52 protein-coding genes and 1 other annotated feature (1 of these 53 running past the window's edge) are annotated in these 57,671 nt (G+C 38.3%); of the genes, 15 read left to right on the top strand and 37 right to left on the bottom strand.

Annotated features, from left to right (window positions below):
• On the top strand, positions 1-282 hold the 3' portion of the coding sequence (locus tag ABS917_RS15520) for a YecA family protein (protein WP_350479852.1). It extends 714 nt beyond the left edge of the window; 282 of the gene's 996 nt are visible here — the last part of the coding sequence; the start codon falls outside the window, past its left edge; it ends in the stop codon at positions 280-282.
• A gap of 311 nt (positions 283-593) precedes the next feature.
• Here ABS917_RS15520 and ABS917_RS15515 read toward each other — a convergent pair whose 3' ends face one another.
• Entirely contained in the window at positions 594-785 is a 192-nt protein-coding gene (locus tag ABS917_RS15515; RefSeq protein ID WP_008404740.1) for a zinc-finger domain-containing protein, read from the bottom strand.
• Positions 786-896: 111 nt separating this feature from the next.
• On the opposite strand from ABS917_RS15515, the gene ABS917_RS15510 reads away from it, so the two are divergent.
• The gene (locus ABS917_RS15510) at positions 897-1,286 is read left to right on the top strand and encodes a reverse transcriptase-like protein (RefSeq protein WP_350479851.1); all 390 of its coding nucleotides are present in this window, start codon (positions 897-899) and stop codon (positions 1,284-1,286) included.
• A gap of 154 nt (positions 1,287-1,440) precedes the next feature.
• On the opposite strand, the gene ABS917_RS15505 is transcribed toward ABS917_RS15510, so the two are convergent.
• From ABS917_RS15505 to ABS917_RS15475, 7 genes are all read right to left on the bottom strand, one after another.
• Positions 1,441-2,631, bottom strand: a complete 1,191-nt coding sequence (locus ABS917_RS15505) for an MFS transporter (RefSeq protein WP_350479850.1) — start codon at positions 2,629-2,631, stop codon at positions 1,441-1,443.
• A 5-nt stretch (positions 2,632-2,636) separates the two neighbouring features.
• Positions 2,637-3,035 (bottom strand): MarR family winged helix-turn-helix transcriptional regulator, encoded by a 399-nt coding sequence (locus ABS917_RS15500; protein ID WP_350479849.1) that lies wholly within the window; start codon positions 3,033-3,035, stop codon positions 2,637-2,639.
• A gap of 138 nt (positions 3,036-3,173) precedes the next feature.
• Entirely contained in the window at positions 3,174-4,010 is an 837-nt protein-coding gene (gene coaW, locus ABS917_RS15495; RefSeq protein ID WP_350479848.1) for a type II pantothenate kinase, read from the bottom strand.
• 103 nt (positions 4,011-4,113) lie between these two features.
• Positions 4,114-5,184, bottom strand: a complete 1,071-nt coding sequence (locus ABS917_RS15490; protein WP_350479847.1) for a 3'-5' exonuclease — start codon at positions 5,182-5,184, stop codon at positions 4,114-4,116.
• A gap of 190 nt (positions 5,185-5,374) precedes the next feature.
• Positions 5,375-5,956, bottom strand: a complete 582-nt coding sequence (locus ABS917_RS15485; protein WP_350479846.1) for a GNAT family N-acetyltransferase — start codon at positions 5,954-5,956, stop codon at positions 5,375-5,377.
• A 22-nt stretch (positions 5,957-5,978) separates the two neighbouring features.
• Positions 5,979-6,746, bottom strand: coding sequence for a hypothetical protein (locus ABS917_RS15480; protein ID WP_350479845.1), 768 nt, complete (start codon positions 6,744-6,746; stop codon positions 5,979-5,981).
• Between the two features lie 17 nt (positions 6,747-6,763).
• On the bottom strand, positions 6,764-7,618 hold the full coding sequence (locus ABS917_RS15475) for an alpha/beta fold hydrolase (protein WP_350479844.1): 855 nt from the start codon (positions 7,616-7,618) through the stop codon (positions 6,764-6,766).
• 207 nt (positions 7,619-7,825) lie between these two features.
• On the opposite strand from ABS917_RS15475, the gene ABS917_RS15470 reads away from it, so the two are divergent.
• Positions 7,826-8,605 carry an alpha/beta fold hydrolase gene (locus ABS917_RS15470; protein WP_350479843.1) on the top strand — a complete coding sequence of 260 codons (780 nt, stop codon included), beginning with the start codon at positions 7,826-7,828 and terminating at the stop codon, positions 8,603-8,605.
• Positions 8,606-8,699: 94 nt separating this feature from the next.
• On the opposite strand, the gene argS is transcribed toward ABS917_RS15470, so the two are convergent.
• The 15 genes from argS to ABS917_RS15395 form a co-directional block, all read right to left on the bottom strand.
• The gene (gene argS / locus ABS917_RS15465) at positions 8,700-10,379 is read right to left on the bottom strand and encodes an arginine--tRNA ligase (RefSeq protein WP_350479842.1); all 1,680 of its coding nucleotides are present in this window, start codon (positions 10,377-10,379) and stop codon (positions 8,700-8,702) included.
• A gap of 38 nt (positions 10,380-10,417) precedes the next feature.
• Positions 10,418-10,637, bottom strand: a binding site (T-box leader).
• A gap of 471 nt (positions 10,638-11,108) precedes the next feature.
• On the bottom strand, positions 11,109-11,870 hold the full coding sequence (gene yidC / locus ABS917_RS15460) for a membrane protein insertase YidC (RefSeq protein ID WP_350479841.1): 762 nt from the start codon (positions 11,868-11,870) through the stop codon (positions 11,109-11,111).
• Positions 11,871-12,060: 190 nt separating this feature from the next.
• Complete coding sequence (locus ABS917_RS15455) at positions 12,061-13,173, bottom strand: CaiB/BaiF CoA transferase family protein (RefSeq protein WP_350479840.1); 1,113 nt, start codon at positions 13,171-13,173, stop codon at positions 12,061-12,063.
• Between the two features lie 72 nt (positions 13,174-13,245).
• On the bottom strand, positions 13,246-14,043 hold the full coding sequence (locus ABS917_RS15450) for an enoyl-CoA hydratase/isomerase family protein (RefSeq protein WP_350479839.1): 798 nt from the start codon (positions 14,041-14,043) through the stop codon (positions 13,246-13,248).
• Between the two features lie 12 nt (positions 14,044-14,055).
• A complete protein-coding gene (locus ABS917_RS15445; RefSeq protein WP_350479838.1) occupies positions 14,056-14,817 on the bottom strand; it encodes a 3-hydroxyacyl-CoA dehydrogenase in 762 nt (253 codons plus the stop codon).
• A gap of 144 nt (positions 14,818-14,961) precedes the next feature.
• Positions 14,962-16,485 (bottom strand): class I adenylate-forming enzyme family protein, encoded by a 1,524-nt coding sequence (locus ABS917_RS15440; RefSeq protein ID WP_350479837.1) that lies wholly within the window; start codon positions 16,483-16,485, stop codon positions 14,962-14,964.
• A 76-nt stretch (positions 16,486-16,561) separates the two neighbouring features.
• On the bottom strand, positions 16,562-17,764 hold the full coding sequence (locus tag ABS917_RS15435) for an iron-containing alcohol dehydrogenase (RefSeq protein WP_350479836.1): 1,203 nt from the start codon (positions 17,762-17,764) through the stop codon (positions 16,562-16,564).
• A 22-nt stretch (positions 17,765-17,786) separates the two neighbouring features.
• A complete protein-coding gene (locus tag ABS917_RS15430; protein WP_350479835.1) occupies positions 17,787-19,304 on the bottom strand; it encodes an aldehyde dehydrogenase family protein in 1,518 nt (505 codons plus the stop codon).
• Positions 19,305-19,361: 57 nt separating this feature from the next.
• Positions 19,362-20,603, bottom strand: a complete 1,242-nt coding sequence (locus ABS917_RS15425; protein ID WP_350479834.1) for a R2-like ligand-binding oxidase — start codon at positions 20,601-20,603, stop codon at positions 19,362-19,364.
• Between the two features lie 381 nt (positions 20,604-20,984).
• Positions 20,985-22,160, bottom strand: a complete 1,176-nt coding sequence (locus tag ABS917_RS15420; RefSeq protein WP_350479833.1) for an acyl-CoA dehydrogenase family protein — start codon at positions 22,158-22,160, stop codon at positions 20,985-20,987.
• Between the two features lie 97 nt (positions 22,161-22,257).
• On the bottom strand, positions 22,258-23,376 hold the full coding sequence (locus tag ABS917_RS15415) for a thiolase family protein (RefSeq protein ID WP_350479832.1): 1,119 nt from the start codon (positions 23,374-23,376) through the stop codon (positions 22,258-22,260).
• A 532-nt stretch (positions 23,377-23,908) separates the two neighbouring features.
• Entirely contained in the window at positions 23,909-25,810 is a 1,902-nt protein-coding gene (gene ltaS, locus ABS917_RS15410; RefSeq protein WP_350479831.1) for a lipoteichoic acid synthase, read from the bottom strand.
• A gap of 210 nt (positions 25,811-26,020) precedes the next feature.
• Positions 26,021-26,467, bottom strand: a complete 447-nt coding sequence (locus tag ABS917_RS15405; protein ID WP_350479830.1) for an ASCH domain-containing protein — start codon at positions 26,465-26,467, stop codon at positions 26,021-26,023.
• Complete coding sequence (gene abc-f / locus ABS917_RS15400) at positions 26,464-28,077, bottom strand: ribosomal protection-like ABC-F family protein (RefSeq protein WP_350479829.1); 1,614 nt, start codon at positions 28,075-28,077, stop codon at positions 26,464-26,466. The genes ABS917_RS15405 and abc-f overlap by 4 nt, the downstream gene beginning before the upstream one ends.
• 98 nt (positions 28,078-28,175) lie before the next feature.
• Entirely contained in the window at positions 28,176-28,307 is a 132-nt protein-coding gene (locus tag ABS917_RS15395; protein WP_350479828.1) for an RAxF-45 family protein, read from the bottom strand.
• 347 nt (positions 28,308-28,654) lie between these two features.
• Between ABS917_RS15395 and ABS917_RS15390 the strand changes: the two genes are divergently transcribed.
• Positions 28,655-29,476, top strand: coding sequence for a squalene/phytoene synthase family protein (locus ABS917_RS15390; RefSeq protein ID WP_350479827.1), 822 nt, complete (start codon positions 28,655-28,657; stop codon positions 29,474-29,476).
• 40 nt (positions 29,477-29,516) lie between these two features.
• Here ABS917_RS15390 and ABS917_RS15385 read toward each other — a convergent pair whose 3' ends face one another.
• From ABS917_RS15385 to ABS917_RS15375, 3 genes are read right to left on the bottom strand one after another with little or no spacing between them, the layout of a single operon-like run.
• Entirely contained in the window at positions 29,517-29,867 is a 351-nt protein-coding gene (locus tag ABS917_RS15385; RefSeq protein ID WP_350479826.1) for a DUF4181 domain-containing protein, read from the bottom strand.
• 14 nt (positions 29,868-29,881) lie between these two features.
• Positions 29,882-31,210, bottom strand: a complete 1,329-nt coding sequence (locus ABS917_RS15380; RefSeq protein ID WP_350479825.1) for a D-serine ammonia-lyase — start codon at positions 31,208-31,210, stop codon at positions 29,882-29,884.
• Positions 31,211-31,669 (bottom strand): YaiI/YqxD family protein, encoded by a 459-nt coding sequence (locus tag ABS917_RS15375; RefSeq protein ID WP_340718907.1) that lies wholly within the window; start codon positions 31,667-31,669, stop codon positions 31,211-31,213.
• 171 nt (positions 31,670-31,840) lie between these two features.
• On the opposite strand from ABS917_RS15375, the gene gdhA reads away from it, so the two are divergent.
• Complete coding sequence (gdhA, locus tag ABS917_RS15370) at positions 31,841-33,208, top strand: NADP-specific glutamate dehydrogenase (RefSeq protein WP_350479824.1); 1,368 nt, start codon at positions 31,841-31,843, stop codon at positions 33,206-33,208.
• Positions 33,209-33,259: 51 nt separating this feature from the next.
• Here gdhA and ABS917_RS15365 read toward each other — a convergent pair whose 3' ends face one another.
• Complete coding sequence (locus ABS917_RS15365; RefSeq protein ID WP_350479823.1) at positions 33,260-33,682, bottom strand: universal stress protein; 423 nt, start codon at positions 33,680-33,682, stop codon at positions 33,260-33,262.
• Positions 33,683-33,857: 175 nt separating this feature from the next.
• Here ABS917_RS15365 and ABS917_RS15360 point away from each other — a divergent pair, with 175 nt between their 5' ends.
• The 4 genes from ABS917_RS15360 (at position 33,858) to ABS917_RS15345 (ending at position 37,274) form a co-directional block, all read left to right on the top strand.
• Positions 33,858-34,544, top strand: a complete 687-nt coding sequence (locus ABS917_RS15360; protein ID WP_350479822.1) for a phosphoribosylaminoimidazolesuccinocarboxamide synthase — start codon at positions 33,858-33,860, stop codon at positions 34,542-34,544.
• 162 nt (positions 34,545-34,706) lie between these two features.
• Entirely contained in the window at positions 34,707-36,089 is a 1,383-nt protein-coding gene (nhaC, locus tag ABS917_RS15355; protein ID WP_350479821.1) for a Na+/H+ antiporter NhaC, read from the top strand.
• 160 nt (positions 36,090-36,249) lie between these two features.
• Positions 36,250-36,564, top strand: coding sequence for a PadR family transcriptional regulator (locus ABS917_RS15350; protein ID WP_350479820.1), 315 nt, complete (start codon positions 36,250-36,252; stop codon positions 36,562-36,564).
• On the top strand, positions 36,561-37,274 hold the full coding sequence (locus ABS917_RS15345; RefSeq protein WP_350479819.1) for a DUF2812 domain-containing protein: 714 nt from the start codon (positions 36,561-36,563) through the stop codon (positions 37,272-37,274). Before ABS917_RS15350 ends, ABS917_RS15345 begins: the two co-directional genes overlap by 4 nt.
• 53 nt (positions 37,275-37,327) lie before the next feature.
• Here the strand turns inward: ABS917_RS15345 and ABS917_RS15340 are convergent, their stop codons facing one another.
• Both ABS917_RS15340 and ABS917_RS15335 read right to left on the bottom strand, forming a co-directional pair.
• Positions 37,328-38,467 (bottom strand): cation:proton antiporter, encoded by a 1,140-nt coding sequence (locus tag ABS917_RS15340; RefSeq protein WP_350479818.1) that lies wholly within the window; start codon positions 38,465-38,467, stop codon positions 37,328-37,330.
• A 172-nt stretch (positions 38,468-38,639) separates the two neighbouring features.
• Positions 38,640-39,497 (bottom strand): patatin-like phospholipase family protein, encoded by an 858-nt coding sequence (locus ABS917_RS15335; protein ID WP_350479817.1) that lies wholly within the window; start codon positions 39,495-39,497, stop codon positions 38,640-38,642.
• Between the two features lie 158 nt (positions 39,498-39,655).
• Here ABS917_RS15335 and pepF point away from each other — a divergent pair, with 158 nt between their 5' ends.
• Positions 39,656-41,461 carry an oligoendopeptidase F gene (pepF, locus tag ABS917_RS15330; protein ID WP_350479816.1) on the top strand — a complete coding sequence of 602 codons (1,806 nt, stop codon included), beginning with the start codon at positions 39,656-39,658 and terminating at the stop codon, positions 41,459-41,461.
• A 96-nt stretch (positions 41,462-41,557) separates the two neighbouring features.
• On the opposite strand, the gene ABS917_RS15325 is transcribed toward pepF, so the two are convergent.
• On the bottom strand, positions 41,558-42,772 hold the full coding sequence (locus ABS917_RS15325; RefSeq protein WP_350479815.1) for an NAD(P)-dependent malic enzyme: 1,215 nt from the start codon (positions 42,770-42,772) through the stop codon (positions 41,558-41,560).
• A gap of 389 nt (positions 42,773-43,161) precedes the next feature.
• On the opposite strand from ABS917_RS15325, the gene ABS917_RS15320 reads away from it, so the two are divergent.
• Positions 43,162-43,977, top strand: coding sequence for a S1C family serine protease (locus ABS917_RS15320; RefSeq protein WP_350479814.1), 816 nt, complete (start codon positions 43,162-43,164; stop codon positions 43,975-43,977).
• Positions 43,978-44,273: 296 nt separating this feature from the next.
• Here the strand turns inward: ABS917_RS15320 and ABS917_RS15315 are convergent, their stop codons facing one another.
• The 5 genes from ABS917_RS15315 to ABS917_RS15295 all read right to left on the bottom strand — a co-directional run bounded on the left by ABS917_RS15315 (position 44,274) and on the right by ABS917_RS15295 (position 51,699).
• On the bottom strand, positions 44,274-45,290 hold the full coding sequence (locus ABS917_RS15315) for an inorganic phosphate transporter (protein WP_340800812.1): 1,017 nt from the start codon (positions 45,288-45,290) through the stop codon (positions 44,274-44,276).
• 17 nt (positions 45,291-45,307) lie between these two features.
• Entirely contained in the window at positions 45,308-45,928 is a 621-nt protein-coding gene (locus tag ABS917_RS15310) for a DUF47 domain-containing protein (RefSeq protein WP_350479813.1), read from the bottom strand.
• A 391-nt stretch (positions 45,929-46,319) separates the two neighbouring features.
• Positions 46,320-47,126, bottom strand: a complete 807-nt coding sequence (locus ABS917_RS15305) for an MBL fold metallo-hydrolase (protein ID WP_350479812.1) — start codon at positions 47,124-47,126, stop codon at positions 46,320-46,322.
• A 149-nt stretch (positions 47,127-47,275) separates the two neighbouring features.
• The gene (locus ABS917_RS15300; protein WP_350479811.1) at positions 47,276-48,073 is read right to left on the bottom strand and encodes a sulfurtransferase; all 798 of its coding nucleotides are present in this window, start codon (positions 48,071-48,073) and stop codon (positions 47,276-47,278) included.
• A 14-nt stretch (positions 48,074-48,087) separates the two neighbouring features.
• On the bottom strand, positions 48,088-51,699 hold the full coding sequence (locus tag ABS917_RS15295) for a dynamin family protein (protein WP_350479810.1): 3,612 nt from the start codon (positions 51,697-51,699) through the stop codon (positions 48,088-48,090).
• A gap of 324 nt (positions 51,700-52,023) precedes the next feature.
• Between ABS917_RS15295 and ABS917_RS15290 the strand changes: the two genes are divergently transcribed.
• A complete protein-coding gene (locus ABS917_RS15290) occupies positions 52,024-52,344 on the top strand; it encodes a DUF2691 family protein (RefSeq protein WP_350479809.1) in 321 nt (106 codons plus the stop codon).
• A 47-nt stretch (positions 52,345-52,391) separates the two neighbouring features.
• Here ABS917_RS15290 and ABS917_RS15285 read toward each other — a convergent pair whose 3' ends face one another.
• On the bottom strand, positions 52,392-53,276 hold the full coding sequence (locus ABS917_RS15285; RefSeq protein ID WP_350479808.1) for a LysR family transcriptional regulator: 885 nt from the start codon (positions 53,274-53,276) through the stop codon (positions 52,392-52,394).
• A 111-nt stretch (positions 53,277-53,387) separates the two neighbouring features.
• Between ABS917_RS15285 and ABS917_RS15280 the strand changes: the two genes are divergently transcribed.
• Complete coding sequence (locus ABS917_RS15280) at positions 53,388-54,410, top strand: DUF2332 domain-containing protein (RefSeq protein ID WP_350479807.1); 1,023 nt, start codon at positions 53,388-53,390, stop codon at positions 54,408-54,410.
• A gap of 83 nt (positions 54,411-54,493) precedes the next feature.
• Positions 54,494-55,189, top strand: a complete 696-nt coding sequence (locus tag ABS917_RS15275; RefSeq protein ID WP_350479806.1) for a ZinT family metal-binding protein — start codon at positions 54,494-54,496, stop codon at positions 55,187-55,189.
• A gap of 65 nt (positions 55,190-55,254) precedes the next feature.
• On the opposite strand, the gene ABS917_RS15270 is transcribed toward ABS917_RS15275, so the two are convergent.
• Positions 55,255-57,174: a penicillin-binding transpeptidase domain-containing protein gene (locus tag ABS917_RS15270; protein WP_350479805.1), complete on the bottom strand. Its 1,920-nt coding sequence runs from the start codon at positions 57,172-57,174 to the stop codon at positions 55,255-55,257.
• A gap of 169 nt (positions 57,175-57,343) precedes the next feature.
• Here ABS917_RS15270 and ABS917_RS15265 point away from each other — a divergent pair.
• The coding region (locus ABS917_RS15265; protein WP_350479804.1) for a LysR family transcriptional regulator at positions 57,344-57,671 on the top strand (328 nt) is incomplete at its 3' end.

Genomic DNA, 57,671 nt, shown 5'->3' with positions numbered 1-57,671 from the left:
GTCGTGGAACAGTTAAAAGCATTTATGGCAGAAAAAGCAATCAATAACGAGAGCTTCGTAGCAATGATTGAAGATTACTTAGTTGAAAAACAGCCTACAGCACGTAAGGCTGGTGCTATCGCTGCCGGTGCAGTAAGATTCGGTCAGGATAATGATTTATTCGATCAAAAATTCACTGTAAAAGAAATCGGCGAAAGCTTCAGTGTTTCCCCGTCCTCTTTAAATAAATATTATCAAGAATTAAATGCTTTCTATACTGAAAAGCAACTTGTTAATAGTTAACAAAAGCAAAAGAGCTACTTTCGAGACGTCGAAAGTAGCTTTTTTATTTGCGATGAATTAAATAAGTCAACAAAAAAACAACTTGTAATATAGTAGTTATGCGCTACAAATTACAAGTTGTCTCTCCCTTTTTAGTAATAAAAAGGATTAAAAAATAAAGAAACTTTTCAACGGTAACCACTCCGCTGAAGTCATTTACCTAGAAAAAAATAAATCTGTACCAGAGATTTATACGAGGTAAATAAGAAATACTTAATTATTATATCAAAAAAACATTATTATTCAATAGTAAGATGAATGTACTAAAATTATTATTTTTCGGAAACTTTCATTATTTCTTTACCAAGAAACTGAAGCTGTTCCCCTACTGTACAAGATTCGATGCAGAAACGGTGCGCACCATGTTTTCCGCGTTCTTTGCGAAGGTCCTGAATGACTAGACAATCAGCACAGTACATATCCATTAATTCATCAATATCTTTCATAACATCTACTTTATTCAAGTCATGTACCTCCCGATAATTTGTTTTACTATTGTACGCTATTTTTTTATTTTCTCCAACTTACATGTATTTGTTATACTTAAACGAACAGAACATAAAAGGAGCGAAATTATGTTAGAAGTCTATATAGATGGCGCCAGTGCCGGCAATCCCGGTCCTAGCGGGATTGGGATATTTATAAAAGGTGAAGGACAGCATGTAAAAATCAGTGAACCAATCGGCATTACAAACAATCATCAGGCCGAATTTATTGCCCTTTTACGTGGTTTGGAAGAAGCTCTGAAAATCGGTTCAACGTTTGTTTCTATGCGCTCTGATTCAAAAATTGTCGTAAGCTCAATCGACAAAGCATATGTGAAAAACGAGGAATTCAAACCTTATTTAGAGAAGGCACTCGCTTTAATCGAACAATTTGAACTATTTTTCATAAAATGGATACCCGATAAAGAAAACAAAGCGGCGGATGTTCTTGCTCGTGAAGCGATTTTAAAAAATACTTAGATACTACTCTTCACTGAAAAAACCGGAATAGAGGTAAATATAATTTGTTTTCACATTCCCTATTCGATCAACATTCCAAACCGAAAACTCCTAAAACTAATTGTGGCAAAAAACGATCCATCTATCCCACTTAAGGAACGATGAATCGTTTTTCTTATTGTTCTATTTTATGTTTTTGACGATTGAGCAGCAGCATATACAGTGCAAATACGACAGCTATTATGAATGCCGCGATGTAATACACATATTCATAGCCAAGACTCACCGCTACCATCCCTAGTAAATACGATCCGATAGCAATCCCTATGTCAAACAGCGTAAAATATGTGGCAGTAGCGTACCCGCTGCGCTGAATTGTTGTTGACTGGATACATAGTGACTGGAAACTTGTTGTTAACGTGCCGTACCCTGCACCGATAAAAATAGCCGATAATAGAAAAGGAATTTCCTGATCTGCATTACCAAGAATAATCAGCCCTAATGCAAAAATAAAGAACGACGGAATAATAACAAATTTTGCGCCCATTGTATCGTAGATTTTCCCTGTGAATGGTCGAACCGAAATCATTGCCACCGCGAATACCGCAAAGAAATAGCTGGCAACACTCAGTAAATCCTTCTGTTCCGCATAAAGCGATAAGAAAGATAAAACACTTGCATAAGAAAATGCAATCAAGCTAGCAATTGCGGCAAGCGGCAATGCATTTCGTTCAAATAAATCATTAAATGAAAATTTAAAGCTTCGGTCTGCTATGACTGGATTTGGCAAATCATTTGTTTGAATTGTTAATGCCAGTAAACTTCCTATTGCTACAAATACAGATAAGGCGATAAATAACGCATCAAAACCTGAATATTGGATAATGATAAGCCCAATAAAAGGACCGAATACAACGGCTAAATTTGTGGACATTGCAAAATAGCCCAACCCTGCTCCCTTACGTCTTTTCGGAACAATATCGGCTGCTAAAGAGCCTGATGCTGTCGTTGCAATACTAAACCATATGCCCTGGAAAAAGCGAAGCGCCAGTAAAAGAAGAAATGGTTTAAAAAATAAATATAATACCGTGCACGCAAAGTAAAGTATAAGACTTATAATCAGCAAACGCTTCTTGCCAAAAAGATCTAACAGTTTTCCACTGAAAGGACGGACGATAATCGCCGATATTAAAAATACGGTTACGAGCAGTCCTGATTCGTCATCCGATTTCCCTAATTCACCGATTGCATATAAGGGCAATGTTGTGATTAATCCATAAAACACAAGAAATATCGACATATTCGTAAAGAATAGACTAATAAATCGTTTTGTGAAAATTTTATTTGTTTGTTCTTGAAGCTCCATATATTCTAACCTTCCATCTTTTTTAGTAATTGAATAAGGAGCGCCTGTTCTTCCTCAGATAGATTCTCAGTCAATTTTCGCTCGAACGAAACGACGGATTCTTCAATATAAGGAAATTGTTCCATTGCTTTGGTCGTTAAATCAATCATTTTTTCGCGTTTATCCGCTCCTTGAACCCTTTCCACCCAACCAAGTGTCTCCAGACGAGTAACAGTTCGCGTAACAGTCGGCGCTTCTACATCTAAGTATTTCCATATTGCTGTAAGTGTCATCGGTCCGTTTTGATGCAATAAAAAAAGAACCGTCCATTGTGAGCTGAATAGTCCATGCTGTTTTAAAACATCATTTAACTGTTTTACTAAATAACGATTTTGCTGAAAAAGTATATGAAATAACGGATTCATCGCAATCACTCCTTATTTACCTAACTAAATAATTTACTTTCACTATTTTACGCCTCTTAAAATTCTATGTAAAGTAATTGAGATAAAAACGGCAAAAAAGAAGCATTTAAACTATGTTGCTAGCCTAAATGCCGTCCTTTATTTTCTACTGTGCTCACGAATATTTAACAATGCACCAATCGCACCGGAAAATCCGCAATCCTTCAAGAAAATAGGTTTATGTTTTTTTAATATAGTATAATGTTCAATTACCTTTACTAGCTGTTCATTGTCGATCAGGGTGGATCCAATATAAACGATATGCTCAGTCTCATATTGTACGGCAAGCTGGATACTTAAAGTGGAAATTACTTCTCCGATTAACCCTTGTGTTGTTGCCAGTACATTATTTTGTTCAAAATTACGTTGATCGGTAATGCCGACCTTCCCGAAATTACTTGCTGTTAAATTGCCGTCAATCGGTGTATCCATTCCTTGATAAATATCTTTTACAAGCAAATCAATGCCTTCCCGCTTACCTTTGAAAGCGTTTGCTTTTATTTCGTCAAAATCTGAAATTCCGGTCATAATTGTTGAAAGTCCGATTAAAGTACCTCCACCAACACCTGTACCGCCAACCCTTGCATGTGTATAGCCATCCATATAGTGAATTGATGTACCTGTACCGATATTTGTAATAATACTTTTATCAATTGCGTGGCCTTCCTTCTCCAGCAAATAGCGCACACCTTTTAAAGTTGCTTCAAATTCAACAATATATTCAATCGACATCATTGTCTTTAAGACGTCCAGCAATTGCTCTGTTCGCCCTCCAGTTAAGCCGATTTCTTCAACTTGAGGATGATTTTCCAACCATTCTTTTACTAAATGCATTTCGTTAGATGGAAAGACCGTTAATTTAAGCTCCTGATGTTCATCCAAATAGGCAAGCTTTGTTAACGTACCCCCTGTATCAATTCCAATCCATGCTGACATAAATTAATCTCCTTTATTAACCCACGAGTGTTTCGTACCCCCCTATCATAACGTAATAGGAGTCGGCATTAAAGAAAAAATTCTCCTAAAATTGGAGAATTTATTATACTTGTATTATATTTTTCTCGATTAATGCCCGTTTATAAAACTCTGCAACAAACATATACTCATACTTATTAAGCAAACGCAGAACTCTTGCCTCATATGTATTGGTAGGTTCATCATCCAAATTAAATTTTGCAACAATCTCTTCTTTTTTCAATAAATTTACTAATGTCATTACTTCAGTTTTCGGTAAAGTTACTTGATGTAATTTCAATATTTTTGATATTGAACGTAAGGCCGTTCGTGAAATTAAAATTTTACCGTTCATATTCTCGGAAATTTGCTGCAAGAACTGCTTCGCCTGCGCATTCGGTTCAATCGAGATTTTTTCCAATGTCGTTTTTTCCCCGTCCTCCCCTAGACGTTCAATCATTTGAACAGTAAAAGGAAGCTCATCACGGAAAATATTCATTGATTCAACCGTTATCCGATTATCCTCGATTTTGCAATTTGTTGTAGAAATGACGAGTTCATATGTTGTTTCCAGCATCCGGAAATTTGTCAGTAATAAAATAAAATTATTCGTTTGCTGCTGTTCAATTAGCTTATCTCCATCAACTTTCACAAAGATTGAGAGCAGACTTGCCGCATCGGCTAATGCACGGTGCTGTGTTTCGTTTTCCAGTCCAAGCTGCGCCATTAACCCTCCTAGTGAAGGCTGCTCTTTTAAACCATTGGCAATCATATATTTTTGCTGAAAATCGATCATTGGATATAAGCAATCATTTTTTATGTAATTGCGCGATAGCTCTTCTTCTAACACTTTCCGGTCAAATTCACCAAATGTCAAAAATATATAATCCTGCTTACACCAGCGTTTAAATTTATTAAACGCTTCTTTAAAAGATGGGGCATCAACAAGTTGATCTGTAGTGATACCTGTAAGCTTTTGAATATGAGCATTCAGCTTTTTGAATTTATATGGCTGAATAAGCTGAGTAAACGTTTCTGTCGTACCATCCGGTAACCATTTAACCGCACCAATTTCAATAATATACTGCTTACCGCGTATAAGGGCGGCTTCTATATCTATACTTATATATGTTTTCGTTCGTCCCAAATTTTTCACCTACACCGAATCTATCTAAATTTAACAGGATAAGATATTCCCATTAAAGATTAACCTCTCTCATTGTATATGAAAATATGGGATATGACACGATAATGTTCGTTAATTCCATACAATTCGTGTTAAAAGACTTGAAAAAATGTGAATTTCTTATAAATATTATCAATGCCATTAATTTACCTGCAAATTTTCAATATTTTAATAAACGATCCATGAACTTGGCTTTAAGTTTTTCCCAATCTTCCGAAATGACACTATACATAACAGTATGACGAATTGTTCCTTCTTTTCGAATCATATGATTACGCAAAACTCCTTCTTTCACTGCGCCAATACGTTCAATGGCTTTTTGTGAACGGTCGTTTTCGTGCCCTGTTTTAATTTGAATACGATTTAATTTAAGTACTTCAAAACAATATTGGAACATTAGAAACTTGCAATTTGTATTAATCGCAGAACGCCAAACACTCGGATTATACCAAGTCGCCCCTATCTCCAGCCGTTTATGGGGAAATGAAATATCAAGAAAAGATGTACAGCCTACAATTTTATCTGTTTTTTTATCGATGATCGCAAACATATACGAAATACCTTTTTCACGCTCTTTAATCGCATTTTCGATATAGTTTTGCACCGCTTCTTTTGAAAGCAACGTTACCGACATATGCTCCCAAATCCCCTCATCATTCGCGGCGTCTGTGATTGCTTCGATATCACTTAATTGGACTGGTCTTAATTTGATGATTTCATTTTCTAATAGTATTTCTTCCATATAATTCTCCCTTTTCACTAAATCATATTTCAGCAATTATAAATAGTCGTTCGTCATAATCAAACATTGCATTTTTCTTTACTGAACTTTTAAATAGTTCTGTAACTCTATACGCAGCTTGCTCAATACCTGGAGAGTCTATTGTTGTCGGGTAACTACTCATTAATTGAGCGATAAAATCGTTCTCTAATGTATGATAGGCTTTAAATTGATGAAGCTTTTTTTGTTCATTTAATACTTGAATTGTTAACGTAAAATCCCGCAATATTTCTAGCATTTTCATCGCAAATATTAAATTCCCACGTCGAATTTCAATACGCAGCTTTCTTAAATGATAGGCGAATTCGAACGTTATATCGAACTTTTTTATATATGGCTGATCTTGCTGAAGGAAGTTTTCATTTTCTTCAAGCATTTTTGACTGAACTTCACCATTCCGATCAAATATGAGTTTCCATAAAGATGATTTTACATTCAAGTGAGTGATAGGCAATACAGATATATTCATTTCCAAACCATTTTCAAAGAAAGGTATAAGCAAAAAAACATCATCACTAAACTTTCCTTCTTTTATATATAAGGCACCCATTCTTTGCAGCTCAGCCTTGATTAAATGTTTTGCAATATCTACCTGTTCTGTTGTTGCTATCATTAAATCGATATCGGAATACTGATCAATATAACCAATTGTCCCAGAACCCAATTGGATAATTCCCTCTACACCTTCTAACGCTTGAACCTTAGTTATCGTATATTGAAAATAATCTTCTCTTTCATTTATTGTGTACATGCAGCACGACTCCTATTTCAGTTTTGTATAGAATGAACTTGAGATAGATTCCGCACAAATTCCGTGAACTTTTCTTCTTCTTCAATAACCGGGTGGTGATTACTTTCAGCAAAGGTCGTCAATGTGGCATTTGCCAATAAATCCGCTGCTTCCACTGCAAATTCATATGGACATTGCGCATCGTATAAACCGCCATATATATAAGCTTTCGTTTTGATACTTGGTAATTGCGGTCGCAAATCGAAGTCTGGCAGCTCCTTATATGAAAAATAATCCAATCTTTTCGAAACGGTTTTCCCGCTGCTCGGACGGCTTATCATATTGTCATAGCTTTGTTCTTTATATAACGACATAAGTGCCCATTCTTTAGAGCCCGATTTTCTTTGCTCGATTGTTGATGATGGATTGCCCAGCATCGCTAAAATCTCAAGAATTCTTTTATTGTTCGGGTTTTCCTTGCAGTAAATACTCGCTGGATGATGCATGTATTCTGCAGAAGCACAAAGACCGCCCGCTACAATAAATTCCACACTTGCCGGGTGTAAAATTGCATAGTTTAATGCTAGCATCCCCCCTGTTGAATGTCCTGCAAACCCCCATGCAACATAACCCAATGCTGCACGGGTTGCCTCCAGATCCTCTACGCTATCCTGCATACCATAACCAAAGACAGACACATCATCCGTTGATTTTCCACAGCCACGCAAATTCACTAAATGTACTTTATAATACGGAGTAAACATTTCCGCAAACCGATTTCCATTTTCGTTAAATTCACTGTATAAATGCGTCACACAGAGCGGTTTCCCCTCGCCTTTTGTAAAGATTTCAAAAATTCCACGCTTAGTTTCAATTAGCTGCTGTTCCCACATAGTCCCACCCCCTATTTTTCCAATATTCTAATAAATTTTCGCACAGTTAATGAAGGGATACAATGGCGATTCAATATTTTAACTATTCTTCTTTAGTAATATTGATAAATTACTTTGAAAAACACTAATTGGAAGGTTTTTATAATACATTGGAAGAATTATTAAATAGTAAGAAATAAACTGTTATAAAGAAAAGGGTTGAACTAATTGTCATTACATTATCAAGAATACGGTAATAAAAGTGCTTCTCTCATAATTTTTTTACACGGCGGCGGAGTAAGCAATTGGATGTGGGAGAGACAAATTCAATATTTTACTCATTATCATTGCATAGTTCCAAACCTGCCTGAACATGGGTTAAACAATAATGAAATTCACTTTTCTATAAAAAGAAGTGCAGAAGATATAATTAAATTAATTGAAGCAAAAGCCGGTGGTAAGAAAATAATTCTAATTGGTTTTTCTTTAGGTGCACAAGTAATTATCAAATTATTAAGCTTAAAACCAGAATTAGTTGATGTTGCAATTATAAATAGCGCTGCTGTCAGACCCCTTTCTCATATTAAAAAATTAATAAAACCTGTCCTTAGATTAACGTTTCCATTAATAAAGAAGAAATCGTTTTCTAAACTTCAAGCAAAGTCAATGTATATAAGTAAAGACAATTTTGAGAAATATTATGAAGAAAGTTGTCAAATAAATTTAGACACCCTTGCTAGAGTACTTGAAGAAAACATGTCCTTTACAATACCTGAAGACTTTAGAAAGGCATCCGCAAAAATATTGGTTACAGTAGGTGAAAAGGAAAAGGCTATTATGAAAAAATCTGCAAAAGATATTGTAAAAGCCAATTCAAATTGTAGTGGTGTTATTTTACCTGAAGTCGGACATGGTATATCTTTAGCAATGCCAGATTTCTTTAATCACATGGTTGAATTATGGATCAATGAAGGTAAACTTCTAAAAGAATGTAAAGTTATTACTTAAAATTATGAATTTGCATCGACCATAAACAAACAAAAGGACTTCCTTTGCGAATCCTTTTGTTTTGAATAATAGTCTCCAACTAGCCTTTATCTAATTACATACTTTCCGGTGATTGGATTCCTAGTAACTTCAATCCATCCTTTAATACGGTTGCTACTGCAAAACATAACTGCAAACGGTTTTCCCGCAGCCCATCTTCTAATAATATCTTTGTATTTGCATAATATTTGTTAAACATCCGTGCTAATTGCAATACATATTTAGCAATTAAAGAAGGATCCACTTGTTCGAAACTATCTGTAATCACTTGTGGATATTGTTGTAACAGTTGAATCACTGCCCAAGCCGAATCTTCTAATTCTTTTACGGGTATTTCCTTGTCAGCTTTAAATTTTGCTTTTTCTAAAATTGAATGGATACGGGCATGAGTGTATTGTACATAGGGACCTGTTTCGCCTTCAAAATTCAACATTTGAGGTAATGAAAATTCAATATCATTTAAGCGGAAGTTTTTTAAATCATTAAATATTACCGCGCCAATTCCTACTTGTTCAGCAACATTTTGTTTATTATTTAAGGTGGGATTTTTTTCCTCAATATTTCTGGATGCTGTTTCCACTGCTTCTTTTAATACATCCTTCAATAAAATGACTCTACCTTTACGTGTCGACATCTTTTTTCCGTCATTCAACATCATTCCAAATGATACATGTTTCAGATTTTCCGACCAAGAATAACCCATTTTCGAAATAACTTGAAACACTTGTTTAAAATGGAGTGTTTGTTCATTCCCTACTACATAGAAAACTTGGGATGGTTCATAATGCACCTTTCTATAAAAAGCTGCGGCTAAATCACGGGTCGCATATAATGTTGCACCGTCCTGTTTTGTTATTAAACAAGGTGGCATGTCTTCAAGCTCAACAACGTTTGCGCCATCCGACTCTGTAAGTAATTGTTTCTTATTTAATTCATCAACAACATACTGCATTTTGTCATTATAAAAGGCTTCCCCCTCATACGTATCAAACTCAATATGAAGCCGATCATAAATCTGCTTAAATTCTAGTAAAGAGGCACCTTTAAACCAAGTCCATAATTCCATTGATTGCGGATCATTGTCCTCAAGCGCTTTAAAAGCTGATCTTGCTTCCTCATTTAGTTTTTCATTTAATTCTGCTTCTACATGAAACTTCACGTATAGCTTTAAAAGCTCTTCAATAGGTGCTTGTTCAATAAGTTCTTTTTCTCCCCATATTCGGAATGCGACAATCAATTTACCAAATTGGGTACCCCAGTCGCCTAGATGATTTATCCGGACGACACTGTATCCGTTTTTTTCTGCAATATTTGCAAGAGCATTGCCAATAACAGTGGACCGAAGATGTCCCATGGAGAAGGGCTTTGCAATATTCGGTGATGAATAATCGATTACTATGTTCTTTTGCTGTGTTTCTTGTTGTCCGTATGACTCTGGAGCTATCATTATTTGGGTAATGACGTCCCTCGTCACTTGCAGCTTATTTAGAAATATATTTATATAGCCTCCAACAACTTGTACTTCCTGTATAAGCTCACTTTTAATCCTTTCGCAAATTTCCTTAGCGATAACGTTCGGTGATTTCTTTAATGTTTTAGCAAGCCTAAAGCATGGAAAAGCTACATCCCCTAAATGCTGATACTTTGGCTTTTCCAGTAGTTGTTCAATTTCATCTTTTGTTATTATTTTTTGTGGCAAAGCCTCTTGAATAATTGACGCAATTTTTTTATACATGTTATCCCCTCCCAATATAAAAAGCCCCCGTCTCCAAAAATAGAGACGAGAGCTTCGAATTCCCGTGGTACCACTCTAGTTGCCACAAATTGTGACCACTTTCCATTTTTAACGAGGTGACTCCCCGGCAGATCCTACTTATGTTCAGACCGCTTCTCCAAAGTGCGCTTCATTTACATATTTTGCACCAGGCTCACACCAATCCCCAGCTCGCTTTCCAAAACACCTGTAAATTACTGTCTTTTTCATCGAATTTAAATTTACTGAATTATATCTATTAAAGATAATTATTGTCAATATAATTGTATGCAAATTTAATAAATAAATAACTGTGTTTATTAGATAATCTAAGATGGTTATTAGAAAATAGCGACTATATTTAAGAAAATCACCGGAAATAAATGCAGAATACTCAGTCATCCCCTTACTAAGGGAGCTTTCAAAGAACTCGAATTGCCTTTATTAGAAAAATTGGTACGCTTATTAGAAAATGCTTTTGACATATTAGAACAACCGGACACTTTATTAGCAGACTTCGACCATTTATTCGAACAATTGGCAAACGTATTAGAAGAAGAGGATTTTATTAGAACTATTTTAAATATATTGGAACAATCCGATAGTTTATTAGAAAATTACTCCACACTAAGCGGAAAATAAAAAAACTACTGAAATTATCGTCTCAGTAGTTTTAGTTCAGTAAGCCTTTAGCAGCGGCATAACTTACAATTATTCATTTCCCTTAGTTTCAGGGATGTTTGAGAAAAATTTGCGTCCAATATAAGTTTGGACAATTAAGAATAACCCTCCGACTGCCCAGTACAGTGGGAGTGCAGCCATCGAAGACAATGAAATAATGACAATCATAATCGGTGATACGTAAATCATCAGTTTCATTTGTTTCTTCTGAGCTTCTGGTACGGTTTGAAGCGATACTTTCGCTTGTACGAAATAAACGACACCTGCGATTGCAGTCATCCAAATATCTGTAGAGCCAAGGTCAAACCATAGGAATGAATGTGTTTTAATTTCAGCCGAATATAAAATCGCATAATATAAGCCCATAATAATCGGCATTTGTATAAGCGCTGGCAGGCAGCCCATATTTAACGGATTAATATTATGTTCTTTGTAGAGCGACATCATTTCCTGCTGAACTGTCATTCTTTCTTCCGGAGTTTTTGCTGCTTTTAAACGTGTCTGGATATCCTCCATTTGTGGACGGACGAAATCCATTTTCACTTTCATTGTAGCTTGACTGCGGTAAGTTTTAAGCATAAACGGCATTAGTACGAGACGAATAATTAAAATAATAGCAATGATAGCCAAACCATAGCTGCCGTTAAACAATTCACCAAATGTGTTTAACGTCCAATCCATCGGACGTACAAATGTTGAATAGAAGAAGCCTTCTTTGTTTTCAACACTTTCACAGCCTGCCAGTAAAAGTGGAACTGTTAGAAGGAAAACACCAAGTTTTAAGTTTTTCATAGTTCACCTGCTCAACAATCTTGTAATTCGTCTATATCTTAAATTATTTTTCAAAAAAAGAACAGTAATTACTCTTACAAATGTTAAGTTTTTTTAATATGAACGTAATAAAAATTAATATTATTTATATTTCTAAATCTACTTTCCTACTTTTAGGAATTCACGGATACATTTTTTCCCACATCCTTCCCTATGATTTCTTTAACAGGCTCCCCAATACCTCATCATTATGTGTTCCTGCTTTTACCCCGATTGTCCCATAAGATGCCTTGAAAAGATTGGACTTAATCGGACATGCGATCTGTTTTTGTATAGTTCCATCGGGCTTTGCTATTTCCACAAACATATTACGTTCTACGAAAAGTGGATGTGCAACCGTTTCTTCAAAGCTCAATACCGGCTCCACACAACCATCTACTACAGAGAAAATAGTTTGCCATTCTTCCAATGTCTTCTGCAGAAAAACATTTTGCAATTGTTCTCTCAGCTTTGCAATATCCTCTCGTTTATTACTCATTGCTAATGGAAGTAAATCCGGAGAACCGATTGCCTGACATAACTGCTTTCTGAATTTCGGTTCTAGACTGCCGACAGAAAGGTACCGACCGTCCAACGTCTCATAATAACCATATAATGATCCGCCGTTTAAGATCAGCTCTTCACGAGCAAGCGGTTTTCCTTCTGCTAAATGATCCTGGGCAAATAAGGCGTTTAACGTTAAAGCACAATCCGTCATACTAATATCCAGATGTTGCCCTAATCCTGTTTTTTCACGATAAATGACTGCCGATAAAATACCGATTACCGCATGCATTGATCCTCCCGCCAAGTCAGCCACCTGAAAACCTATATTAGCCGGACCACTTTCTTTTGTGCCTGAATAACCTTGCAGCCCTGACAAGGCAACATAGTTAATATCATGCCCTCCGCGTTCACAGTAAGGACCTGTTTGACCGTATCCAGTAATGGAACAGTAAATTAAACCCGGATTGATAGCTTTCAATGTCTCATAATCGAGACCAAGACGCGCCATCACGCCAGGGCGGAACTGTTCAACAACAATATCGTATTCCTGTTCCTTTAAAAGCTCCTTTAGAGATGAGACAACTTCCGGAGATTTTAAATCGACAGCAAGCGATTTTTTAGAACGCTGCAAATACTCGTCCGGTCCCCATTGCTTGCCTTCTTCTACCGGTTTTGTGACATGTACCACTTCCGCTCCGAGATCCGCCAGCATCATCGTCGCAAACGGACCTGGCAATAATGTGGAGAAATCCAATACTTTTAATCCTTTTAACAACATACCTTCTTCATCCTTCCATAATAAATTAAGGCCATATTGAAAGCTGAACTTTCAATACGGCCCCCAAAAGTCCTATTTATTGATTTGTAACTGGCTTAAAAAATTCGGAGGGCGTTTTTCAAAGAACGCGCGAATGCCTTCATTTACTTCCCCTGTAGTAAATGTTTTCGCAAAGGCTTCCCGTTCAACTAATAATCCTTGTTCTAAAGGCAATTCTTCTGCAGCCAAAATACTCCCTTTAATGAGCCCGATCGCTCCTACCGCACTTTGAGCAAGCTTATTTGCGAATATAATTGTTTTTTCTTCCAACTCTTCCGGAGCTACCGCTTCTGTAATTAAGCCGATTGCTGCAGCTTCTTCCGCTTTTAAACGTTTGCTTAAATACATTAATTCGCGTGCTTTTGCTCCGCCTACTAATCTTGTCATACGCTGTGTACCACCAGCACCGGGCAATAAGCCCAATGATGCTTCCGTTAAACCAATTGTGCCGGCACCCATAATACGGAAATCGCATGCAAGTACGAATTCACAACCGCCGCCTAATGCATGACCATTAATTGCGGCAATAGTTGGTACTCTTAATGCTTCCAGCCGATTGAAAATATCCTGCACATGTTTTGAACTTTCAGCAAAGTCCACGTTTTCATCAGAGCTGCCCATTGCCCCCAGGTCAGCACCTGCTATGAAGATTTTCGGATTTGCAGATTTGAACACAATAGCCCGGATTGCCGGAGTTTTCTCGACTTCTTCAATCAGTTGCAGTAAGTCCTGTTGAATTCCCGCATTTAATGTATTGGCTGGCGGATTATTAATTGTTACGATGTGGACACCGTAATCTAACTTCTCTATCGTCATTGTTTCAAGGTTCATCCGTTATCCTCCTTATCTTGGAGCCATGCGAATCGCACCATCGAGTCGAATCGTTTCACCGTTTAACATAGGATTTTCAAAAATGGCCTTTACTAAATGTGCATATTCATCCGCTTCACCTAAACGGGATGGGAACGGAATTTGTTTTCCTAACGCTTCCTTAACCGCTTGAGGTGCACTATTCATTAAGGGCGTATCGAAAATTCCCGGTGCAATCGTCATAACCCGGATGCCATAGCTTGCCAGATCCCTTGCGATTGGCAATGTCATCCCTACAATTCCACTTTTAGAAGCAGAATAGGCAGCCTGGCCGATTTGCCCATCGAATGCCGCTACAGAAGCTGTATTCACAATAACCCCCCGTTCCCCGTGTTCATTAGGTTCATTTTTCATCATGGCAGCTGCCGCTAAACGGATGACATTAAATGTACCGACTAAATTAACTTGTATAATAAAGTTAAATTCATCTAATGGAAATATACCTTTTCTGCCTACTACACGTGTCGAAGTACCAAGACCGGCACAGTTTACAACACCTTGAATTGAACCGTACTTATCTACGGCACCGTTAATCGCTGCCTGTACGTCTTCTTCCTTCACTACATTCGTTTTAAAAAATAGGCCATTTATTTCATCAGCCACCGCTTGGCCCTTTTTTTCATTTAAGTCCAATATAATCGGATAGCCTCCAGCAGCTGCAATTTTCCGTGCTGTCGCTTCACCTAAACCTGATCCTCCACCCGTAACGATGATTGCCTTTTGGTCAAAATTCATTATTAATCCCTCCCTATTCCGTGTTCAACCTTTAACCTATCTGCCATTTCTGGGCATTTTCAAATCGCGACTCGTCCATAACAGCATGATTTGCGTTCCAGTTCATGTACTGAAGTATAAGGACTCCAAACAACCGACCGCCTTTTATTTAAGCAGTGCATTCTTATCCAATTTTTTCAACGCCGTCTTCAAAATTTTACCGGTTCCTGATTTCGGAATTTCTTCGATAAAACTTACATAATCCGGTACTTTGTATTCAGCAAGTTTCACTTTGCAATAGTCTCGGAAATATTGTTCTGTAAGTTCGGCGTCTTTCGATACGACATACGCAACCGTCTTTTCACCAAAAACCGGGTCCGGTCTGCCGATCACAGAGCATTCTACGATAGCAGGATGCTGATACAGCAGTTCCTCTATTTCCCTTGGGTATATATTAAATCCGCCGCGAATGATTATGTCTTTTTTTCGGTCAACGATAAAGTGATAGCCTTCTTCATCGCGGTACGCCATATCCCCTGTATACAACCAGCCGTCCCTGATTGTATTTGCGGTCTCGTCAGGCTTTTTGTAGTAACCTTTCATCATGTTCGGTCCTCTAAATAAGATTTCGCCTACTTCGTGATTGACCACTTCATTGCCTTCCGGATCGACCAGTTTTAAATCGATTCCCGGTAACGGCATACCGACAGAATTGACTTTCTTCGGCAAGCTTCGGTGTGTTGTCAACAGCATGACGGTACTTTCCGTTAAACCATAACCCTCTGAAATACTTACACCGAACGATTCATTCGTTTTATGCAATAGCTCCGCCGGTAAGCTTGCACCACCTGAACCGGCTGTACGTAATTTTGAGAAGTCCAGCTGTTCTACTAAATGAGGAACTTGGGCAAAAAAGGCATACATTGTCGGTACACCTAAGAATATTGTAATTTCATGTTCTGCAATCGCTTTTAATGTTTCAACCGGATGGAACCTTTCCTCTAAATATATTGAACAACCGTGGGCAATCGGTGCCAGGAAGCCTTGAAGTTTTGCATAAGCATGGAACAACGGTAATACACATAGTACACGGTCACTCGGAACTAACTGATTGTAGACAGCTGCTGTTATTGCCATCCAGTTTAAATTTCCGTGTGTAATCATGGCACCTTTCGGATTTCCGGTCGTTCCGGAAGTATAGATAATTTGTGCGACGTCAGATTCATGTAGAGGAACAATTTCTGAAATAGAAGCGGATGTATCTAGTTGATGCCATGATAGAAATTGTTCATCGGCCGTATCACTGTAATTAATAATTGCTTTGACCGTTTTCAATTGAACCATTGCGTTTTCGATAACCGGTTTACAAGCTTCTTCTATAATTAACAATTCAACTTCTGAGTCGTTTATTATATACGTAACTTCCTGCTCTTTAAATGTAGGGTTAATCGGAACGACCGTACCTCCATTTGCTAAAATAGCAAAATACGTAATAATATATTCCGGGCGATTTGCCATCATTAACGCGACATTTGTACCTTTTGTAACACCGTATTCTTTCAATCCTGCTGCTATATTGTAAACCTTATCTTGCAATTCTTTATAAGTAAGTTGAGCCCTTTTGAAGTGGATGACAGGTTGATCTGGCAAACGAGAAGTTGTTGAAGTAAGCAATTCAACAATATTCATAATGTAACCTCCTACTTTCAATTATCGATTAAAGGAAAGGAGGAATCCCCTCTCCTCAAGAGCACCTTCTTTAAAATTAAATACTTACTTTAGAACTGATTACTTCCTTAGAAACGTTCACAATGATGTCATCAGGAATACGGAAACTTAAAGACGACGGATCGTTTTGGACAGCCGGCACAAGCTGTGGAATATCTGCCGCATCAATATTAAACTCGTCAAAGCTTGGCGGCAGTTTTACTGCATTTCTTAAGTCAACAATTACATTGATGCATTCATCCAATGTTTCCTGCGGATTTTCTGCATTCGGAATAATCCCTAGAGCAGAGGCAAATGCATTAACTTTCGGTAAATACATGTTCGGCATGTTTTTCATAACGCTTGGCATAAGAACAGCATTTGCCAATCCATGTGGAATGCCGTACTTTGCACCATACGTATGGGCTATATTGTGGATTGGTATATTGGCCATCGCTGCCTGGAAGCTTGTGATAGCCATTGCACTCGCCTGAAGCATATTTGCACGCGCCGCAACATTCTTCCCATCATGCACTGCTGTAGTTAAATTTTCGACGATAATTTTTGCAGAATGCAGCGCAAAAGCATCCGAGAAATTAGTGGATTTTGTTGAGAAAAATCCTTCTACAGCATGTGTCAGTGCATCCATACCGGTAAATGCTGTTACTCTTGGTGGTAAACCGACCGTTAAATCAGGATCTAAAACCGCAATGTCCGAACATAAATACGGATTCATTAAGTTACATTTCAAGTTCAATATTTCATTGAGAACAACAGAAATACTGGAAATTTCAGCACCTGTTCCAGAAGTTGTCGGAATCGAAATATGTGGAATACCTAATGGCTTTGCATCCGGCCAAACTTCCAAAACATTCCCAGTTAAAATGATTTCAACTTGGTTCACCCCATTATAAAGAGCCCATTTAATGGTTTTAGCAGTATCTAAGACGCTGCCTCCGCCAATAGCAATAATGGAGTCTCCATTGCATTCTTTAAAATATTTCAGACCTCTGTTAATATTGCTTGATTTCGCATCCTGCTGAATATCATCGAAGACACCTGCAAGTTTTATGCCGGGTACCATGTCGAATAAGCTTTTAATTTTTTGCGTTAGTCCGCCATCTGTTAGTCCTTTGTCCGAAAAAAGAACAGGGCGTTTTCCGCCTAAACCTTGAATTAAATCCGGCACTAAAATATGTGAACCTGCACCACTTCGGATTTCAGGGCGATGCGTGAATTCAAAATAGGAAGTCGTTTTCATCGTATCTCTCCATTCGTTTCGATTAGAAGATTAAACCTAAAGCTGGGCGCTGGGCATTTTCCGTCGTTAAGGATGTGCAAATATTTTTAAGCTCTGTGTAGTCATCAAACACTTGAGCCCCCTGTTCACGACCTAAACCGCTTTGCTTATAGCCGCCGAATGGAGCATCTGTACGGAAGATATGCCAATCGTTGATCCATACTGTTCCCGCATTAATTTTCGTAGCAATTTCATTTGCTTTCGTCACATCACGCCCCCAGACACCGCCTGATAATCCGTATTCTGTATCATTTGCAATGGCGATTGCTTCGTCTTCTGTTGAATATTTAATCACGCATAATACCGGACCAAAGATTTCTTCTCTTGCAATCTTCATATCATTCGTTACATCAGCGAAGATTGTCGGCTCGATGAAATACCCGTTATCCAGCCCTGGACCTGTTGCCCGTTTACCACCGCATACAAGTCTCGCTCCTTCATCAATGCCCGACTGAATATAATCGAGGATTTTATTCATCTGTGATTCCGAGATAACTGGCCCCATTCCGGTTGTCATATCAAGCGGCTGGCCGATTTTAATTTTCTTCGTTGTTTCAACTAGTTGTTGCACGACGATATCATAAATAGATTCATGGACGATGAGGCGTGTACTCGCTTCACATACTTGCCCAGAATGGAAAAATACACCGAGCAGAATTCCCGGAATCGCCACTTCGAGATTTACATCCGGAAGTACGATTGCAGGTGCCTTTCCTCCGAGTTCAAGCGTCACTTTCTTTACCGTACCTGCAGCTTGTGCCATAATTTTTCTGCCTACCTCGGTAGATCCAGTAAACGCCACTTTCGATACATCCGGATGTGTAACAAGTGCATCCCCCACTTCAGCTCCAGGACCAGTGATGACATTAATTACCCCTGGCGGAATACCTGCTTCAACTGCTAATTGTGCAAGCTTCAAAGTGCCTAATGGTGTATTTGAAGCCGGCTTAATAATGATGGAGTTCCCCATCGCAATTGCTGGTGCGATTTTCCACATTGCTAAAACTAGCGGAAAGTTAAATGGTGTGATCGCCGCTACTACACCGAGTGGTTCGCGAACGAGTAAGCTTCGGTTCGGACCGAGCTGCTCATTAACAGGAAGTGCTAACACGGCCTCATATTTCAACGATAAATCCGCTGTTTGAGTAAGAGATAGTATTAACTGTCGGATATCCGCGCCGCCCAGTTTACGAAGTGTCGCCCCCGTGCTTATACCCTCCAAGAAAATTATCTCCTGGGCATGCTCTCTGATTTTCCCCGCAAATAGCAGCATGATCTGCGCACGTTCCGCCTGCGTTTTACCTGACCAGACCCCCGATTCAAATACTTCTTTCGCATTTTGAACCGCCTTATTCACATCTTCCTGGTTTCCTTTTGAAACTTTCGCTACGACTTCGGATGTAGCCGGATTGATTACATCAAAAAATTCCCCTGAAGCAGGTGGCGTCCATTCACCATTTATAAACTGCGGAAAGACCTTTACTTGTACGTCTGTCGTCATCTTTCATCCCCCTTTAAATAGCAAACTGTTCAGTTACAGCGTCTGAATGATTACTTACTATACTTCCTCTAATGCAATGTCCGTATTATAGATCTCTTCTAGAGTCTTTCCTTTTGCTCTCGAAAGAACTGTCAGACGTGCCTGCAATTGTTTCATTGCAAATTCCATCGATTTTCCTCGTTCGATACCAAGGCTTGTTACTTCTTCGCCTTCTTTTCTTTCCGTTAACATCATCGCAATCGGTAACAGCTCCTGAAGTCTTTGTTGTACGCGTTCAAACAGATCAAGTTCAGGATTTTCACTAATTAAGCGCTGTATTAGGAATGTACCGAAACCAATATGACGTCCTTCGTCACGCTTTACATTTCGAATTCCTGAAATAAACCCTGGGAACAGATTTGCTCTTGATAGTGCTTCATGGAAGAACCAGTAACCTGTTTCAGCCAAAACACCTTCCGCGAAAATGTTGTAAGTAACAGCAGCATCTATCATCGCTTCCGGTGACTGATCTTCAAGTAATTTGCCCATCACTGCCGGCAACGTTTCATCAAATAACTTCCGGTATCCTGGTGATAGTAAATGAGTCAAATCTTCCGTTACGCCGATCTCTTCAAGGAACAGACTGAAAAATTCTGCATGCTTCGCTTCTTCAAAAAGGAAAGTTGTTAAATAAGATTCCTCTTCGAACCATCCTTTTTTGGAAACCGCCATAATCATCGGTAAAATATCTTGTGTTACCGCTTCTTCACCGCCTATAAATTGGGCAAACTGTGTAAGTAATTCTAATTGTTGCTCCCCATTTAATTTCTTCCAGTCTTCTTTATCTTGGCTAAAGTCGATATCTACCGGATTCCAGATTCCGAACTTTTTTGCTTTCTGGTACAAATTATACGGTAGAGAATTTTTGTTAATTTCCTGTTTAGTCGTTACATATTCTCTCATTGCTAGTTCCCCCTTAATTTTGCTCACTTCATCCATAACTGCGTGATTATTAAAGAGATTCTCCTGTAAAACAGCAATCAACATCACAAATTTTACGTAACGAGTCAGCTCTCTAGAACAACCGTAAAAGTAATTATTTTTTAGTTTCAAAGTATCTTTTACCTTTACTTCAGCAGCTTCATTGACTGTTTCAGCCTCACAAATCCAGCAAGTTTCATTTTCATCGACAACACGGCCCTGTACCGTTATTTTTTCTCCTGGCCTTGTCATAGCTTTAAATCTCGTTGTGAATTTCTTCAAATCCTTTACTTTTAACCATTGTCCAATTGCCTGACCAATAAAGCCCATAACCAACATGCCATGTGCAATAACCCCTCCAAAGGAACGTAATCGCAATGATTATTTTTATATGCTGTTTTAAATAAGGATGAACTTAAAAATGTTCGAATTGTAAAGTGTGGTTGACATGATAGATCCGCATATTTACTCGGACTACCTAAAACGCTGGTATATAATAAAATCTCTTGTAACTGCGCCTTTGGACGAATTAATTCTTCTACAAGTACTTGAGGTTCATTACACATCGGTGCCAAAAATATTGTTTGAGAGGATTCAATAAGCTGGATTGCTTTTTCAGCAGTGGTACATTTTTTTTTTTTGCATACTCGTATGCGTCTTTCCATTTCATGAAACAGTACGAATCATGTGCTTAAACTTGATGAAGTAATTTCGAATTCATTACAGTCCTAAATTTTTGGCAATTATGACTTTCATAATTTCATTGGAACCGGCGAAAATTGGCGTAACTGCAATATCGCGGAATCTTCTCGCAATCTTGTATTCTTCCATATAGCCGTATCCGCCATGTAATTGCATACATTCTACCGAAATTTTCCGTGCCATATCCGTTATCCACCATTTAGCCATTGATACTTCCGTCACAATATCCTGCCCTTCTAAATGGCGAATGATCAGATCATCTACAAATGTTTGTCCGATTTTTACTTGTGTCGCAATTTCAGCCAGTGTAAACTGTGTATTTTGGAATTTACCAATCGGTTTACCAAATGCTTCCCGCTCCTTAACATATTGCAGCGTTAAGTCAAGCATATCTTTTGCAGAGGTAATTGCCCCTACTGCCGTCAAGAGACGTTCTTGCTGCAATTTTTGCATTAAATAAAAGAACCCTTTTCCTTCTTCACCAAGAAGGTTTTCTGCCGGTACCCGTACATTTTCAAAAATTAGTTCTGCTGTATCCTGGCTATGCATGCCAACCTTGTCTAATTTTCTGCCGCGGGAGAAACCTTCCATCCCTCTTTCAATAATCAGTAAGCTTACCCCGTTATGGGCAGGTACCGCTTTTGGATCTGTTTTACAAGCGATGATGATGACATCGGAAAGAATTCCGTTCGTTATGAAGGTTTTTTGGCCGTTCACAATATAGTCTGAGCCATCTTTGATTGCAGTCGTCGTCATTTTCTGTAAATCAGACCCTGCACCCGGTTCTGTCATTGCAATGGCTGAAATCCATTCACCGCTTACAAACTTCGGAAGATACTTCAACTTCTGCTCTTCTGTTCCAAAAGAAGTGATATACGGCGTTACGACATTACTATGCAGTCCAATTCCACTTAAACCGCCACCGACTTTTGACAATTCTTCAGATAAGACAATATCAAAAATAAAGTCCAAGCCCATTCCGCCGTACTTTTCCTCTACACTTGGACATAAAAATCCTTGACTGCCTAACTTTGTCCATAATTCACGCGGAATGATGCGATCATGTTCCCATTGTATAAAATAAGGTTCAATCTCTTTTTCCACAAATTTGCTAAGAGATTCCCGGAACATAATATGATCATTATTAAAAAACGTACGGGACTCTTTTTTAGATTTCGCCAATGTTTTATTCAATTACTTCACTCTCTCTTCGTCATATTTTTAACACCTTACATATTGAAAGCGATTACATATCTTTCTATGATTTTATAAAATATGAATAGAGCTTTATCTAAAGTCTCTCGATAATTGTTGCATTTGCCATGCCCATTCCTTCGCAAATCGCAAGCAAGCCGTAGCGCTGTTTATTACGCTCCATGCGGTAAAGCATCGTAGTTAATAATTTTGTTCCTGTTGCGCCAAGTGGATGACCCAACGCAATCGCACCACCGTCCGGATTCAGTTTTTCCAAATCCGCACCCAGCTCTTTTGCCCAAACAATCGGTACAGGTGCAAAAGCTTCATTCACTTCATACGTATCCATATCTTCAATCGTTAAGTTTGCCTTTTCTAGGACACGTTTAGTCGCTTCAATTGGACCTGTCAGCATAAGTGTCGGGTCAGAACCTACGACCGTACGCGCGATGATTTTTGCCAGCGGTTTCACACCGAGTTCCCGCGCTTTTTCACTCGACATAATGAGTACTGCAGATGCACCATCGCTCATTTGTGATGAAGTTCCGGCAGAAATATATCCATCTTCTTTAAACAACTTTCTTAAGCCTTGCAAAACCTCGACGGTCGTTCCCGGTCTTGGGCCTTCGTCTCTATCTACACCACTAATCGCTACAATCTCATCATCAAAATAGCCTGCTTCAACTGCTTGAATGGCACGTTGCTGGCTCAGCACAGAATAGTCATTAATTTCCTGCTCTGTTAATTCCCATTGTTCCGCAATACGCTCTGCGGATAACCCTTGGTGAATCAATTCATATTTTTTAATACGGTCACTTTTGCGCGTACCCTCCATATTTGATCCCATCGGTACACGGCTCATGCTTTCAATACCACCTGCGATAACAATATTCATATCGCCTGCTATAATTGCTTGTGCCGCAAAATGAACTGCCTGTAAACTCGAGCCGCATTGCCGGTCAATCGTAACACCGGGCACTTCAATCGGAAAGCCTGCCATCAATGCAGCAATTCGTGCGATGTTTCCGCCTTGCTCCAGTGTTTGTGTAACACACCCAAAAATAACATCCTCCACAAGTGCCTTTTCTATTCCCGCTCGATTTACTACATCCTCCAGTACATCTGCAGCTAAATCATCTGCCCGTACTTCTGCTAATACGCCATTTCTTCTGCCTACCGGTGTTCGTGTTGCAGCGACAATTACAGCTTCTCTCACTCACTCATTCCCCCTTAATAAATTGGGTGTCGGCAAATCATTTAACTTGCCTCCTAAAACTCTAAACCATTTCGCTTTCCCAAAAAACACTATATGTTGCTTATACAAAAAGATTACAGCTTATTAGGCAAATAATTATCTGTCTTTTAATTTATATAGAAAATGCAATGAAAATATTCTCCCCAAATTAGTACTTTTAAATAGTAAAATCCACTCTAATCAAGTTAATTATTATTGCTTTAATAACAATTTAAGATATCATTTAAAATTTCAGTATAAGTTAATACACTAGCTCAGAAGATAATTAACAGGATAAATGCATGGTTTTATATGTAAATCAAACTCGTTACCTGATAGTTATTATTATGAAACAGATAGAGTCCATTGACTATTTCACTGTATTTTGAAAAGTATTTTCTTCATCCGATTCTTTGCTTATTATTTTTAAGGCATAATAAAAAGGCATCATCCATTTGAATTAATCAAATTAGATGATGCCTAAGAAAATTTGTCCGATTTTAGACTGTTCTATTTACTCTTTTATGCTTCCGTCTTTGGAATGGAAGCGCAATAAATCCCCATTTACTACTTTATCGGAATAGCGAAGTTTTTCTTCTACCATCGCTTTTAATTTATCTGCTGTTTCCAATTGCGATTCATCTAGCTCTTCGCCTGTTTTCGGATTATAGTATTTGCCGTCCAATGAATAGATCGTCGGGCTGACAAAATTACCGTTTCTAAACGGAACGATTTCGCTATGCTCTTCCGAAAGCAGGTCTGTCCCAAAATGAATATTATTTTTCGTTTCAACACCAAGTAAATGCAGTACTGTCGGAAGAAGGTCTATTTGGCCGCCATACGTATGGTTAACGCCACCTTCCATCCCCGGTACATGAATAAATAGAGGCACTCGCTGTAAATCTGCATTTACAACAGGTGTAACTTCTTCACCAATAATTTGTTCCATCGCATTATTATGGTTATCGGAAATTCCGTAATGGTCTCCATACATGACAATCATTGTATTTTCATAAAGACCGGACTCTTTTAAATACGTAAAGAACTGTTCAATCGCTTCGTCAGCATAACGAGCTGTCTGGAAATAATTATCGACACTCGCATCGCCTGTTGTCGCCTTACCGATCGTCGCTAAATCCTGATCAATCTTGTACGGGAAGTGATGGGCAACGGTAATGAATTTTGTATAGAATGGCTGCGGTAATGTTTCAAGAAGGCTTTCCGACTGCTCGAAAAATGGTTTATCCATTAAGCCGTACTCCGCCATATTTTTCGAATCGGCTGTATCATACGAACTTTCGTCAAAAAATTCGTCATAGCCGAACTGGTTGTAAATAATATTTCGGTTCCAGAAGCTGCCGTTATTTCCGTGGAACACTGCTGACGTGTAGCCATAGTCCTTTAATAACGATGGTGCGGCTTCAAACGTATTTTGACCTTTCGTAATAAAGGCCGAACCTTGTGGCAATCCGAATAATGAATTCTCTAACATAAATTCAGCATCGGAAGTTTTCCCCTGCGCTGTTTGATGATAAAAGTTATCGAAATACATTGTGTTGTCATTTTTTACCAACGAATTTAAAAACGGAGTTACTTGTTCGCCCTCAAGCTCATAATCGATTAAAAATGACTGCATGGATTCCAGATGCAAATAAATAACATTCATATCTTTTGCTTTACCAAAGTATTTCTCGTTTGGCTGGGCTGAAAATGAATTTGTAAAGTTAATAATTTCCGCTATATCACTGCTGTCTGCTGAAGCACGTTCTGACGATGCTTCAAACGTTTTGACAGAATCATAAATTGTATAATTGTACATGCCTAGATATTTGACGATATAACTGCGGTCAAAGCCACGGCTCAATAAATCCGGGCGGTCAGCTTCCGCTAATTGCAAGTTAACAATTGATAATACAATTGCCGCTGCTACAACAGCTGCAGGCATTTTGAATCCGATTTTGCCGGATTGGAAATTAATTTTTTTTGAAAAACGAATATATATCAATATGAAAATATCCACAAAAAATAATAAATCAGAAGGTTTTAATAATGTTAAAACACTGCCGCCTAAATCCCCGAAGTTTTGTGTCTGAGAAATTGTCGGAAGCGTAATGAAATCGCTGAAGAAACGATAATATACAGCATTTGCAAATAAAAGAAATGTCATCAATGTATAGATGATGATCATTGCACTCAGTCTTCTTTTCCCTTTAAACAGAAAAGCAACTGCTAAAAATAGTACCGCAGAACCTAATGGATTAATTAATAAAAGAAACTGTTGAAGTGGTCCCTCTACACCCAACTTGAACTGCGTCACTTGGGTAAGATACGTTTTCGCCCATAGCATTAAAACAGCAAGAACGAAAATCCCTGGAAAATTGTTTAATAAGCTTTTATTTTTTACTAAGTTTTTCACCTTGTAATCACTCTTTCTATTCAAGACGTTTTCCTTTTTATTTAGAAAAACAAGAATCAATATATCAAAAAAACATTAACCTATGCAACTATTATGTAACGATTTTCGATAGCAATTGTTGCCAAGAAGAGTTGATCAGTGAAAAAATGGAGGATTTCGTAAGCAAATTCCTCCATTTTGTATAAGTCTAGCTATTAATATTGCAGCTTTCTAATCATTATTAGGAAAAACTTTTCTAAAGCGGTCACAAACTGTCAGCATGTCTCCGGTAAATTCCAGACCATACTCAGAAAGTTCTCTGCTAAAAAACGCGACATGTGCTTCCTTCCACTCTTCATAGGTACCTTCTCCTTCTGCCAATGCAAAATCAACCGGTACTTCATTGAAGGGGGAAATTTCAATAGAATAGGATTGGATGATCGCAACGGGTTCATCCAGACTATTCAAAACAATCTGGTAGTCCCCCATTTCCGGCAAACTTTCTCCTTCAAGTTCATACAACGGAAAACTTGAACAAGTTGCTCCTTTAACGCCATCCACTACAAGTCCAGCAAGCCAATCTGCTTTTTCACCAAATTGAAACGCTTCTTTATAATGAATATTTTGCATACCTTTCAAATCACAAAAATGCTGCCAATATGCTTCGATTTGATTCATTTGTATAACTCCTTTTGTTTCGACTGTGCCCATTCAAATGGACCTTCATGAACGGTAAGCTGCTGATTTTCCAGCCATGCCGTTCTCGTAAATAGTTTTTGCAGAAAATAGCGGTCATGGCTAATCGCAAGAATGGTTCCTTTAAAGTTCTCCAATGCTTCTTCAAGCGCTTCTCTCGACTCAATATCAAGATGGTTCGTTGGTTCATCCAAAACGAGAACATTGCATTTTTGAATCATTAATTGAGCTAGTCGAAGTCTCATTTTTTCCCCGCCGCTTAGTTGATCCACTTTTTTAAATACATCATGACCGTAAAACAAAAATTTGGCGAGCATATGCCGTGCATCGTACTCCGTTAATGACACCTGCTCTCGGAATGCATCAATAAGGCGCTGCTTACCGTTAAATTGGTCAAACTGCTGTGCAAGATAACCGATCTTTAAATTGCTGCCCTGTTTTGCATCTCCATCCACAGGCATAATTTCCCCTAATAGAATTTTTAATAACGTGGATTTTCCCGTTCCGTTATTCCCAACAATCGCTATCCGGTCTTGAAAATATACCGATAACTGAACATCCATAAATAAAAAGTCCTGTTCAAACCCGTGGGAAATGTTTTTCATTATAAATACTTCTTTTCCTGTCCGGTCTTCAGCCTTCAACTGTAAATTCATCTGGCGCTCAGCTTTTGGCTTTTTGACGATTTCCATTCGAGCCAGCATCTTCTCCATTACTTTCGCTTTGCGGTATAGATCGGGATTCGGCGGAGATGCTTCATTCGCCCATTGTCGTAATCGGCGAATTGCCTCTTTTATCTTTTGAATCTTTTTTTGCTGTTCTTCATAAGCCGCAAACTGCTGCGCTATTTTTGCCTCTTTATTTTTAATGTACTGATCATAGTTTCCCTTGCTCATCCAAAGCTCCCCGTCTTCAATTTCTGCCACATACTGAACAATTTTATTTAAAAACATCCGGTCATGGGAGATTACAACAACGGTACCTTTAAAGTATTGCAAATAGTCTTCAAGCCATTGTGTTGCAGCAAGATCCAAATGATTTGTCGGTTCATCCAACAGCAAAATATCCGGCTGCTGCAGTAAAATTTGAGCAAGCATTACCTTTGTTTTTTCCCCGCCGCTTAGCGCATGAAAAGGTTGTTCCAATAACTTGGTAATCGCGAGTCCATTGGCAATCGATGCAATTTTCGCTTCAATTTCGTAGCCACCCTTTGCTAAATAATGCTCTTGCAGCTCACCATATTGATTTAAAATCTTCTCGGATAAATCCGTTGCCATCCTCATTTCCAACTGTGACAGACGATCTTTAATATCATGTAATTCAGTAAATGCTTTTGACAATACATCAAAAACCGATATATCCGTGTATTGAGGAATTTGATGTAAGTAGCCGATTGTTTGACTTTTCGATTTTATGATCCGACCTTCATCCGGATGTTCAATACCTGCCAGCACTTTAAATAATGTCGTTTTCCCGCTGCCGTTTCGGCCGACGATTGCGATCCTTTCACCGGCATTCACTTCAAAAGAAAGTTCTTTAAATATAGTGTTTCCACCGATAATTTTCGTTATGTTTTCTGCTTTCAACTGCATATTTCTACGCCTCCATTGGCGCAGCTAAAAAGACAAAAAGACTGCTCATTAACAAGAGCAGCCTTTTCAGTATTGGTGAAAAGAATGAAGTTAATTAGCTACGCATTATTTTTAAATTGTCTAAAAAAGGACACACCTATCCTGTTAGACACAAATTTAAAAGTAATGACACGTGCAAAATACATAGCTGTATCCACTTTTACACCTGTCTCAATCGCTAACTTCTTCATTCCGTTCACCTCCGTCCATTTGAATTGTTCTAATATTACCATATTTCAATTAATGTGTACATACTGGAAATGCATGTGTTTTTTGGCGTTTTTTTTGGAGAGGTTTTTCTACTTTCTGAGCGTGGGTTTCAACTTTCATGGAAAGTGGTTCTACTTTAGCATTCAAACTTTCTATTTTCGCTCCACTCGTTCCACTTTTGAGCCCCATTGTTCTAATACGCAGCTTTCTTTCTACTATTCACTGTCCCGCCTTAAATCCTCAAAAGCCGGAACTTTTATTTTCCCTTTTTACGAATTTGCGTTACGATAAGAGGTGGATGCAATTTAGAATGGAGGAAGTTTTCCTTATGTCGAATAAAGCCTTACAAAAAGATGCGATGCGCGTTTTAAAAGAGACGAGCCGTACATTTTATATCCCCATTACTTTTTTGGATAAAGAATTAAAATTAACGGTTGCTGCTGCATATTTAGCAATGCGGGCAATTGATGAAATTGAAGATCACGAAGATGTTTCCAATGAAATGAAAAATGCGACATTATTAAAAGTAGCGGAATTATTGAAAGCCCCTGCCTTTGATAATGATGCTTACCTTGTTGCTCTGGCTCCTGTGAAGGATAAAATGCCTGAAGTGACACTGCGCCTTGCTGAGTGGCTGGATGTTTGTCCTCAAGGAGCATTCCCGATTGTCACTTCTTCGACGAGCGAAATGGCGGAAGGGATGGCAAAATGGGCACTGGCAAACTGGCAGGTGCATACGAAAGAAGACTTGGACGACTATACATACTATGTGGCTGGTTTGGTCGGTGTCATGCTTTCGGAGCTTTGGGAATGGAGCGCCGGTACGAAAACAGACCGTGAGCTGGCAATCGGCTATGGTCGCGGCTTACAGGCAGTAAACATTTTACGAAATGAGCAGGAAGATTTGGATGAACGCGGTGTTAGCTTCGTTCCGGATGGCTGGACGCGGGCTGAACTATTTGCTTATGCAGAGGAAAACTTGGCAAAGGCGGACCTTTACATGAAGGATTTAGATAAGCGTTCGATCAAACTGTTCTGCAGACTACCTTTAGCATTGGCACATAAAACATTGCAGGCAATGAGAGAAGGACGAGAAAAAATGTCCCGCTCAGAAGTTGAAGCAACAGTAGAAGAAATCCAGGTAGATTAAAAAGAAGTGTGTTGAGGGTATCCCTCAACACACTTCTTTCTTACATAATAATGGCAATTGCGATACTGCAAATTGCACAAAGCACTACATAAGTAAATGAAATTATATGACGACGCTTTTCTCTTCTTAACCAAAACTCCAATAGTCCACGGATTATAAACAACACCATAATGAACGCAAACAATACTGAATATAATGTTTTTTGGTCAAATAGATTAATTGTTACATACGATAAAAACATGAAGCACAGGATGACTTCCAAGACGAAATGCCAAATCCCTACATACTGATCCATAAATTTTTCGTTTTTTGGGATGTTATATTTTTTGCGTAAGTTTAAATCAAGTAAACCTGCTCCAAAAAATGCGATGATGACTACTCCAATTAACACAAGCTACTTCCCTTCTATATCTCTGATTGTAAATACTGCTGCCGTAATTCTTCAGGCACTAGATCGCCGCCTGTTGACCAAATTATATGTGTGGCGTTTTCCATTTTATCTGTAAGCTCATGCTTTTCAATGTATGAAGCGCCCTGCATCATTAATTCAATCGGACCATACACACCTGCATGTGCTGAAGGTTCCATAAAAATGTTCTCCGTCTCAAACATACCTTTTAAACTTCTAAATAAAAAGCTGTCATCCACAGTATAACATCCGCTTATTACGGATTCCATCAATGTTCCGACAAATCGTGAGGGACGCCCTACCGCCAATCCGTCAGCTTCTGTCCTGTTGGACAATCCGATATCATTCACACTGATTTTGTCATGCATGCCTGTCATCAAACCTAGGAGCATACATGGTGATGCAAATGGTTCCGCAAAGAAAATATGAATATGTTCGCCGTAAATTTGTTTTAAAGAGTAGGCAATTCCTCCGGGCGCACCCCCAACCCCGCAAGGCAGATATACAAATAACGGATGATTCGTATCGACTTTAATTTTCGCTTGCTGCAGCTGGTCTTTCAGGCGAAATCCCGCTACGGAATATCCTAAAAACAGATCAATAGAATTTTCATCATCAACGAAATGGCAAGCAGGATCTTGTTCTGCTACTTGGCGACCGTTTTCCACGGCAGAAGTGTAATCTGATTCATATTCGATTACTTCCACCCCTTTTTCACGCAGCAGTTCTTTTTTCCACTCTTTTGCTTCAATCGACATATGCACAGTCACCTGGAAACCGAGCTGTGCACTAATAATACCGATACTCATACCCAAGTTCCCCGTTGATCCGACAGCTATCTTATATTTGCTGAAAAATTTCCGGAATTCTTCACTATGGAATTTTACGTAATCATCTTGTTCTGTTATCATACCTGCATCGATTGCCAGCTTTTCGGCATGGCTCAATACTTCGTATATACCGCCACGTGCTTTAATCGATCCGGCGATCGGTAACGCATGATCACATTTAAGCATTAATTTGCCAGGAATATTAAAACCGCGTCGTCCTTCTATTAGTTTTTTCATCGCCGCAATTTCTCTTAATTCCGATTCAATGATGCCGTCCGAAAATTTTGTTATCGGAAATGCGACTTTTATATAAGAAGAAAAACGCTTCAATCTATTTTCTGCGTCTTGAATCATATCGGGTGTCATTTGGTCAGATATTTGCCTTTCTTTTGCTACATTTTCATTTTCCCAAAATACATATTGTTCGGATTGCAGCTTTTCAATTAAAGGAAAGCGCTCTTTTAATTCGTCTATATTTAAGATTTGCTGATTCATTTATGATTCCTCCTTCTCAAAAATCGCACGTTCACAAATTTGTCGAAATTTCGTTTCAAAAGCCAAATTATTTTCTTCCGTACGCTTTTTGGGACCTTTTGTACGTCCCCCTGCACGTCTTATTTTCGCACTTTCAAATCGAAAAGCCAACAGTTGATCTATATTGTCAGACGTCAGTTCTTTCCCGTTATGATTGACCACAATTCCACCTTTTGCAATACACATCGCGGCAAGGCCATAATCCCCTGTTATGACAATATCTCCTCGCTTTAAGACACTTAGAAGCTTAAAATCAACCGAATCTGGTCCCTTGTCGACAATAATTGTTTTTGCACCATCTCGTTCAATTCGATGTGATGTATCGCAGAACAAGATTGGTCTTATCTCATAACGAGATGAAATAAATAGCGCTAAATCAACAACCGGGCATGCATCTGCATCAATTAATAGTTGTAAAATAGTTCATCACCCTTTCAAAAAACAGCTTCAAATTAATATATCAATATAACATTTGTAAACGTTTTCTCTTTTTTAACATCGATTTCACACAGTGGTGTCACATAAAATATAATTGAATTGTTAGATAATTCATACTAATGTATACATATTAATCCATTTGGGGGTATTAACATGACGACAATGACAACAACGAGCAACGCACAGCAATATGTTGATGGAGTGTTTGAAAAATTAAAAGCTAAGAACTCACATCAGTTAGAATTCTTACAAGCTGCGGAAGAAATCTTCCTTTCTTTAATTCCTGTATTTGAACAACATCCCGAATACATTCAACATAATATTTTAGAACGTATCGTTGAGCCGGACAGAATCATTTCTTTTCGTGTCGCTTGGCAAGATGATCAAAACCAAGTACAAGTAAACCGTGGGTACCGTGTTCAATATAATAACGTTATCGGGCCATATAAAGGTGGTTTACGCTTCCATCCTACTGTAAACGAATCAATCATGAAGTTTTTAGCTTTTGAACAAATTTTCAAAAACGCTTTAACCGGTCAACCGATCGGTGGCGGTAAAGGCGGTTCCGATTTTAATCCAAAAGGTAAATCAAATGCAGAAATTATGCGCTTCTGCCAAGCATTCATGACAGAATTATACCGTTATGTCGGTCCGGATGTCGATGTTCCGGCCGGAGATATTGGTGTAGGTTCACGTGAAGTCGGCTATTTATGGGGTCAATACAAGCGAATCAGCGGTTCATATGAAGCAGGTGTATTAACAGGTAAAAAACCTGGCTACGGCGGTTCTTTGGCACGTACAGAAGCAACAGGATACGGTTTAGTATACTTTGTTGAAGAAATGCTGCGTGAAGCAAAACTTTCAATTAACAACAAAACGGTTGTCGTTTCAGGGTCTGGTAATGTAGCGATCTATGCAATTGAAAAAGCTCAGCATTTTGGAGCGAAAGTAGTAGCGTGCTCCGATTCTTCAGGTTACATTTACGATCAGGATGGCATTGATTTAAAAATTGTAAAACAGTTAAAAGAAGTTGAAGGGAAGCGTATTAAAGAATATGTAAATTATCGTCCAAATGCTCTTTATACAGAAGGTTGTGACGGTATTTGGACAATTCCCTGTGATATCGCTCTTCCATGTGCAACTCAAAATGAAATTAACGGTGAACAGGCCCGTACTTTAATTGCAAATGGCGTAAAAGTCGTTGCAGAAGGTGCAAATATGCCATCGAATTTAGATGCGATCAATGAGTTTTTAGCAAGCGATGTATTATTTGGTCCTGGTAAAGCTGCGAATGCAGGCGGTGTTGCCGTATCTGCACTTGAAATGGCTCAAAATTCCGGCCGTACCTACTGGTCTTTCCAGGAAGTTGATGAAAAACTTCACGGTATTATGAAATCAATTTTCAAAGAAAGTTCGGATGCAGCTAAAAAATATGGCTATGAAGGCAATTTAGTTGTCGGCTCAAACATTGCCGGCTTCATTAAAGTAGCGAACGGTATGCTTGTAGAAGGCATTTATTAATTAACAAAACCCGCAATTTCCTTCAATTAAGGAGCATTGCGGGTTTATTTTTTAGCGTACTACGAGAACATCACAATTGGCGCTGCGAACCACATTCTCCGATACAGAGCCGAGTAAGAAACGTTCTGCACGGTTTAGGCCAGTTGCTCCGATAATGATTAGATCGGCATCTGTCAAGTTCGTCAATACCGCTTTCGGCGATCCTTCTTCAACGGATACTTGTACATTTTTAACACCGGCCTGTTCTGCTATAACTTTGTATTCCCTTAACTGGTCGAGAGTTTTTTCCTTTAGAGCTTTTGCATACTTTAAATCATATGCTTCCACTGACCCGAATGAATGTGTATCAATTACACTCACTAAATTCAATGTCGCATCAGTCAATCGAGCAACATTCATACCGCGCTCAAAAGCAACTTTTGCTTTTTCAGAAAAGTCTATTGCCACAACAATATTTTTATACGTTTTTAGCATCTAAATCACTCCTTGTCTAAGATTAGTATAACAAATGTTACCATTGCATTGGTAACAAAGGGCACACTACATTAAAGGTTAGACGTCTTTCTTCAAAATACGAACATTTTTATATTATCCTTATAAAATTATTCGTGTTATAATAAATTTGAAATTACTTTTGGAGGTATCTAACATGGAATTAATGTATACAGGTAAAACAAAAGATGTATTTAAACTTGAAAATGAACTATTTTTACTGAAATTCAAAGATGACGTAACTGGAGAAAACGGGGTTTTTGATCCTGGTGCAAACACAGTCGGTTTAACAATTGCTGGTGCTGGCCTTGCCGGATTGAAACTAACCTCTTTCTTTTATTCTAAATTAAACGAATTAAATATACCGACACATTATGTTGAGGCAAATTTTGATGAAGCAACAATGACGGTTAAACCAGCAACTGTTTTCGGTAAAGGTTTGGAAGTTATTTGCCGATTTAAAGCGGTAGGGTCATTTTTACGCCGCTATGGTGCTTATGCAATGGAAGGTCAGGATTTGGATTCATTTGTAGAAGTGACTATTAAGGACGACGAACGCCTGGATCCTCCAATTTCAGAAGATGCGCTTTCGATGCTTGGTATTTTAACTCATGATGAATATGCAATTTTGAAACAACGCACAATCGAAATTTCAAAATTTGTTGCGGCAGAGTTAGCGAAAAAAGGATTAACGCTTTATGATATTAAATTGGAATTTGGCCGCGATGCTAAAACAGGTGAAATTTTATTGATCGATGAAATTTCAGGCGGTAATATGCGTGCATATCAAGGCGATACATATATTGAACCATTACAATTGGAAAAGATTATGCTTGCTGAATAATTTCATTTTTTTATGCTTCAACAAGCACTAAAGGGACATTTCGGACTATCCGGTATGTTCCTTTTATTTTTACCCCCTTCCCTTTTCCTAAATAAAATGCTACAATTACTTTTGTACTTCAACGCGTTGAAGCGCGAAATTATATAGCGAGGTCTAGTCATCATGAATGCAAAACAACATGTAAAACCACATTTTATTGAAGCTCTTATTTTAATTTTATTTATTATTGCACTCATCTCCTATAGCATTATGAAACTCGGCAGTGTGCCACATATTCCGATTTTCATAGCTATTATTGTCCTGATGATGTATGGTGTACTGCGAAAAGTACCGTACCGCATCATGGAACAAAGTATGATTGCTTCTGTTACAACTAGCATCGGCGCAGTTTACATTTTCCTGCTAATCGGTGTATTAATCAGTAGCTGGTTAATAAGCGGTACAATCCCTACATTACTGTATATAGGCCTGTCCATTATTACTGCGAGCTTTTTTTATGCAGTTGTATTCATTATTACAAGCATAATCGGCACAGCAATCGGCAGCTCGCTTACTACCGTTGCAACAGTTGGTGTTGCGATGCTAGGGGTTGCGAGTTCTATAGATGCTTCACTTGCGATTACAGCGGGTGCAATTGTTTCAGGAGCCTTTTTTGGGGATAAGATGTCCCCGTTGTCCGATACGACAAACTTGGCGGCAACTGTTGCCGGCATCGACTTATTTACGCATATTAGAAATATGATGTACACTACAATTCCCGCATTTATCATTTCACTCATTGTCTATGCGTGGATTTCTCCAAGCAGTCATAATATGGACACAGAGCTTATTACAAGCTTTAAAGAAACACTGCTTGCAACGAATTTAATTCATTGGTATGCGGTTATTCCACTCATCGTTCTCATTATCTGCACAATTTTTAAATTGCCAAGCCTTGCTACACTGGCTATTAGTGCTATTTCCGGCATCGTGCTCTCGTATTTCCACAGCTCGATTCCATTGAACGAACTGTTTGGAATTTTGTATAACGGCTATTCAATGGATACAGGAGTCGAAGCAATCGATTCATTACTGTCACGAGGCGGAATGAACAGTATGCTGTTTACGATTATTTTAATTGTATTGTCCCTGTCTATGGGGGGGCTGCTCTTTACACTTGGCATTATCCAAGCATTGCTGCAGGCCCTTCAAAACCAGTTGAAATCGGTCGGTTCAGTTATTACAGGAACAGCTTTTACGGCAGTCGGTATTAACGTAACAATCGGTGAACAGTATTTATCGCTGTTATTAACAGGTGAAGCGTTTAAAGAAAAATTCAAAGCACTGCAGCTACATCCGAAAAATTTGGCCCGTACGATTGAGGATGCAGGTACTGTCATCAACCCGCTTGTTCCATGGAGTGTATGCGGTCTGTTCATTGCCTCGACTTTGAATGTTCCTGTCACTGATTATTTACCATTCGCTTTCTTTTGTCTGTTAAGTCCGGTCATTACGATTTTATTTGGCTGGTTGAATATTACGATTACGAAGATCAGCAATAATTGAAAATGTCCGCCTGCTCGTTTTTATAACGAGCAGGTTTTTAATTTTTTCGCGTTTTATACTCCTACAAATTATTCGATAAATCTGTTTACTTATATATCATTAAATGATATATTGTTTTCAGACATATATATCACATATTGATATATCAGGAGGTGACATAGTGAAAAACGATGATCAATTGACCGATTCCATGTTTCATATTATGGCTGCATTAACAACACCTCAACACGGATACGCCATTATGAATTTAATTGAAAAAACATCATACGGTATTATTTCAATCGGTCCGGCTTCCATGTATACGATTATAAAAAAGCTTTTACAAAAAGAATGGATCTATTTATACGACGATTCGGATTCAAGGCGAAAAGTTTACTTACTGACGCAAAAAGGCAGAAATGTTTTAGCAGATGATTTAAAAATTCGAAAGCTGATGATTCAATTGGCTGAAAGAGGATTGGAGGAAGAAATATGAGTAGAACGAAGTATATGATGTCTGGCGGATTAGCTTTTTCAGAACAAAAAGATTTAGAGAAACTGAGTAAACTCTCTTCTGAAGGTTGGCACGTCCGTAAATTTTCATTTTTAGGCTATACGCTCGAGCAAGGTGAAGGTGCCGATTATATATACAGTATGGATTATCGTACACTGGATAATGATGAAGAGGAATACTTTGAGCTTTTTAAAGATGCAGGCTGGTCGCTTGTTGATTCCGCTGGCGATATTCATCTATTTCGAGCCGAATCAGATACGAAACCAATATACACAGACCGCGATACGACGATTGAAAAGTATAAAAACCAAACGAAGCCACTGAATCTTGCTATGAAGCCACTCGTTCCAGGTACAATCATTTCTTGGGTACTTTCACTACAAACAATTGGCAGCATACACACATTTTTCTTTAGTTTAGCCCTTTTACTGACAGTACTTACAATTCCGTTATTGTGGACTGCACTGACTTCATACGGGAACCAATGGAAGGCCGAAAATAAAAAAGGGTTTGTTATATTTACAAAGGTGCTCCCCGCTTTTGCAGTAGTTGCTGCGTTTTATGCAATAACGGAATCCGATTTAAAAGCACTGCCAATCGTAGCCTCTGCTGTTATTGGTGCAACCGTCTTTGTAACGTTCATTACATTCGTTATGTCTCTTTACCACCGGATTAAAGTGAAAAAAGCGTAATAAAAGATAGGCTCATTGAAATGAGCCTATCTTTACAAATTCAAATAATATATTTAAACGACTATTCTCTTCCCGAAAATTGCTTTTAACAGAGGCGGTGTCACGATTGTTGTTACGATAATTACGATAATGATCGATGTATAATAATTACCCGGGAGAAGTCCTCCTTCAAGTCCCATTGCAGCTAATATTAGTGCAACCTCGCCCCGGGAAACCATTCCAGCACCGACGCCCATCGATGATTTCGTATTAAATCCGGCTAATTTCGCACCTAATCCGGATCCAATAAACTTCGACACAACCGCTATAATTGAAAACACGATAATAAACCCGATTTGATCACCAATTCCGTCGAATGAAACTGCTAATCCGATACTGACAAAGAAGAACGGAACAAAAATCCCGTATGCAATCGGCTCAACCTTATGCTCAATTTCATCTTTATATTCTGTTTGTGCAATAGCAATCCCTGCAAAGAAAGCACCGATAATACCTGCGATACCTAGGAATTCCGCAAAATATGATAGGCCAAAACAAATAATCAAGCCCGCACTCAATATTGATTCAGTAACTCTAAATTTCTTAAATAACTTTATAAAGTGTGGGATAAACCATTTTGCTAGCACAATCAATATAGCGAAGAAAAATACTTTCTTACCGATTAATACACCGATATTCGTGTCTGAACCGGCAAAGAAACTCATCGCAATCGCGATTAAAATTACAACTACAATATCATCCAATACCGCAGCTCCAAGTAATGTTGACCCTTCTTTACTATTCAGCCAGCCAAGCTCTCTTAATGCCTGTACCGAAATACTGACAGATGTAGCAGAAAGTAATAATCCAATAAAAATGGATTCTCCTACAGACAATCCATAATATTGAGAACCTGCATAACCTAAAATAATTGGCAGGAGAATACCACCTAAAGCAACGTAGATTGCGGCTTTTTTGTTTCTATTCATTTCCTGCAGGTCGGTTTCAAGACCGGCTAAAAACATTAACAGTAAAACACCTATTTGACTGAATACGGTTAAAAGTTCAGTATCATGAACCCAACCAAGGAGCGCCGGACCTAGAATAATACCTACAAGTATTTTCCCTAATACAGATGGTTGACCGATTCTCGCAGCAAGATGTCCGGCGAGTTTGGTAGCAAATAGAACGAGAACAATTTGTAAAATAAACATAAATTTCCCCTTTCAATGCAAAAAAGACAAGGCGGTGCCATAGTTGACTATGGCTCCACCTTGTCTTGCACTTATTATTTAATTTAATGTTCTTAGCTCTATTTTAATATAATTCCACTCGCTTTTGCAAGTAAATTCTATATTAGACTATCACAGTATTTATGCTTTATCTTTAAATAATCCCCAAAAACGCCTTTAACTCAGGCATTTGCTTTTGTGCCTGTTCATAGCCAACTTCATAATTGGCTTTCATTTGATCGACTTTGCTTTCAAAACTTTTTATCGGACGGTCAGGTTTAAAAATGAACGCTTCCTGAACTATCTCTTTTTGAGCAATATATTGCATTGTTTCATTATACATATCCGCACGATATCTCATTGCAGCCGCGAGTCTAGGATAGCGTTTTTGAAAAAGCTTCGTTGCCCACTGATTCGTTTTTGATGCACTTTTTATATAGCCCGGTTCCCTCGTCAAAATCAGCAAATGCTTGTTATATCCTTTCTCGATAGCACGTTTAATTGGAATCGAATCGGATAGCCCTCCATCATAATAAGGAACATTATCTATTTTAATCTCAGGGAACAGGATAGGAATTGCACATGTTGCCTGCAAAATATCACATGTTTTTGTCATAGTATGCGCACTCTTATACTCCACTTTTCCGGTATATGCATTCGTTAAACCGAACTCCACTTCACCCGGATAGTTGTAATACGCATCCCAATCAAATAAATCAAGCTGATTTGGTACAATATTATAGGCAAAGTCCAATCCGAACAGGCTTTTTTCCTTTAAAAAATTCCGCATTCCCATATAGCGAGGATCATTGCGGTATGTCGTTAAAACACGCATCGTTCGTTCTGGCTGATTAGACATATAGGATACCGCATTGATGGCACCTGCTGAAATCGCCGCAATATACGGCATCTTTATTTGTTCTTCCATTAGAGCATCCAAAACTCCGGCTGTAAAAACTGTTCGAAATGTCCCGCCTTCAAGTATTAGACTACAATCCTTCACTTCTTGCATATCATCACACTCTTTCCCTATTTCCATCGTTTCTCTATTTTACTATATGTATTCTAAATAATATTAAAAATATTTATCGACCAAATTTTCACTACTTCCTAAATTTTCAGAAATATGGTATTATTTATTTCGAATATCGTAATATTAGGAGGCTACTTATGTCAATGTTGAATCGTAGTGAAGTACCGGTTGAAGAAACTTGGAATTTGGAAGATTTATTTGCTACAGAACATGCCTATACAGCGGCAATCGAAGAATTAAGACAACTTGTAGAGGAAACTGCAGAGGGGCTTGCCGGGACAATTACTGATGTACAAGGCGCAATTAATGCAATTGAAGCAACTGAAAAGATCCAGGAGAAAATGGTTGTGATCGGCACATATGCGAGCCTTTCACATAGCGTTGACCAAACGAGCACCGAAAATCAGATGCGTGCCGCAAGCTTTGGTTCATTTGCAGCAAAACTTGCAACTGAGCTATCTTTTGTAAAAAGTGATTTACTTGCATTGGACGAAGCTGTTTTAAAAGAAGCACAAAATGCTAAACCGGAATACGCTAATTTTATTGATAAACTGCTCGTACAAAAACCGCATCAATTACATCCTGAAGCGGAAAAAGCTCTAGCAGCATTCGGTGCAACATTCAACGCGCCATATGAACTGTACAATACTACAAAATTAGTAGATATGCAGTTCCCTAACTTTGAAGTAGGCGGTGAATCATTCCCGCTTAGCTACAACTTGTTTGAAGGCGATTGGGAGCTTGAAACGGACACGAATAAACGTCGCGCTGCATTTGAAGCTTTTTCAAAGAAATTACGTGACTATCAGCATACGACTGCCAAAACATATAATTCACACTTGGCGATTGAAAAAACGGATGCAGACCTTCGCGGCTACGACAATATTTTTGATTCTTTATTAGAGTCACAGCAAGTGGACCGTTCAATGTATAACCGCCAAATCGATTTAATTATGAATGAGCTTGCACCACATATGCGTCGCTATGCAAAACTGCTGCAAAAAACACATCAGTTGGACAAAATGACGTTTGCGGACCTTAAAATTTCGTTAGACCCATCATATGAGCCTACTATTACGGTAGAAGAATCTCGTCAATATATGAAAGACGGGTTATCTATTATGGGCGAGCATTATACGAATATGATCGATCGTTCTTTCGATGAGCGATGGATTGATTTTGCACAAAATGCCGGAAAATCAACTGGCGCATTCTGTTCAAGCCCATATGGTGTACACCCGTATGTATTGATTTCCTGGACGAGCCGGATGAATGAAGTATTCGTTTTAGCCCACGAACTCGGCCATGCAGGTCATTTCTATTTGGCAAATGATGCGCAAAACATTTTCAATGCAAGACCATCACTTTACTTCATTGAAGCGCCATCAACAATGAATGAAATGCTTATGGCAAACCACTTATTAAAAAATTCAACGGATGCCCGTTTTAAACGCTGGGTCATCTCAACAATCATTAGCCGTACGTACTACCATAATTTCGTAACTCATTTACTTGAGGCAGCATACCAGCGCAAAGTATACGAAATTATCGATGCAGGCGGTAGCGTCAATGCACCGAAACTGAATGAATTAAAACGTGAAGTGCTTGAGCAATTCTGGGGAGATACAGTTGAAGTAACTGAAGGTGCTGAATTAACTTGGATGCGTCAGCCGCATTACTATATGGGATTATATCCATATACGTACTCTGCTGGTTTAACAATTTCAACACAAGTATCACAACGCATTTTAAACGGTGACGAAGCAGCTGTTGAACAATGGATCGATGTATTAAAAGCAGGTGGTACGAAAACACCTGTTGAACTTGCGCAAATGGCAGGTGTCGACATTACGACTGAACAGCCATTACGTGACACAATCGCATTTATCGGTGATTTAATTACACAATTGGAGCAACTGACTGCAGAACTTCAAACCGTTTAAGTGACACTGCAATCAGTGGAGATTTTTGATTTCCACTGATTGGTCGTCTCCACTGTTTTAGAGGATGTGCTGAATTTACTTTCAGGCACATCCTTTTTAAATTGCTACCGAAGTGTTTATTAGATCTACTTGCTGGAACAATTCAGATACCCCTGATTCTATGGCAGCGGATCCAACCGCTTTCGCAACTACACCTGCAACACGTTCATCCATCGAGCTTGGAATAATAAAGTCTTCATTCAACTCTTCTTCTGTCACTAGCGATGCAATAGCTTCAACCGCCGCCAGCTTCATCGATTCATTAATATCTGTCGCTCTTACATCAAGTGCACCACGGAAAATTCCCGGGAAGGCAAGCATATTATTCACTTGGTTTGCATGGTCAGAACGACCGGTACCGATAATTTTTACGCCCCACTTTTTTGCATTTTCCGGCGTTATTTCAGGATCCGGATTTGCCAATGCAAAGACAATTGGATCTATAGCCATCGATTTAATATGTTTTTCCGTTAAAATATTTGCTGCTGACACCCCGATAAATACATCTGCCGCTACTAATGCATCATCCAAAGTACCACGTAATTGATCCGGATTCGATAAATTAGCGACCTGTTCTTTTACCGGATTCATCCCTTCAGGACGCCCTTCATAAATAATACCTTTCGTGTCACACATTACGACATTTGTGTAACCCATTTGAATTAAAATACGGAGAATCGCAATACCTGCAGCCCCAGCTCCGTTAATGACAACCTTCATCTTTGCGATATCTTTTTTCACAAGTTTTACCGCATTGATTAAACCTGCACCAACGACAATTGCCGTTCCATGCTGATCATCATGAAATACCGGGATTGAACATTCGGCACGCAGTCGGTCTTCAATTTCAAAACAGCGCGGCGCTGAAATATCTTCCAGATTGATTGCCCCATAGGTAGGTGAAATTGCTTTTACGATATTGACAATTTCGTCTACGTCTTTGGTGTTTAAACATACCGGCACTGCGTCGACATTTGCAAAGCGCTTTAATAATAACGCTTTCCCTTCCATTACCGGTAAGGCGGCTTCCGGACCAATATCCCCTAACCCTAAAACCGCAGTACCGTCTGTAATGACCGCTACTAAATTCCCTTTCATCGTATAATCATATACTGTTGAAGGATTCTGTTCAATTGCAAGACAAGGGGCAGCAACACCCGGAGAATAAGCTAAACTCAAATCATATTTATCCTGTACCGGAACTTTTGCACGAATTTCCATTTTCCCGCCAAAGTGTTCGTGCATTTCAAGCGACTTTTTCATTAAATCCATCATTACCATCTCCTTCTAATTTTAGAAATCCTTTGTAATTAAGAATGTTAACCTTTAACTTTTACTTTGTCAACGATAGCTTTAAAAAATCACTTGAATCACTTAGAATAAGCTATAAACGCTGATATGACAATGTTTATCGCTTTTACCAACCGCTTGTTTCTTATGTGATTTTTAACACAATCTATTATTTTTAGATAATAAATGTAAGGGCTATCATTTTCAAAACCCCGCTTTATCAAGCTGAAGTATGTGATGGATTGCACGAAGTATTTTCAATTTCGTAATATGAAATAATTCACAAACTTCCAAAAAAAATTTTGAATCAGCACTTTTTGTCTCTAATTCGGTTTACTTTTGTTACACTAATACATATCGGAGGGAACACAATGACAGAGAAAACGAATACTGAGGAACTGACAGAAGAAGAATTTTTGGAACTTGTTTTGGAAGAACAGGAAAAGGCGCTTGCAAAAGAGCGAGAAGAACGTTTAAACCCACAGCCGAAAAAAACGAAAAAGCAAAAACCATTTGTTCGAATTGTAATATGGCTGATGGCACTAACATTAGCTTTTAGCACGTTTGCCGTGATTTTCAGTGTGTATTCCATTCCTGCCATCGAATTTTTAAAAGTATCGACACAATTATCAAATCAGGAAAATATACAAACATATAAACAATCTGTTGTCACGATTAATACCGACTCAGGAAAAGGAACAGGGTTTGCGGTATCAGAGAATGGCTACATAATAACAAATGACCATGTAATTGAGGATGCATTGACGATTACCGTTGTTTTTCCGGATGATACGCTTTACAAAGCTGAGATTGTAGAATCATATGAAGATTATGATTTGGCATTGTTGAAAGTCGATGCGGAAAACTTGCCGTTCCTGTCACTTGCTTCAACGAGTGAATTCCGTAAAAATGAGCCCGTCTATTTTATCGGAAATCCGCTTGCATTTAGCGGGATTGCCAATAAAGGAACGATTATCGACTATACAAATGCCGCTGACATACAGCCGCATATCATTATGATGGATGCACCTGTTTATCGCGGAAATAGTGGTAGCCCGGTCATCAATGAAAATGGATACGTAATCGGTGTTGTTTTTGCAACAGGAACTCGTGAAGGGCACGGGAAAGTCGGATTATTTATCCCGATAGAAAATGTGCACGAGCTGTTCCATACTTATTTGAATTAATCGGAAAGTCTAGAACACGTCTTATGGTTTATGTGGTGCAAGCGGCGTAGTATATTAGAACATTTGTGACTGATATTAGAAGAGTTGGATGATATTTTAGAACTTTCATATAGTTTATTAGAAAATAGAACGCTCTTATTTGAACAAACGTGCACTTTATTAGAAGATCCGTGATCTATTAGAACTTTTCAAGTTATATTAGAACAATCCGCAACTTTATTAGAACACCCCAACAGCCCACCCACAAACAACAAAAAACGGCAGCTCAATATGAATTATTGAGCGCCGTTTTAAAATTAGAAAATAAGGCTAATTAAGAAGTAGAATAAACCGGCCATTAATGCGGAAATTGGCAATGTGATAAACCACGTAATTACAATTTTACGCGCCATTCCCCATTTAACACCTTTCACACGTTGTGCTGCACCAACACCCATAATTGCTGAAGAAATTACATGTGTTGTCGAAACCGGTAATGCGATGACTGTTGCACCAAAAATGATTGATGCCGAAGTTAAGTCAGCCGCTACCCCGTTGACTGGACGGATTTTCATAATTTTACCGCCGACTGTTTTAATGATTTTATATCCGCCTACCGATGTCCCAAGACCCATCGCCAATGCACAGGCAAAACGTACCCAATCCTGTACTTCATCTGTTGATTGCCAGTTTGCTGCGATTAATGCCATTGTAATAATACCCATCGCTTTTTGGGCATCGTTCGTACCATGTGTAAACGATTGTAATGCCGCTGTACCGATTTGCGTCAAACGGAACGCTTTCGTTGTTCCGTACAATGGTGAGCGGTGGAAAATAAATTTGAATAATTTCATTACGATAAAACCAAGTGTTAAAGCTAAGATCGGCGAAATAATTAATGCCTGTAAAATTTTAAAGAAACCTTCATAGTTTAAAATATTCATACCTGCCGATGCAACTGCTGCACCAGCAATTGATCCGATTAATGTATGTGAAGAACTTGATGGAATACCGAAATACCAAGTTAATAAGTTCCATGTGATGGCAGAACATAATGCTGCCAAAATTACTACAGATCCTGTTGTATCCCCCTCAAATGCGTTTAAAGAGAACGGATCCACAATTCCAGATGCTACAGCTTTTGCTACGCCTACAAACGTCATTGCACCTACGAAGTTCATCACTGCCGCTAACAGAACAGCTACTCGAGGTTTTAATGCACGCGTCGAAACAGATGTGGCGATCGCATTCGCTGTATCATGGAAACCGTTAATAAAGTCGAATGCCAGCGCAAAGATGACAACGAGTACGGTAATGATTAATAACGTATCCATAATTTACTCCTTTTTCATTATGCATTTCGCATAATAATTGATTCAATTGTATTCGCTACATTTTGGCAGTAGTCCGCAATTTCTTCTAACTGCTCATATAAATCTTTAAAGATAATTAAGCGAATTGGATCTTTCTCAGTCTGGAATAGCTCAGTAATGGATTTACGGAAAATTTCATCACATTCACGTTCATAATCTTTGATCAGAATAGCATGTTGACGCATTCCGATTAAATCTTTTCTATTCAATAACTCCATTGCCTTTACTGCTTCATCTGATGATTTGGCAATATAGTCTACGAAGTCACGCATGTACTGATTTACTTCTGTAAAAGAGTACATTTCAAAGTGGGCAATTGTATTTTCAATGCCATCCAGAATATCATCCAGTTTGATAGCTAATGATAAAATATCTTCACGTTCAATTGGTGTCATAAACGAATCGTTTAATTTAACGATTAATTCATGGATCAGCTTGTCTCCCGCTGTTTCATAGGATTTCATTTTTATTTGAATTTGTTTTAGTTCTGATACTGTAGTAATTGTCGATTCTTTTGCATAGTTGGCACCTTGTTGTACATTTTTTGCAATATTTAATAATCCTTCAAAAAATGGATCTGGCTTTTTAGAGTTAAACATCGAATAAAATCCTCCTAAAATGAAGTTTGTAAATTAAAACCTAGGCTATCATAACACCGATTTTTCAATATCTTCAACATTAATTTATTTAATTTACAAAAGCTTTACAATCGTGAAACATAGCTTTATGAACATACCCTGTTAATTTTAGCCCGTTTTAGATGTAATATTCTGAAACCAGCCAATTTTTGTTGATTTAATGCTTTTCTTCAGCCTTTTCGACAGCAATTCCTACAAAAATTAACTTTTTCTCTCCCATACTCAATAATAAGAAATGTTAATTGTAAAGCTAATGTAAATTTTAAGTTTCGTAATAGTAATTTTATTCAGCTTCAATTTGAATATAAAAAGTCTAGTAAGTTCCACTTACTAGACGCTAAACAAATATAATTTACTTATTTAAGACAGAAGATACGATATGCGCTGCATCCCATTCACCTAAAGACAGTTTTGTAATCGGATATTTTTTATTGAAAAGCTGCGCTGTAATTTCGGCAGTTGTCAAACCCTCTTCGTTCATCATTTCTATTTTATAACTTAGCTCTTTTAAGTAATTAAGTTTCCGTATTAAAGCGTCTCTACCGTTTTCGATATATCCCGCATGATTACAAAATATTTCAAGAAAATCAAACGTTAATACTTTCTCCAGCGATTCGATAATTTGAGGAATACTTTCTTCTCGCAATACGACTTTTGTTTTCGGTGTAACATACAGATCACCTGTAAAAAGTTGACCAGTCGATTCATTTAAATAGGCTGTGTGGTCTTCTGTATGTCCGGGAGTTTCAATCACTTTCCAGTCAGCTGTTCTTGATGAAAAAGCATCCCCGACAGGCTGTGCAAGAAACGGCAGCCTTGCCCCCCAGAACAGTTTGCGATATAAAGGATAGCTTGCCTTCTTAGCACATTCTTCAATGTTGAGCGGATGCATAAATATCGGCAAGTTATATGTTTTCTGCAAAAAATGCGCGCCCCCGGAGTGATCTTCATGATAATGGGTCAACATGATCTGATCGACGTCCATCTGTTCAAAAAAAGGCTTAAACTGCTTAAGAAGTGAGGCAGAACCTGTATCAATCAGTATGCCGTCCACTTCAAAGCAATGAACATTTAAATAGATTGCTTGAAATTGAACAGATCCATTAATCATTTTTACTCCGTTCTTTTCACTCAGCTCAGTTTTTTTCTTAAATAACACATTTCTCACTCCTTTGACCGTTATTTTTCTACAATACCACTTTATCATAAATATTGGAAACCAAGCCCATACCTTCATTTTAATTTTTGTACGGCAAAAAGCCGCTATATAAAATTAGTTTACATAACGGCCTGTTCAGCAGTTCCAATCTACTTTTCAACAGAGTGATGATTTACCCAATCACTATAGCCTGCCATATAGATTTTTATATTTTCATAGCCTGCTTCCTTTAATACTGTATATACCGGTGTAGCAGTAACACCTGATCCGCAATAGACAATTACTTCCTCGTCCTTTGGAATTTGCTCGAGAAGAGAAGACGTAATAACCAGTTCTGAGCCATTACGCAACTGTTCCCAATCATAGTTTTTAGCTGTCGGAATATGTCCTGCAACTTTATCAAACGGCTCCGTTTCACCACGGTACCGTTCCGGTGCGCGGGCATCAATTAATGTCCCATTTCGCTTACCATCAATAATATGCATAATATCCTGACGTTTTATTAAAATATCATCATTCCACTGTAAATCAAGCTTGCTTTCCTTATATACAGGTACTTCTGTCGTTACAGGGAATCCGGCTTCCTTAAGTGCCTCAAAACCGCCATTTACAACATAGGCATGCTTGAATCCTGCATAATGCAATATCCACCATGCACGAGTTGCGAAAGCTGCAGCACCTTGATCATAAATATAGATGGCATCATTGTAATTTAAACCATGCTTTTCAAACAAGTCCTGAAGCTTCTTCTTTTCCGGAAGCGGATGTCTGCCCTCTTCTTTTGTTAAATCCGACAGATCGGTATTTAAATCCCAGTATACCGCCCCTTCAATATGGCCCTCTTCATACAATTTTCTGCCTGAATCTAAATTGATCATATCAAATCTAGTATCGATCAAACGACCTGTTCTTTCCATTCGATTTGCAGCTACAAAAATATTCGTCATTAAAAAGATCCTCCTTACGCTTGTAGTTGTGCGTAAATATCTTTCCAAACAGCTAAGCGACTTTCTTCTTGAAGTAATAAACGTTCTGTTTCAATCTGCTCGACTGCCTGTTCAAGCATATGCTGGCGCAATCCTTCTGCCTCAATGGCGATATAGCTGTCCGCCCACTCCAGAATCTTGGCTTTTTCCGCATCCAGATAGTTTTGTGCATTTGGTTTTGTTAATTGCTCCAATGCATCACGCAATTGCTCTTTTTCATTCTTTTCAAAGAATGCTTTCACATTTTTAAAGTGGGATTTTACCCCTTCATATGGTGTTGAATCTGCAAATGGACCTGTAAAATCTAAAATCTCCGGCTCTTTGGATTCATAGCTTAAAAATGCAAAGCTTGGGTTCAGTTCTTTTAATTCACGAGCCTCATCTTTAAACAGTTCCCTCATCTTCTTCTCAACAAATTGAGCTAAACGGAAATTCGTTACACGCAATTCCTGAGCGAAGTCAAAGCTTAATGCCTGCAGCACTTCTTTTAAAGCTGTTTGCAATGCTTGCTGTGCAGGCATTTGCGCAAATGTGGACGGATTATAGCTTTCACGGTAGAAGTCCGGATAACGGTAGTACACACGTTGCAGTACATAGTACAACAGTTCATCCAGTTCCTGCTTTGTTTCACTTTCAAGAATGGCTGTCTGAGTGGACTGGAACTTGGACCGCACTAACTGTTCCAAATGAGCCAATTCTTCAAGACGCTCATCTTTACGTTTCAGGTTTTCTTCAGTTTGTGTAATTAAATCATTCAGTCGTGCTTCTGTTTTATCAACTTCTTCTTGAAGTGCCTGTACCGCAATTCCCATCAGTTCATCATTCAGGAAGTGATGGAACGCATCTTCAAATGGTGCCATACCTGACTGATGTTCAAGCTGATCCTGCTTTTCTTTTAAGGCCAGTAAGCTCGATACTCCGTACAGTCTTGGGAAACGGATACCGAAGCGTTGAAGCTCTGAACGAACATAGCCTTTTACTTCTTCCTCTTCTTCCATTGTAGAAGCCAAGTCAATTGCATTTACGATAAAGAACATTTTATCCAGTTCAAACGCATCTTTAACACGTCCTAGCTGGATTAAAAACTCACGGTCCGCTTTTGCGAATGCATGGTTGTAGTACGTTATGAAAAGAATGGCATCGGCATTACGAATGTAATCGAATGCTACCCCAGTATGACGCGCGTTGATCGAATCGGCACCCGGCGTATCTACTAATGTTACACCCATACGCGTTAGTGGTGAATCAAAGTAGAAATCGATATTGTCCACGAAACAAGAACGGTTTTCCTGCGCCACGTATTTTTCAAAATCATGACGGTTAACACGTAATGTCGTTCCCAGTTTTGTGATGAATGTTTCATAACCTTCCGAATACGCACGGATAAATGATTTATGAACATTCAGGCGCTCATCTGTTAATGGAACAGCCAGCCCTTCTTCTGCACGATCATACGCTTCTTTTAGTGATGATACTTGAAGGCCAATCGCTGCATACGAACCTTGAATATCTTCAAGTAGCTGCCCTTCATTTTTCAGATGAACATCGGCTGTTTCATGCGGATGTTCCGGAGTGACAGGACGAATTTTATTAATCGCTGCTGTCGTCGGATTTGGTGATACTGGTAATACGCGCTCACCCATCAATGCATTTGAAAAACTTGATTTACCTGCACTGAATGCACCGAATAAGGCAATCGTAAAGTCGCGTTTTTGCAGACGTTCCACTTTTTTCGTCAAGAAGGTGGACACTTCTTTGAAGCCTTGAACATCTTTAATAATATGCGCCGTTTTCAATGCTTTTTCTGTTACTTTATCAATATTCAATCCTGAACCCACTTTTTCCGGCGTTTGTTCAGCAGCAATTTCAGTTTCCTGGTCTTTTAACTGCAGCATCGACTCATCAAAAGGACGAATATCTTTTAATGCCTGCTCATGTTCACGCTTCCAATTTTCCAAATAAATTTTGGATTCCGCGCGAATTTCATTGGAAACTTGTTTCATTAATGTGTTGCTGAATGCCTGGAATTTCTCAATTTGCAGAATATGCTGAAGCGCATGCACTTTTTCGGACATTGCATTAATTTTAAGCTTTACAGGTGCTGCCGCTTCACGCGCAACCTGTTCCAATGTATCTTTTTGCTCTAGCTTCCATGCATCCGTAGTTTGAATAAAGTAACGTTTGGTCGCTTCTGATACACGATTCGCAAAGTTTAATACAGCATCTCCCGTTATTACCGTGCTTTTTTGCACTTGATCTTCAATAATTGAAAACGGGAAATTAAATTCCTTCTTGTCAATGCTTGCGGCACGTTCGTCATTCAATGCACCGACATCTTTTAATGCTTGCTTCATCAATGCTTTTATATGACCGGTAATCTGAGATTGTACAACATGGTTAAAGCTTGCATATGCTTCTTCCTGACGTCGCGCTTTCTCTTCTGCTGTTTTCTTTTTTGCAGTAAACAGTCCGCCAACTTTAAAGTCCTCTTGCTGACTTTCCAAATAGGCACGCAGTTTATCACGAACATCCGCCGGCATAATCGCAGCATTGGCAAGCAAGTCTTTACGTTTTTCATCGAACTGCTTATCAAATACATCAAACGAGAATAATTCTGTTTGGCGCGTCAGTTTTTCATATTGTTCTAAAATATCATCTCGATGCTGCCAGTCATCTTCAGAAACGAGTTCAGCGTACGTAGTGAAGCGATCTTGCTTCTCTTCTTCCAAATACGCTTCATGCTCATGCTGAAGCTTCGTCAATGTATTTTCTGCAGTTGAAATTAATTGTTCCTGCCAGTCGTTCATCGAATCCATAACGATTTTCTTAACTTGTTCAAAATCGTTGTTCGGAAGCTCTTTTTCACGTAATGATGTAAAGAAAATATTTTTCGGGTAAACACCCCAAGCCGCAAATGAGTTATGAACTGATTGCTTAAAATCTTCAAATGAGAGTTCAGCTTCACGGTGCTTGTCAATTTGATTGACGATTAAATACACATTGGGATTGTATTTCATCAATTGTTTTGTAAATTGGAAATTCAATTCTGATTGCACATGGTTGTAGTCCATTGTGTAGAACACCATATCGGCAATATGCAACGCAGATTCCGTACTCATCGCATGCGCATCGTCCGTTGAGTCAACACCCGGAGTATCCATCACAGTTACCCCTTCAGGCAAGCTTGATGTACTATGTCCAATCTCAATTTGTGATACCAATTCGCCGTTCTTGCTCAATTCTTTTACTTGTTTAATATCATAGCCCGCTTCAAATTTTACCGGCTTTTCGTTGTGCAAATATAGAATCGCAAAATCTTCATCTGATTTATGCACTTTAACAATGTTCGCACTTGTCGGAATTGGACTTGTCGCTAATATGTTTTCTCCGGACAGTGCATTGATCATACTCGATTTACCTGCAGAAAAGTGACCGGCAAACCCGATAACAAATTCCTTTTGTAAAAGCTTGCGGGCAAATAAATGAAGCTTTTCAATGCGTTCTGTATCTTCATTTTCTTTATAAATTATGTATTGTAATGCCGATTGCTGTAACAATCCCTGAATTTTCTCGTCAAACATCGTCATATTACTACCCCTTTATATCAATTTATATCTTTTCGCCTTAAATTCGCCATATTTCTATAGTACCATGACCAGTCAAGAAAATCGGCTAGTATTTCATTAAAATTATTGTTTTCCGCATTTTCCCATAAAAGATTCACTTTTATCTTATATAATTGCTATTTCGGAATAACCAGGTTATTATGCGCATTTGAAAGCATTTTTATGATTGTTGTCTAAAGATATAAAAAATCTAATCATTATCCAACATAATATCAGTATAATGAGAAAATAAAAAGATTGGAGCAGCAAATGGACGTTTTATCTGAAAGATTGAGTAGAAAAAACATGAAATTTACCGAGAATCTTCACTGGGGCGGTCAAGACCTTTACAAACGAATCTCTGCAAAAGACTATTATGTTATATTTGCAGACTTAAAAGCATTTAAGGAAAAAACACATATGCAGGGAATTGCTACATATGAAGATTTCCTTAATAGCAATTGTGAAATCGTCCTTTTAATTGTTGATAGTTCCTATGTAACGATTTATGTAAAAAATCATCATTTAACTGAACTTATTTATAGGAAAGCGGTTCAGAATGGGTACGAAAATATAGCTTATATTACGGATGATAATGACCCTCGTACAGCGTTGATTTCAGTTTGAATAAATGAGTGAAGCAATAATTATTGCTTCACCTGCTCCCCCTTTCCTCAATAATCTATTGAGAGTTTTCGGATGAAACTCGTCAGAGGAATAATTTTAGTAGAGTTTCTTAAGTGGCTCATATAGATATCGACTGGATAAATAGTCCCGATCGGACCTATATCCACAACCCTTAATAAATCCGCTTCAACTTCCTCTGAAATCAAACTTTCAGGCAATAGCCCGATACCTAAACCTTCCTTAATCAGTTTTATAGCAAAAATAACATTCTTTATTTTGTTGAATTTCTTAATATCGTACTCATTATTTAACCATTCAATTACCGGGGTATGTTCATCTAAATAACCTATATAAAACGGATGCTCATTAAAAAGAGCTTTAAGCTTTAAATCCAACTGCTTTTCCACGAGCTGTAGTTTAGAAGAATACACCAGTTTTAACGGAGAACGGTCGATACGCTCCGAATGAAATTCTTTAGAAGTGAATTTGTGTAAACCTAGTGCTACATCTATTCGCTGTTCTTTTATTGCGCTCTCTAACTGCATCTGATCTTCCATTACAATTTCTAAATTGTATTGTTCATGTATTTCAATAAAATCATGTATTCGCTCTAATAGATTCGTATAAAGCAAGGCGGGTGAAACTGAAATTATTAATGGAACAGCTGGATGTAGAGATTCCAGGTGAATTTCTTTTATACTCGCTTCAATTTGAGCCACAAGTTTTCTGGCCATTGGATAATATTTTTCGCCAATTGCAGATGTCTTTACCTTTGTATGTTCACGGTGAAACAATCGAACCTTTAAATGTTCCTCTAATAGCTTCATATGTACAGTGATACTGGGCTGGGAAATATACAGCCTTTCTGCAGCTGCTCGAAAGCTTCCTTCTTCAACAACCGCAATAAATGATTTCAGCCATTTAATATCCATAGTGACCATCCTCTTATTAGTAATATTAATCAAACATATTAAAATTTATTAATTCTGTTAATTGTAAGTCTATTATACACTGTAAGCACTACATGAAATGAGGTGTTTCAAATGGAAAAACTAGTCACCGCTTTCAGACGTTTCGCCAGCGATGAAGCAAAAAACAATAGCCCGCTTTACGAATATTGGTGTGAAAGGATTATTACAAATGAGCAACTTTTAAATCTCATTATGCATATTCCGGAGACACAGCCAAAGCCTAATTTATTTTTTGGGTCTGTGCAGTATTTATCAGCCCAAAAGGATACCCAATTAAAACGGATATTCGAAAATCCTAATGAGGTAAATCTGGAAGAAAGCTTTCAATTACTCCTCGGTTTCTGTACACAACATTCGGATGAACTGTTGCATTTGTTTCAGACAAAATATGTTCAAACAAATGAAGTCCAGCGTGCCAGCTATCTTTACCCGATATTCTCGGAAATCGCCGAAGAAGCGAAACTACCATTATCATTATTGGAAATCGGTACAAGTGCAGGACTTTTGCTTAATTTAGATGGGTATCGATATGAAATTGAACAAGAACCGCCGATTTCATTTGGCAATGAAAATAGCCCTCTCACTATTATTGCAAAAAACTACGGCACTCCCATAACTTCTGTGAAAAGCTTGAACATTTCACACCGCATTGGAATTGATTTAAATATTATTGATTTACAAGATTCTGATGAATTTTTGTGGCTGAAAAGTCTAATTTGGCCTGAACAAATTATTCGGAGAGAAAATTTAGAGAAAGCTAGGTCGATTCACCGGCAATATTCAAAGTTTTTACTAACGGGAGATTTCAGAAAACTTCTTCCTCCTCTATTTGACAATCATGTACTTAAAAGTAGTCAGATTATTATTTTCCACACACATGTCGCAAATCAGTTTTCCGTTACATTAAAATCAGAATTATTGTCACTGCTTCAGCAACTAAGCCATATTCAAAGCATTTATCATATCTACAACAATATGGAGGATAAGGATTTACATGTGGATTTCATTAATGCTGGTATAACTAAAAATGTCAAAATACTAGAAAATACTGACGGGCATGGGAAGTTTTTTAGATGGAATCAGCCTCTCAAATAGTAATAATTACTATTTGTGTTGACAAGCAAGGCTCGACTATATAATATTATAAATCGTAACGTTTACTATTTAGGAGGTAAGGTATGAAAAGGAAATTAAATTGGTTAAGTATGTTAGCATTTAGCTTTATTCTCGTTGGTTGTGCTGAAAATGTTAAAGAAGAGGCCATTGCAACTGCTGATGATGTGACAGAAGAAAAGGCTCGTGAGCATGATCATCAACATGAACTTAATGAGAAACAGGAAAAAGTTTATAACGGTTATTTTGAAGACGAAGAAATACAGGATCGACCATTAAGCGATTGGAGCGGCGACTGGCAATCTGTCTACCGTCATTTGCAAGATGGTACATTGGATGAAGTATTTGAACATAAGGCTTCCAATGATGACAGCCAAACATTTGAGGATTTTAAAACTTATTATGAAACTGGCTATAAGACAACTACGGACCGTATTGTCATTGAAGATCGTTTTATTACATTTTATGATCATGGTCATGCGCATAAAGGAGAATATGCATATGATAGCTATGAAATCTTAACTTATGAAAAAGGAAATCGAGGGGTTCGGTTTATTTTCAAACATGTCGGCGATGAAACAGGCGTCCCTGCTTATGTTCAGTTTAGCGACCATATTATTGCACCTCAAAAATCAGGGCATTACCACATCTACTGGGGGGATGATCGTGAAGCTTTATTAAAAGAAATAACGAATTGGCCAACCTATTACCCTTCACATATGAATGGCCATGAGATTGCACATGAGATGATAGCACATTAAAAAAGTGTACACAAAAACAACCATTTGCTCATTGAGGAAATGGTTGTTCTCCAAAAATTTTAATTTTATTTTTCTAAATAAAGATGAATAGTGCCATCTAGTTCTAATACACTTTCCGGCTCCGGTAACTGAGCTTTTACTGTCTCGCCTTCCCCGTGTACTTTAATTTGATAAGGATATTCTAACTCCATAATTTCATTAACAGATACACCTACTAAATCAGGTACGCGCTCCGTTAATTCGTCACCCCAGCGATATTGCTTTTCCAGTTGGCCTTCACGATCTTTTTCTATTCCCAAAATTGGTGCAATATCTTCAATAATCTGTCCAACAATCGGCGCTACGATTGTACTGCCGAATACTAATTCCCCTTTTGGGCTGTCAACAGCTACATATACGACAACTTCAGGATCATTTGCCGGTGCAAAACCGATAAATGATACAATATAGTCCCCATCTTTATAGCGTCCATTTTCTACTTTTTGAGCAGTACCCGTTTTCCCGCCAATTCGAAGTCCATCCCGATAAGCAGCCCGCCCTGAGCCATTTGCTACAACAGACTCCAGCGCGTCTCTTACTATCTTTGAAGTTTCCTCACTGACCACATCACGTTTTATTTTCGGCTTATTTTCTATAACCACTTCTCCACTTTCCGGGTTGTATACTTTTGAAACAACATACGGCGTAAAGAGTTTACCGCCATTTACAGCTGCAGAAACTGCTTGAACTTGTTGAATAGGCGTCACAGATATACCTTGCCCAAAAGAAGTGGTGGCATGTTCGACTGGTCCAAATGCCTCTTCGGAAAATAAAATACCTGACGCTTCTCCGGCAATATTAGAACCGGTTGTTTGACCGAACCCAAAGTTTTTAATATACTTCATTAATTTGTCGGGACCTACTCGCTGCCCTAGTTCGATAAATCCTGGGTTACAGGAATTTTCCACTACTTGTAAAAACGTTTCCTCTCCATGACCATCACGTTTCCAACAGCGAAGTCTTACACCTTCCACCATCGTATAACCTTTATCAAAAAAAGTATCTTTTTCCAGATCCACTACATTTTCTTCAACAGCTGCACTCAATGTAATAATTTTAAAGGTTGACCCCGGCTCATATGTCATCCAGACAGGCAAGTTCCGATTATAAATGGATGATTCTACTTCTTCAAACTTAGAAGGATCGTATGTAGGATATGAAGAAAGAGCTAAAATCTCGCCTGTTTTGGGATTCATCGCAATTGCCAGTGCTTGTTCAGCGTTATATTTTGTCATTGCTTGAGACAGTTCTCGTTCAATTACTTTCTGGACTTCCACATCAATTGTTAAGCCTACCGTTGCTCCTTCCTTCCCTTCCCGCCATTCATCATTCACATGGGGTAATGCCTTCCCCTTTGCATCAGTAAACAACTTGATTGCTGCATCTTTAGAAGTCAAAAGTTTATCATATTGATATTCGATTCCTGCAAGGCCCTGCGAATCATATCCCGTAAATCCGACTAGTCGTGATAACAGATTCCCGTACGGATAACTCCTGTCATAATCTACGCCACTATATAGTCCGTCAATTTTCAGTTCTTGAATTTTAACGGCTTGTTCGTATGAAATATTTTTTGCTTCTGGTGCAAGTTTGACTAGATAACTTTTTGAATTCATTTTTTCGTATAATTTTTTGGCGTCCAGCTTAAGTACCTCTGCAATTTGGTTTGCAGCTTCTTCAACATTTTCATTCTGCGTAGGCATGAAATAAAGCGTTGGCGCTAATTCATTCGTAACAATAAGTTTACCGTTTCGATCCGTAATTTTTCCGCGCTCTGAAGTAAACGGAATTTCCCGATCCCAATTCGTTTTTGCAAGTTCCGTTAGTTTATCATGCTGAATAATTTGCACATAAAACAATCTTATAAAAACAATAACTCCGAAAAGAATAAAAGCAGAAAAGATTAACCTCAATCTTTTTTTGGAAATAGTTGAAATCCACTTCAAAAAATTCACCTCAATATTCACGTTATGAATAAAAGTGAATTTCTATTCAAGCTCCTGTCAGTCAAATATTTACCTTCCCTTTCCATTTATATGAATGTCCCTTACAATAGATATTAATAATATAAAATTTACATATAATAGTTTATAACTATAAAAGTGAGGCGTTTCTATGGAATTACGACAATTAGAATACTTTTTAATGCTATGTGAGGAGATGCAATTTACTAGAGCGGCTGAACGGCTTAATATTGCACAGCCAACTTTAAGCCAGCAAATAAAAGTGCTCGAAGAAGAAGTCAATACCCCTTTGTTTAACCGGATCGGTAAGAAAATCACCCTTACGGAAGCTGGTCAGATCCTTTATCGCCAAGCACAAACGATATTTCAAACATTGCATACTACAAAAATGCAATTGCAACAATTGGCTTCACTTGAAAAAGGGGTTCTTCGTGTCGGTGCGTTGCCTGGAGAACTGACTAATATTGTGTCAGATTTAG

Source organism: Solibacillus sp. (assembly GCF_040273735.1).
GTDB lineage: Bacteria > Bacillota > Bacilli > Bacillales_A > Planococcaceae > Solibacillus.
Note: the sequence above shows the minus strand (reverse complement) of the source record. Positions and strands in the feature narration are given on the sequence as shown.

Excerpts from the sequence above, each read along its gene's own strand:
- ABS917_RS15435 (WP_350479836.1), bottom strand. The coding sequence starts at position 17,764 with ATGAAAACGACTTCCTATTTTGAATTCACGCATCGCCCTGAAATCCGA.
- ABS917_RS15300 (WP_350479811.1), bottom strand. The coding sequence starts at position 48,073 with ATGACGAATATTTTTGTAGCTGCAAATCGAATGGAAAGAACAGGTCGT.
- ABS917_RS15335 (WP_350479817.1), bottom strand. The coding sequence starts at position 39,497 with ATGCAAGAAGTGAAGGATTGTAGTCTAATACTTGAAGGCGGGACATTT.
- ABS917_RS15500 (WP_350479849.1), bottom strand. The coding sequence starts at position 3,035 with ATGAATCCGTTATTTCATATACTTTTTCAGCAAAATCGTTATTTAGTA.
- ABS917_RS15505 (WP_350479850.1), bottom strand. The coding sequence starts at position 2,631 with ATGGAGCTTCAAGAACAAACAAATAAAATTTTCACAAAACGATTTATT.
- ABS917_RS15345 (WP_350479819.1), top strand. The coding sequence starts at position 36,561 with ATGAGTAGAACGAAGTATATGATGTCTGGCGGATTAGCTTTTTCAGAA.
- ABS917_RS15455 (WP_350479840.1), bottom strand. The coding sequence starts at position 13,173 with ATGTTGTTAAAAGGATTAAAAGTATTGGATTTCTCCACATTATTGCCA.
- ABS917_RS15480 (WP_350479845.1), bottom strand. The coding sequence starts at position 6,746 with ATGTACACAATAAATGAAAGAGAAGATTATTTTCAATATACGATAACT.
- ABS917_RS15360 (WP_350479822.1), top strand. The coding sequence starts at position 33,858 with ATGGAATTAATGTATACAGGTAAAACAAAAGATGTATTTAAACTTGAA.
- ABS917_RS15510 (WP_350479851.1), top strand. The coding sequence starts at position 897 with ATGTTAGAAGTCTATATAGATGGCGCCAGTGCCGGCAATCCCGGTCCT.
- ABS917_RS15365 (WP_350479823.1), bottom strand. The coding sequence starts at position 33,682 with ATGCTAAAAACGTATAAAAATATTGTTGTGGCAATAGACTTTTCTGAA.
- ABS917_RS15340 (WP_350479818.1), bottom strand. The coding sequence starts at position 38,467 with ATGTTTATTTTACAAATTGTTCTCGTTCTATTTGCTACCAAACTCGCC.
- ABS917_RS15325 (WP_350479815.1), bottom strand. The coding sequence starts at position 42,772 with ATGGATTTAATGAAAAAGTCGCTTGAAATGCACGAACACTTTGGCGGG.
- ABS917_RS15390 (WP_350479827.1), top strand. The coding sequence starts at position 28,655 with ATGTCGAATAAAGCCTTACAAAAAGATGCGATGCGCGTTTTAAAAGAG.
- ABS917_RS15285 (WP_350479808.1), bottom strand. The coding sequence starts at position 53,276 with ATGGATATTAAATGGCTGAAATCATTTATTGCGGTTGTTGAAGAAGGA.
- ABS917_RS15475 (WP_350479844.1), bottom strand. The coding sequence starts at position 7,618 with ATGTGGGAACAGCAGCTAATTGAAACTAAGCGTGGAATTTTTGAAATC.
- ABS917_RS15440 (WP_350479837.1), bottom strand. The coding sequence starts at position 16,485 with ATGAATATTGTTGAATTGCTTACTTCAACAACTTCTCGTTTGCCAGAT.
- ABS917_RS15280 (WP_350479807.1), top strand. The coding sequence starts at position 53,388 with ATGGAAAAACTAGTCACCGCTTTCAGACGTTTCGCCAGCGATGAAGCA.
- ABS917_RS15320 (WP_350479814.1), top strand. The coding sequence starts at position 43,162 with ATGACAGAGAAAACGAATACTGAGGAACTGACAGAAGAAGAATTTTTG.
- nhaC (WP_350479821.1), top strand. The coding sequence starts at position 34,707 with ATGAATGCAAAACAACATGTAAAACCACATTTTATTGAAGCTCTTATT.
- gdhA (WP_350479824.1), top strand. The coding sequence starts at position 31,841 with ATGACGACAATGACAACAACGAGCAACGCACAGCAATATGTTGATGGA.
- ABS917_RS15295 (WP_350479810.1), bottom strand. The coding sequence starts at position 51,699 with ATGACGATGTTTGACGAGAAAATTCAGGGATTGTTACAGCAATCGGCA.
- yidC (WP_350479841.1), bottom strand. The coding sequence starts at position 11,870 with ATGAAAAACTTAAAACTTGGTGTTTTCCTTCTAACAGTTCCACTTTTA.
- ABS917_RS15290 (WP_350479809.1), top strand. The coding sequence starts at position 52,024 with ATGAAATTTACCGAGAATCTTCACTGGGGCGGTCAAGACCTTTACAAA.
- ABS917_RS15450 (WP_350479839.1), bottom strand. The coding sequence starts at position 14,043 with ATGAACCTTGAAACAATGACGATAGAGAAGTTAGATTACGGTGTCCAC.
- pepF (WP_350479816.1), top strand. The coding sequence starts at position 39,656 with ATGTCAATGTTGAATCGTAGTGAAGTACCGGTTGAAGAAACTTGGAAT.
- ABS917_RS15485 (WP_350479846.1), bottom strand. The coding sequence starts at position 5,956 with ATGGAAGAAATACTATTAGAAAATGAAATCATCAAATTAAGACCAGTC.
- ABS917_RS15310 (WP_350479813.1), bottom strand. The coding sequence starts at position 45,928 with ATGTTTAACTCTAAAAAGCCAGATCCATTTTTTGAAGGATTATTAAAT.
- ABS917_RS15425 (WP_350479834.1), bottom strand. The coding sequence starts at position 20,603 with ATGTTGGTTATGGGCTTTATTGGTCAGGCAATTGGACAATGGTTAAAA.
- coaW (WP_350479848.1), bottom strand. The coding sequence starts at position 4,010 with ATGTCAGCATGGATTGGAATTGATACAGGGGGTACGTTAACAAAGCTT.
- ABS917_RS15380 (WP_350479825.1), bottom strand. The coding sequence starts at position 31,210 with ATGAATCAGCAAATCTTAAATATAGACGAATTAAAAGAGCGCTTTCCT.
- ABS917_RS15275 (WP_350479806.1), top strand. The coding sequence starts at position 54,494 with ATGAAAAGGAAATTAAATTGGTTAAGTATGTTAGCATTTAGCTTTATT.
- ABS917_RS15430 (WP_350479835.1), bottom strand. The coding sequence starts at position 19,304 with ATGACGACAGACGTACAAGTAAAGGTCTTTCCGCAGTTTATAAATGGT.
- ABS917_RS15395 (WP_350479828.1), bottom strand. The coding sequence starts at position 28,307 with ATGAAGAAGTTAGCGATTGAGACAGGTGTAAAAGTGGATACAGCTATG.
- abc-f (WP_350479829.1), bottom strand. The coding sequence starts at position 28,077 with ATGCAGTTGAAAGCAGAAAACATAACGAAAATTATCGGTGGAAACACT.
- ABS917_RS15405 (WP_350479830.1), bottom strand. The coding sequence starts at position 26,467 with ATGAATCAAATCGAAGCATATTGGCAGCATTTTTGTGATTTGAAAGGT.
- ABS917_RS15445 (WP_350479838.1), bottom strand. The coding sequence starts at position 14,817 with ATGAATTTTGACCAAAAGGCAATCATCGTTACGGGTGGAGGATCAGGT.
- ABS917_RS15315 (WP_340800812.1), bottom strand. The coding sequence starts at position 45,290 with ATGGATACGTTATTAATCATTACCGTACTCGTTGTCATCTTTGCGCTG.
- argS (WP_350479842.1), bottom strand. The coding sequence starts at position 10,379 with ATGTATAAAAAAATTGCGTCAATTATTCAAGAGGCTTTGCCACAAAAA.